This is a genomic window from Burkholderia sp. Bp8984, assembly GCF_003853755.1.
Classification (GTDB): domain Bacteria; phylum Pseudomonadota; class Gammaproteobacteria; order Burkholderiales; family Burkholderiaceae; genus Burkholderia.
Map to the genome: position 1 here is coordinate 172393 of NZ_QTQN01000006.1, position 55206 is coordinate 227598.

Consider the following 55206-nt stretch of genomic DNA (forward strand, 5'->3'; position numbering starts at 1 on the left):
AAGCACTGGTTATTCACAGTTTTTGCAGGCAACGCTGTGAATAACTGCCAGGGCAGGAATGTGAGTGATTGAGAGGTATCGGATTTCGCTTTGGACCTTGCGGTAGACACGAAACGAGTCAGGATTCGGGCATTCGATGGATCTTAGGTAGCTCTCGCTCAGGAACCACAGAGGTGTCAGGAGGAAGCCATTCCGTATACTGTTGGCGACGTAAGGACAAAGGGGCGGGTATGGCGCTTCAGTGGATCGAGTATCTGAAGCAGAGCGGCTGGATGGATCTGCTGAAAGTTGGCGGTGTCGACCGCGCCCACGTACCTGCCTCTAACCGCGCCGGGAAAGATCGACTTGAAAATACCGAGATAGGCGTCGCTGACCGGCCGACCAAGCAACATGGCTCGCACGAGGCTATGGGTGAGAAAGATGTACGCGCCGTCATTTTTCATAAAGGGCGCCCAGATCGATTAATGTGGTGACTCCATCTAAAATCAATTTCTTATCGGTGGTCGTTAGTGCTCGGCTACCTGCAATCTCATTAATAAAATCCTCCGCGCGTAGCCCCGTGTGCAATCTCCGAGAGATCGTCAAAATATCGACTGCTACCCCTGACAGACCGAAATAACTATTCTTTGTCTCGCTATAGAAGATCGTCTCACCATCAAGTAAAACGCATTCGAGCGAATAGTTCGGATAAAGCAATTTCGCGTCTTGTTCTGTCGAGTGCTTGTGTGACATGCATGCCCACTATGAGAGCATTCGCGAGGCACGCGCCCAGCCGATACTTGGGCGCGTGCCTCGTATCATCGTGTGATTCAGCGCGCTACTGTTACATACCTTTCACGCCGCGCCCGTAGAGTCCATCGCCTGGAATAGATTTCTTGGACAGAATGACGGCAAGAAACGAGCCATAGGCGACGACTTTGGTGGGTTGAATCGAGACAGCATTCATTTCACTCTCCTTCAGTAAGGAAGAATTTGCGAAAACAACTGTTCTTGATGTTGCACTTCAGGTGTTGCGGTTGAAATGCAATCGTAAGTATATAGATGGGATAGAGAAAGTAAACAATTTATTTCGGTGTGCTATATTTGAGATAATTCCTCGCGAGATATGTCACTATTTTCTGGGGATGGATGGAGATAATAGGCATGGGGAATGAATCTATTGCCGTTCCAGCGTCAGTCGCCGCGACGCAAGATTAATGATTGCAGGTCGAACGACCAAACCTGGCTTCATTTTTCGATCACCGTGGTGTCGTCAAGTCGATCGATCAAGCGTAGATCGTGCGTCGCGTATCTGTCGTATAGTCGACGCAAATCGGGCGGCAGCGCGTTGGAGAGTTCGCGATTTAGTGCGCATGCCGGGAATGTAGCTCTCGCCGCGTTTGTCGATGCCTTGCCGGCGCGCCGCTCGCCCAACGTGGTTGCGCGATGCGGGCGGGCAGCTATCGCCGGAGGCTGTCGGTGGGTTTGACGTCGCGGATTTCGCGGCGGGTCGACCGGAATGACGACGGACCTCGTCGCGTTGCTTGGGATTGCCTTCGGTTTACGTTTTCGGGCTTGGACGATCATTGGCCATCAGCTGGCCGGACCTGCACAGGTTGGCATCGCGACTGCCTCAGTTCGAGCGCTGCGAACGATGGGTGGATTGATCGGTGTTGCGGTGACCGGCGGGCTAATCTCGTTGACTCATCGGGCGGCCGCGTCAAGCGGTGCGCCGACGCTGGATGGAAGCGGCGGTTTGGCGAATGCGATTCGCTTTGGACACGTCGCGGTGTATATGTCCTCGGCGGCCACATTGCTGATCAGCTCGCGGGTCTCCACGGTATCGTTCAATGTGGCCAATCGTGGATCACGGTAGTCGCGTGCGCGGCATGTCTGCCGCTGAGGGAATGCCCATGACGTTGTCGCATTGGTCAGCCCGCCCGCCACGCATCTGTGCGAAGCGGCAAGCGCTTCTCGGCATGCAGCGAGTGATGCGGGTCGCAGTTGAACTGGCGCGAAGCAAGGGTACGAGGAGACTCGCAACGATGGAAGTCAAACCCTGGCGAGGCTTCTCGCCCGACAGTTGGAGTCGGCTGCCTTCCGCCATTCCGCCGCGATGCCCGTCATGCAGCGACCGACCATGAAAAAGGCCCGCGCTACGCGGGCCTCGTGCAATCAGCAATTGCCTTTCTTCGCCTGTCCGGGCGGGCAGAACCCGTTCCCCGGCCCGCCCTGCGGTGCCACGACGACCGGCGGCCCCGGCACGTATGCGACGCATCCGCTGAGCGCGCCGACCACGCTCGCCGCGGCGAGCAATGCGATAACCCCTTTCTTCACTTCGTTCTCCCGTTTATTGAGGAAAGGGCCGTGAGGCCCTTTCGATGATGCTGCAGATGCGTCAGAAGCTGAAATTGACGTTCGACTGGCTGGTCGTCGCGTTGACGTTCGTCGATTGCGTTGCGCCCGACGCTGCGTCCGCTTCGATCGTGTATTGTGCCGCGGCGGTCGGCGACGCGGCCAGCGCGACCGGCAGCGAGCCCGAGTACGTGCCGACGATCGGCGCGGCCGTGGGCACGTTGAGCGCATACGTACCCGTATCCAGGTTCGCGTTGATCGACGTGATCTCGTACGCATTCGCATCGACGGTCTGCAACGCGCGCACGAACGCATTGGCGCTTGCCGTCACCGTGCCGCTGACCGTGCTCATCGTCGATGCCGGCAGCGTGATCGGGGCAGTCGACGCCGACACGGCCGTGGTCGTGTTCACCACGACCGGGACCGAGCGGACGATGCCGGACGCGAAGTTGTTCTGCACGATCACGACGTCGTAGTTGCCTTGCGTCGAGCTCTGGATCAGCGGCGACAGCACGAATTTCCCGGTGTTGTCGGCAACCGTGCCGCGGACCACCTTGCCGCCTTGTTCCGCATACACGGTCGCGCCGGCTTCGGCCGAGGCGACATAGCCGGAGATCGCGCCGCTCACGACGGTCGGGATCGCGGTGACGACCGGCTTCAGCGCATACGTGCCGTTGCCGCGCTGGACGATCGACTTGCACGCGTTGAAGTCGAGCACGAGGTCGACGAGCGTGTTCGGTTGGACCGTGAAAGGCTGGATGATCTTGTAACCGCTTTGCGTTGCGCTCGGCGTCGCGAGCGCCTGTTCCGTGCCGCCCGTCGGGACGACCGAGTTCGCGAGGGTATTGCCCTGGTTCGGCGCGAGAACGAGGCGGATCTGCTGATACTGGCCGGCCGGCAAGGCGGTCTGGCCGATATCGGCGAGCACGCCGTTGGTCAGCGACAGCAGGTCGATCTTCTGCGGTGTCGCCAGCGTGATGGTCGACCAGCCGGCATCGTTATCGGAAGCATTCCCATTCGCATTGACGCGAACCTGAGAAACGGTCACGAATACGTGATCGAAGCCGCATGACGGTGCATCGGTCATCGCGACGTGCAGCGTGCCGGTTTGCGGGCTGCCGCCATCGTCGCCGCCGCCGCATCCTGCGAGCGCGAACGGCACCGCTGCCACGCATAGTGCGGCCTTCCAGAATGTGTTGTTCATTGTTTTGTCCCCCTTCGAGGTTATTGTGCGTGCAACGAAGCATAGCCGCGGGGAACGCCCACAGTATGAGCAGCTTTGAAACGAACCGTAAATTCTGCGTCGGAGCGTAAGAACCGCTGCCCGTCGATCGATATTCGCGACGCAATGGCAGGCAATAAGGCTCACAGCGAGGGAATCCTGTCCGGATCGATCGAGCAGGGCATGAGTCGCCGGGACACGGCATGTTCGCGATCGGCAAAAACTTGATCGGTGAAAGCACTAAATCCGCCCTGATTATTTCGCCGCTATAGTCGAATCACGAATGGTAGATGCGAGCGCCATGCGCCGCCGCCATTCAGGCAAAGACTGTAGACGGGTGCTGTATGAAAAACACAATCGAAAAGACCACCGGACCGGTGTGGGGTGTGGCGGCAGGCGTGTTTCTGGCTGCCGCAGGGCTGAGTCTCGGCATCTTCCCGAAATCGCTGAATAGCACGGGAACCGCAAACGACTTCCTGGCGTCCGGCGTTGCGATGCTCGGTATCTTCCTCGCCGTCTATTCCACACACGAACTACGACGAAAGCGCCTGCACTGAGCGCCGGCACGCGCGCTCCGCAAAACGCCGCAAAGATGATGCCGGGCCGATCGACGGCTCAGGAATGCGCGCGTCCTTTTGCCTGACCCGTATCGACCAGCAGATCGTCGACGAGGATTTCGCCGGCCGCGCGGCCTGCGCGCAACGCATTGCGGGTGTTGCGGAACAGGTGGCCGCCGTCGTCGGCGAGGCGAATCGGTCCGAGCAGGCGCGGCGCGCTGCCGGCCGAGCGTACCTGCACGACCGCGACGAACCCGAACCGCAGCTGGGCGGGCGGCGCGTCGTCGCGCGATTCGTCGAGCCGGAATTCGCAGCGGATATCGATCGTGTACCCGCGGTAGGTGTACGCACTGTTCATCTGCAGCTCGCTCGGAAGGGAACGCGGTGATGGACCGTGGGCGCATCATATCGGCTCGCGCGAGCCGGCGGGGGTGGGGTGTCTACCTACTCGAGGATTTCGTGCTCGTAGACGAGCTCGACGATGCGTTTCGTCGGGATGCTCGCGCGCAGTTCGTCGACGTTGTCGATGCGAAACCACTTGCACTTCTCGATCTCGTTGCTCGCCTGGGCCGTGTGCTCCGGGCCGACTTGGGCGAAGAACACGTGATGCACCTTCGCGAGCCCCGTGAACTGCATCGAATAGACGAGGTCCTGGCCGGTGATGCCGGTCTCTTCCTGCAGCTCCCGATGCGCGGCTTCGAGCGGCGTTTCGCCGCGCTTGATCGTGCCGCCGGGCAGTGCCCAGCGCGACGATGCGCGCGCGACGAGCAGGACCTGCCGTTCGCGGTAGCAGACGACGGTCGCGCGTTCCTTGACGGGGACCGCACTGGCTTCCGGCGCATTCGTGGAGATGGGGGCTTGAGGCATGAACCGATTCTAGCGAGAGTCGGGCGCCCGGCCAAGCCGGGCTCGTCGAGCGCGACGCGGCCCGTCGGCCGGACCGCGTCGTCATGGAGTCCGTAGCGTTACTTCTGTTCCGGCAAGAACCAGTTCATCACGAGCGCGCAGATGCCGCCCGTCGCGACACCCGACTCCAGTACGTTCTTCAGTGCATGCGGCAGGCTGTTCAGAATGTCCGGCACTTGCGACACGCCGAGGCCGAGTGCGAGCGACACCGCGATGATCAGCAGCGCGCGGCGATCGAGCTGGACGCCGGACAGGATGTTGATGCCCGATGCGGCCACCGCGCCGAACATCACCATTGCCGCACCGCCGAGCACGGGCTCCGGCACGGCCTGCAGCGCGCCCGCGACGACCGGGAACAGGCCGAGCACCACGAGCATGCCCGCGATCCAGATGCCGACGTAGCGGCTCGCGACGCCGGTGATCTGGATCACGCCGTTGTTCTGCGCGAACACGGAGCTCGGGAACGTGTTGAAGACGCCGGCCAGCAGCGAGTTCGCGCCGTTCACGAGCACGCCGCCCTTGATCCGCCGCATCCACACCGGCCCTTCGACCGGCTCCTTCGAGATCTTGCTGGTGGCGGTGACGTCGCCGATCGCTTCGAGCGACGTGACGAGGTAGATGATCAGCATCGGCACGAACAGCGACCATGAGAAGCCGATGCCGAAATGCAGCGGCGTCGGGACCTGGAACAGCGCGGCCTGGTGCACGCCGGTGAAATCGAGGCGGCCGAGCACGGCAGCCGCGGCGTAGCCGATCACGAGCGCGATCACGAGTGCGGTGCTGCGCACCCACACGATCGGCACGCGATTCAGCAGGATGATGGTGCCGAGCACGAGGCACGACAGCGTCAGGTTCTGGGCGCTCGCGAACGTGCCGTTGGCCATCGCGCCGTAGCCGCCGCCCATGCTGATGAGGCCGACCTTGATCAGCGTGAGGCCGATCAGCAGCACGACGATGCCGGTGACGAGCGGCGTGATCAGGCGCTTCACGAACGGCAGGATGCGCGACACGCCCATCTCGACGAACGAACCGGCGATCACGACGCCGAAGATCGCGGCCATCACGGTCTCGACCGGCGTGCCTTGCTTGACCATCACGCTGCCGCCGGCGATCAGCGGGCCGACGAAGTTGAAGCTGGTGCCCTGCACGATCAGGAGGCCGGCGCCGAGCGGGCCGAAGCGCTTGCACTGCACGAAGGTCGCGATGCCGGAAATCACCAGCGACATCGACACGATAAGGGTCGTATCCCGACTCGATACGCCGAGCGCCTGGCAGATCAGCAGGCCGGGCGTGACGATCGGCACGATGATCGCCAGCAGGTGCTGCAGCGCGGCGACGAAGGCGACCATCGGCGCGGGCCGGTCGTCGGGACCGTAGACGAGGTCGTGCGACAGGTCTGCATCGTCGGCGCCGTGGGCGGCGGATCGGGCGGGGGAAGCGGGTTGCATGGCGAGCGGGCCGGACAAGGTGGAAAGTGCGGCATTTTAGCCGAAGGGCCCACCGGCGCCGCCCGGGGGGCGATGCAATAGCCGGAATTCGGAATTCTGCTCGCCGCGCTGCAGGAGCGTATCGCCGGGCCGGTCCATGCGATCCGCGCCGCGTTGCCGCTGATGCCCGCGACCGGCTCGATCGTGCTCACCGGCGGACAGCTGGCGGACGCGTCGGTCGCGCCGACGAAGTCGGCGGAGCGATCGCGTTCCTGCTGGGCAACGGCTTCATGAATGCCGAAATCCTGCATGTCGACGGGGGCGGCCGGCTGGTGTGACGCGCGGGCATTCGACGGCCCTGCCGTGAACCCTTCGCGCGAAGCGTGCCGTCGCATGCATGACGCGTGCGCGGCGCAAGCGGCACCGATTCAATACAATGCGACGACGAGGCGTCGGCACCGTGTCGGGCCGCCGACTGCCGCCCTCGACGAGCGACCGCGCATGGTCGAATGACGGCCCGTCATGACGGGCCGCTGGCGAATACGGAGCGCAGCATGAACGAACCTTACCTGCAGGTCATCGCCCATTTCTTCGCGAAACCCGGCAACGGCGACCGCGTGATCGAATTGCTCGCGGAACTCGCGCCGGCCACGCGGGCCGAGCCGAAGAACCTCGACTATGCGTACTTCCGGTCGCCGGTCGATCCCGACCATATCGTGATCCTCGAGCGTTACCGCGATGCCGACGGCCTCGACGTGCATCGGGAAACGCCGCATTTCCAGCGGCTCGGTGTCGGCGCGATCATTCCGTTGCTCGATCGCCGCGACGTGACGCAGTACATGGTGCAGCCGGACACCGGCACGGCGACGCCACCGGGAGGCACCCGATGAACCCGTTTCAATTCCGTACCGTGCCGACGCAGATCGTCGAATTCGGCGCCGCGCGCCGGCTCGGCGCGCTGTTGCGCGAACGCTTTCCGGCGCTCGCGCGGCTGTGCGTCGTCACCGACGCGTTCCTGCATCGCAGCGGCGTGCTCGCGCCCGCGCTGGAGAGCCTCGCCGCGCACGGCTGGCAGGTGACCGTGATCGACGACGTGATCGCCGATCCGCCCGAGCACGTCGTGCTCGAGGCGACCGCGCGGGCGGTGGCGGCCGATGCCGAGATCGTGCTCGGCCTCGGCGGCGGTTCGTCGATGGACGTCGCGAAGCTGATCGCGGTGCTCGCGCCGGGGCGGCAGGCGCTGGCCGACATGTACGGCGTCGACAAGGTTGCCACGTCCCGGCTGCCGCTCGTGCAGATGCCGACCACGGCCGGCACCGGCTCCGAAGTGACGGCCGTGTCGATCGTCACGGTCGGCGAGGCGCGCAAGATGGGCGTCGTGTCGCCGCAGCTGTTCGCGGACGTCGCGATCCTCGACGCCGAGCTGACGCTCGGGCTGCCGCGCGCGGCAACCGCCGCGACGGGCATCGACGCGATGGTGCACGCGATCGAGGCCTATACGTCGTCGCGGCTGAAGAATCCGGTGTCCGACATGCTGGCCGTGCACGCATTGACGCTGCTGTCGCGCAACCTGCTGAAGGCCTGCGACGACGGCAACGATCGCCGCGCGCGCGAAGCGATGCTGGTCGGCGCGATGTTCGCCGGCCAGGCATTCGCGAACGCGCCGGTCGCGGCCGTGCATGCGTTGGCCTATCCGGTCGGCGGCATGTTCCACGTGCCGCACGGGCTGTCGAACGCGCTCGTGCTGCCGCACGTGCTGCGCTTCAATGCGCAGGCTGCCGCGCCGCTGTATGCGGAACTCGCGGCGATCGTCGCGCCGTCGGCCGCGGGGAGCGACGACGCGAGGACGCAGGCGCTGATCGACGAGATCGATCGCCTGATCGTCGCGACGGGCATTCCGCGCACGCTGCGCGAGGTCGGCATCGGCGAGGGCGACCTGCCGAGGATGGCGTCGGACGCGATGCTGCAGACGCGCCTGCTCGTGAACAATCCGCGCGAGGTGACGGAAGCCGACGCGCTGGCGATCTATCGGCAGGCGTGGTGATGCGGCGCGCGTGACTGCGTGACTGCGTGGCGGCTGCACGGGCAACGACGCGACGGCGCCGGCAAACGCGTGGCCGCATGGAATCGAATCGGATCGAATCGGATCGAATCGACGGACGGTTTCGAGGCGAGGCTTCAGTTGTCCGGAAAGCAGACGGTACCGCTCGGGCGGGTATGCGCGCTCAGGGTTTGCTTCCGTCCAAAAGCGCCGGAATCTCCTTCTTCAGCAGATCGACGACGACCCGCACGCGCGGCGGCAGCGGCCGTTGCGCCTGGACCAGCGCGTTGAGCGCGGATGCGGGGATCGTGTATTGCGGCAGAATCTCGACGAGCCTGCCGTGCGCGAGCGCATGGGCGCAGGCCGGCGCCTGCACGACGCCGATGCCGCCGCCGGCCAGGATCGTGTCGAACATCGGGCGCCAGTGGCTCGTCGTCATCACCGTCTGGATCCGCGCGTATTCGAGCGTCTTGTCTTCACTCCGCAGCGGCAACTGCTCGTTCGCGAAGATGCCCTTGACGCGGATGAACGGGTGGTTCGCCAGATCGGCCTTCGTGTCGATCGGGCCGTGGCGGTCGAGATAGGCGGGCGCGGCCACGAGCACGCGGTCGACCTGGCCGAGCGGATGCGCGACGAATCCGCCGTCGCCGAGCTGGCCGAGGCGGATCGAGATGTCGACGCCTTCCGTGACCGGATCGACGATGTTGTCGTTCAGCACCAGGTCGATGTGCAGTTGCGGATACGCGGTGCGGATATGCATCAGCGCCTGCGGAATCACGACCTCGCCGAAGCATTGCGGCGCGGCGAGCCGGATCGTGCCGCCGAGCGTGTTTTCCGTTTTCGAAACCGCTGCGATCGACGCTTCGGCCGCTTCGAGCAGCGCCTTGCTGCGTTCGTAGAAAATGCGGCCTTCGTCGGTGCATGTGAGCGTACGCGCACTGCGCATCAGCAGACGTGTGCCGAGACGTTTTTCGAGCTTGTCGATGCGCTCGCTGACGGCCGGTTGGCCCATGTCCAGATCCCGTGCCGCGCCCGACATCGTGCCGCGCTCGACGACCCTGACGTAGATGCGCATCGTCGCCAGCAAATCCATGAAATCACGCCCCTTGTCCGGTTCGGGTGATACCGAGCGGTGATGGTACCAAAGCAGGACCGGTACCGAAGGTGCGCGACGAGCCGATACTCGGTATCGGTACGAAGGCACGCGCCAGACAAAGGCCGTGAGATCATCGACGCCGTGAGCGAAAATCCGGCTCATGCGATCGACGGGAGCCGACATGACACAACGGGACGAAGCGGCGCGCACGCGCTGCGTCGCATGGCAGATCGCGCAGACCTGGCAGGCGGCCGAATGGTGCCGGCTCGCCGAGACGCGTGCGGGCATCGACCTGTCGGGAGCAGTGGCGGGCGCGCTCGACGGCACGCCGTTTCGCGTCGACTATGCGATCGTATGCGGCGCCGACTGGCTGACGCGCTCGGTGCGCGTGACATACTGGCTCGGCGCAGCGCCGCCCCGGCAACTCGCGATCGAATGCGACGCGGGGCACTGGACGATCGACGGTGACGCAGCGCCGGCCCTCGCGGGCGCGACCGACATCGATCTCGGCTTCAGTCCGTCGACCAATACGCTGCCGATCCGGCGTCTCGGGCTGGCGGTCGGCGCATCGGCCGTCATTCGTACCGCGTGGCTGCGTTTTCCGTCGTTCGAGATCGTGCGCGGCGAGCAGCGCTATGCGCGCACGGCGGAGCACGTGTACCGCTACGAGAGCGGCGCGTATGCGGCCGATATCGCGGTCGACGACGCGGGTCTCGTCACCGATTACGACGAATGGCGGCGGATCGGCGCGACGCGTTCGCCGTAACGCGTCGCGGCAGCGGTGCGTCAGCGCGCGTTGGCGACGGTCACCTTGCCGGGAATCAGCTTCAGCGTGCTGAACGCGTCGGCGATGCCCTGCTGGTACGCCAGCGTCGCATCGGTGACGGGCTGCACGCCGTAGCCGGCACGCTTGAGCGCGACTTCGAGCGTCGGCGCATCGAGGCCGACGAGCGGCGACAGTTGCGCGGCGACTTCCGGAACATGGTCGCGCCCCCAGCGATCGACCGCGTCGACTTCCTCGAGCAGCGTGCGCAGCACCTGCGGCTGCGCGGCCGCATACTTGCGGGCGGCGAGGTAGTACTGCGTGTTGCGCACGAGCCCGTCGCCGTCCGCGATCACGCGTGCGCCGAGCTGCCGTTCGGCCGCGGCCAGGTACGGATCCCAGATCACCCACGCGTCGACGTTGCGCTGCACGAACGCGGCGCGCGCGTCGGCGGGCGTCAGGTAGATCGGCTGGATGTCGGCATACGTGAGGCCCGCATGCTCCAGCGCCTTCACGAGCAGGTAGTGGACGTTCGAACCCTTGTTGAACGCGACCTTCTTGCCGCGCAGCTGCGCGACGGTGCGGATCGGCGAATCGGGCAGCACGACGATCGCCTCGCCGTGCGGCGCGGGCGGTTCGTTGCCGATATAGACGAAATCGACGCCCGCGGCCTGCGCGAAGATCGGCGGCGTTTCGCCGACCGTGCCGACGTCGATCGCGCCGGCGTTCAGCCCCTCGAGCAATTGCGGACCGGCCGGGAATTCGAGCCACTGGACCGCCACGCCCTGGCTTGCGAGCCGCTTCTCGAGCGTGCCGCGCGCCTTGAGTATGACGAAGTTGCCGTATTTCTGGAAACCGATGCGCAGCCGCTTGTCGCTGCCCTGAGCCAGTGCAGGCATGCCCGCGAGCGGGCCGAGCGCGAGCCCGGCCAGTCCGGCGGCCGCGCCGTGCAGCCACTGGCGGCGGCGCGGGTTTGCCGGGGTCGTTTCAAGATCTGCGTGCGGTAGGTCGTTCATCGAGGCGTCCTGCTGGCGGGTTCACGGGTCGCGCGGGCTGTCGGCGCGACCGGCACGGGACGCAGCCGGATGCGGTCGATGCGCGCGGCCGGCCGCGCCCGCGCCGGATGGACGACGATACGGCCGCGCGGGCTGGCGGCCAACCAACGAATCCGCATATGCAAATCAGCGGGCGGACAATACGTGAACGCCGGCGCGGCGCCGCGCTCAATCGGTGCCGAGCGGGCTTTCCTCGATCGCGTCGACGCGATCCGGATAGAACGCGAGGTGCGCGCGGATCGATTCGACGGCCGGGTTCGGATGCTCGTACGTCCACACCGCGTTGGTCGAGCGTGCGCCGCCGGCGGGAATCGAGTAGTACGCGCAATCGCCCTTGTACGGGCAGTACGTCGCATGGTCGGTGCGTTGCAGCAGCGCCATGTCGGCATCCTCGCGCGGAACGTACAGCACGGCCGGATAGCTGGCTTCGCGCAGCGCGAGCGCACGGCGCGTATCGGCGACGATCTTGCCGGCCACCTTGACCACGACGCGCGACGGGTGCGGTTCGATCGTGATCGGATGATCGGGGCCCGGCGACTTCACGGGACGAGAGGGCGTAGCGGGGTTGAGCGACATCGTGGGTCCTCCAGGAAGGGGCGGCGCGCCGGCAGGCACGCCGCGCCGGAACGCGTGCGCCGGGCGTATCCCCGCGCACCGCTGCCGGCGTTGACCAACCGATACGATGCGCCCATTCCGGAGAACCTGCAGGGGGCCGGAAGGATGGACCGCGAACGGCGTCGATGCGCGACGCGGGGCGGGCCGCTGCAGCGGCATTCGCACGCATGTCCACGGTGCTCGCGCGGACGTTTCCATGCGGTGGCAGCGGGATGCATCCGCGGCGATAAGCAACGCGGAATTAATTGGTAAGCGATCGGCGGGCGGCGCGCGAAGATCGGCGGTCGTCATTCGCATGACAGTCCTTCCCTGACCGCCACCATGAAGATTCCATTCGTTTCATCGGCCGCGCATCGTGCGCGGCACACCTCCGTTGCCGTTGCAGTGCTGCGCGGCGTGGCCGCATCGCTGCTGCTCGCCGGCACGGTCACGCACGCGTTCGCGGCGCCGGCCGGCAAGACGCTCGTGTACTGCACCGAAGGCAGCCCGGCCGGCTTCGATCCGGGCCAGCACACGACCAGCACCGATTTCGACGCGAGCACGTACACGGTCTACAACGGGCTCGTGCAGTTCAAGCGCGGCACGCTCGATCTCGTGCCGTCGCTCGCAACGAGCTGGGACGTGTCGCCCGACCAGCGCGTCTACACGTTCCACCTGCGGCGCGGCGTGAAGTTCCAGACGACCGCGTGGTTCACGCCGACGCGTCCGTTCCAGGCGGACGACGTCGTGTTCACGTTCCGCCGGATGCTCGATCCCGACGATCCGTTCCGCAAGGCCTACCCGGTCAGTTTCCCGTACTTCAGCGATCTCGGGTTCGACCGCAACATCGAGCGCATCGAAAAGCTCGACGACGATACGGTGCGCTTCGTGCTGAAGCAGCCCGACGTCGTGTTCGTGCGCAATCTCGCGATGGCGTTCGCGTCGATCCTGTCGGCCGAATATGCGTCGCAGTTGACGGCGCGCCATCGCGAAGCCGACATCAACCAGCTCCCGGTCGGCACGGGGCCGTTCCAGCTGCGCGCGTACCAGAAGGACGCCGTGATCCGCTACGACGCGAATCCCGACTACTGGAAGCCGGACGACGTGAAGCTCGCGCATCTCGTGTTCGCGATCACGCCCGATCCGGCCGCGCGCCTGCAGAAGCTCACGGCCGGCGAGTGCCAGGTGTCGGTGTTCCCGCGGCCGGCCGATCTCGAAACGGTGCGGCGGGATCCGAAGCTGACGCTGTTTTCGGGGACGGGCTTCAACGTCGGCTTCGTCGCGTACAACACGCAGCATCCGCCGCTCGATCGCGTCGACGTGCGGCGCGCGCTCGACATCGCGATCGACAAGACGGCGATCATCAAGACCGTGTTCAACGGCGATGCGACGATCGCGACGAACCCGATGCCGCCCGCGCAATGGTCGTACAACCCGCGCCTGAAGGATGCGCCGCGCGATCCTGCCGCCGCGAAGGCGCTGCTCGCGCAGGCGGGATTCCCGAACGGCTTCGACCTGACGCTGTGGGCGATGCCGGTGCAGCGCCCGTACAACCCGAACGCGCAGCTGATGGCGCAACTGATCCAGCAGGACTGGGCGAAGATCGGCGTGCGCGCGAAGATCGTCAGCTACGAGTGGGGCGAATACAATCGCCGCGCGAAACGCGACGGGCAGCACGACGCGATCCTGTACGGCTGGTCGGGCGACAACGGCGACCCCGACAACTGGCTCGGCACGCTGCTCGGCTGCGAGGCGGTGCACGGCAGCAATCTCGCGAAGTGGTGCAACGCGGATTTCGAGCGGCTCGTCAGCGCGGCGCGCACGAACTCGGACGTCGCGAAACGCACGTCGCTCTACGAGCAGGCACAGGTCGTCTTCAAGGATCAGGTGCCGTTCACGCCGATCGCGACGTCGATCGTGTCGCTGCCGATCTCGAAGCGCGTGCACGGGCTGACGTTCTCGCCGCTCGGCGGGCACCGGTTCGACGGCGTGTGGCTGGATTGAGGCGGGGAAGCCGGCGCGGATGCGCCGGCTGTCGACACGGCGGTCAGTTCAGCGCGACCGCGGCCGCTGCCTCGACCGGCGAGCCCTCGAGCGCGACGGACGCCCGGCCGTCGGGGCCGACCGGCACGTCGCCGATGAGCGTCGTGCGGTAGAGCTGGCGATCGAAGTCGAGATCGAAGATGTCGACCGGCGCGAGATGCGCGGTCGCGCGGTTGTCCCAGAACGCGATGCTGCGCGGCTCCCACTTGAAGCGGATCGTGAATTCCGGCCGCGTCACGTGTTCCCACAGCAGTTCGAGCAGGGCCTGGCTCTCGCGCGGCGTGAGCCCGACGATCGACTTCAGGAAACTCGGGCTCACGTACAGCGCGCGTTCGCCGGTCTCCGGATGCACGCGCACCAGCGGATGCTCGGTCACGAGCGGGCGGCGCTCGACGGCTTCGTCGAATGCGCCGGTCGCGCGCGCACCGGGCGGCGGCGTGAAGCGATGGATGCCGCGCAAGCCGTCGACGAAGCCGCGCAGCGGTGCGGACAGCGTTTCATAGGCGCGCACGAGGTTGGTCCAGTGCGTGTCACCGCCGTACGGCGGAATCGTCACGCCGCGCAGGATCGACGCCCACGGCGGATTGACGGCGGCCGTCACGTCGGTGTGCCAGCCCGTCCACGGCCGGCGTACCGGCTCGCCTTCGAAGCGCGTCGCCTTGCGATGCTTCGCGATCGAATAGACGGCCGGATGACCGTCGACGTGGCCGAACACCGGATGGCCGACGGTCGGCTCGCCGAACTGCGCGGAGAACGCGACATGCTGCTCGTGCGTGAGGAACTGCTCGCGGAAGAAGATCACGCGCCATTTCAGCAGTGCGGCGCGAATCGCGGCGATCTGCGGCGTGGTCAGCGGCTGGGTGAGGTCGATGCCGCGGATCTCCGCGCCGATGTGGGCGGACAGCGGGATCACGTCGACCGGCTCGGCGGCGGGTACGGGTAGGGCGCTCATGCGACGCTCCTGGCGGAAGTGAACGGGGCGGACGGACGGCGACATCGTTGCGCATGCAAGCGTCGGCCCGGTGGCGGGAAGGTCATGGTCGGATCCTCCGGTCGGGAAGGCGGGAATGCAGGGTGGCGCCGGCACGGTGGCGACCGAAGCCGCCACCGTGCGGGGAACGTCATTGCAGCGTCGCGCCGGGCCCCTTCAGCACGACGCTGCGGCGGCCGTCGATGCCGACCGGCACGTCGCCGTGAACGGTCGCGCGACGCACGACGCGGCGTGCATCGCCGTAGTCGTTGATCGCGTAGTGCTGCGTCGCGCGGTTGTCCCAGATCGCGACGTCGCCTTGCTGCCAGTTCCAGCGCACGGTGTTCTCGAGGCGTGTCACGTGTTCGTGCAGCACCTGCAGCAGATGGGCGGAATCCTGCGACGACAGCCCCTTGATCTTCTGCACGAAGTGTCCGAGCACGAGCGTGCGCTCGCCGGTCTCCGGATGCACGCGCACGACCGGATGTTCGGTTTCGTAGACGGTCGACGTGAATACTTCGCGGTAGCGCTTCAGTTGCGTGTCGTCGGCATGCACGTGCGTCGACGCGTAGTCGTACGCGTTCGTGTGCACTGCCCACAGCGTGTCGGCGAGCGCGCGCAGCGACTCGGGAAGATGCGTGTATGCGGCCGCCGTGTTGGCCCACACGGTGTCGCCGCCGAATGGCGGAATCACGACCGCGCGCAGGATCGACACCTTCGGGTACGCGTCGACGAACGTCACGTCGGTGTGCCACGAATTGGCGCGCGCGCCGTGCGCGGAATCGAGTTCGAGCAGGTGCGCGCTGCCGTCGACGGAGGGCACGGTCGGGTGGGCGACCGTCTCGCCGAAGCGGCGCGCGAAGGCTTCCTGCGCGGTGTCGTCGAGATGGCCCTGGTTGCGGAAGAACAGCACCTTGTGGCGCAGCAGCGCGGCCTGGATCGCGTCGAACGTCGCGTCGTCGAGCGTGCCCGACAGCCGGACACCGGCGATTTCGGCGCCGATCCGGCCGGCGACCTGGCGAAGCTGAAGCGGGACGGCGGCCGTGCGCGGCGCGGCGGCGTGCGAAGCATGCGATGACGGGTGAGCGGCGTGCTGGACTTCGGACATCGGGAGTCTCCTGGGTCGGGTCGATCGAGTCTCCATTCAAGCAGGGACCGCGCGGAACCGGAACCGATGAATCGTCACAACCTTAGTGCGCGCCGTGATGATCGATATGTGTCGGCATGCTGAGCGTTTCGGGCACGGCATCGGGCCCGCCGCGTGAGCGCATCACCACGCGAGCCGCCATGCGCCGATCCGGTGCGCATCGGGCGCCTCGTCACGGTTTGCCCGGCTGACGCTGCCGCCGTTGCCGGGCGGTTCGAGATCGTCGAAATCGGCGAGCACCGCGTCGCGCAGCCGCGCGAATTCCGGCGAGTCGCGCCGGCGCGGCCGCGGCAACGCGACGTCGAGGATGCGCTCGATGCGCCCCGGACGCGGCGCCATCGTGACGACGCGATCGCCGAGATACACGGCTTCGTCGACGTCGTGCGTGACCAGCACCATCGTGATGCGTTCCTGTTCCCAGATGCGCAGCAGTTCGTTCTGCATCCGCGCGCGCGTCTGTGCATCGAGTGCGCCGAACGGTTCGTCGAGCAGCAGCACGCGCGGGCGATTCACGAGGCCGCGCGCGATCGCGACGCGTTGCGCCATGCCGCCCGACAGCTGGTTCGGGTACGCATGCTCGAAGCCGTTCAGCCCGACGAGCGCGATGTGCTCGGCTACCGCGCGCCGTTTGGCCGGTGCGTCGAGCGGCGCATTGCGCAGTGCGGCCTCGATGTTCTGCGCAACCGTCAGCCACGGGAACAGCCGGTGATCCTGGAACACGATCCCGCGCTGCAGCGAAGTGTCGCGCACCGTTTCTTCGCCGGCGCGGATTTCGCCCGCGTAGTCGGTATCGAGCCCGGCGATCAGGCGCAGCAAAGTCGACTTGCCGCAGCCGCTCGCGCCGACGATCGTGACGAACTCGCCGGCACGCACGTGCAGCGACACGTCGTCGAGCACGGCGAGCGATGCGCCGCGTTGCGCATAGCGTTTGCTCACGTGGAGGATATCGAGCGAATCGGAAGCGAGAGTCGTCATGGCGGAAAGGGAAGCAACGGGAAGGAAGAGGGCGATCAGCGGCGCAGCTCGCCGCGCCGTGCCAGCACCTTGCGCTCGATCGCACGCGCAACCGCGTTCAGCGCCCAGCCGGTCACGCCGACGACGATGATCCCGAACAGCACGAGATCCATCCGGAACTGCTCGCTGCCGTCGATCAGCGTGTTGCCGATCCCGGCGCCCGCGACGAGCAGGTACTCGGCGCCGAGCGTCGCGAGCCACGAGTAGATGAGGCCGAGATACAGCCCGGTGAAGATCGACGGCAGCGCGGCGGGCAGGATCACGTGGCGCACGAGCTGAAGCCGCGAATAACGCAGCGCGCGGGCCACGTCGACGTAGGTGCGCGGTACCGCATGAATGCCGTCGCACGTATGCGCGGCGACCGGCAGCAGCGCGGCGAGCGACAGGAACACGACCTTGGCGACGTCGCCGAGGCCGAACCAGACGGAGATCAGCGGAATCCACGCAAACAGCGAGATCTGCTTGAACGTGTCGAAGCTCGGGCCGACCATGCGCGCGGCGACGCGCGACAGTCCGAGCACGGTGCCGAGCAGCAGGCCGCCGGTCGCGCCGATCGCGAAGCCGCACGCTTCGCGCGCGAGCGATGCCGACAATGCACGTGCCAGCGCGCCGCTGGTCGTCTGGGTCCACGCTGTGTGCAGCACGTCGGCCGGGCCGACCAGCAGCCCGCTTTTGACGAGGTGCGCGGACGACACGGCCCACCAGAGCGCGAGCGTGGCGAGCGGCAGGACGAAACCGCGCCAATCGGGCACGGGAAAGCGACGGGCGATCCTGACGGCGGGCGGTGGGGCGTCCGATGCGGACGTGGCGTCAAGCGGCATGGGAGGAGAATCCTTGAATCGGGTTCAACCGCGGAATGCGGACGGCACGCCGCGGCGCAGCCGTGCTTCGAGCGCGTCGAGCAGCCGGTTGATCGCGAGGCCGACCGCGCCGACCACGATCACCGCCGCCATCACGAGATCGAGCTGGAACAGCTGGCGCCCGTACACGATCAGGTAGCCGAGCCCTTCCGACGACGCGACGAGTTCGACGACGACGAGCGCGAGCCACGATTTCGTGAATGCGAGCCGCACGCCGGTCGCGAGCGTCGGAATCGCGGCCGGCAGCACGACGTGGACGATGCGCTGGCGGCGCGTATAGCCGAACACGCGCGCGGCTTCATCGAGCGCGGGCGGCGCCTGGCGGAACCCCTGCAGCGTGCTCATCGTCACGGGGACGAGCGCCGCATGCGCGATCAGCAGGTACTTCAGCGGCTCGCCGACGCCGACGAGCAGCAGCAGGAACGGCAGCCAGCCGAGCACGGGAATCTGCACGAGCGCATTGAAGCCGGGCAGCACGTAGGCTTCGAGCGTGCGCGACAGGCCGAGCGCCGCGCCGGTCGCGAAACCGAGCAGCGTGCCGGCCGCGAAGCCGACCAGCACGCGCTGCAGGCTGATCAGCGTGTGGCGCGCGAGATCGCCGCTGGCCGCGAGCTCGGCGAGCGAGTCGGCGACGTGTGCGGGCGGCGGCAGGATCTGCGGTGCGATCCAGCCGCGCGCGCTGCCGACGGTCCACAACACGAACAGCAGCGCGGGCAGCGCCCACGGCGCGAGCAGCCACGCCACGCGCTTCGCGGTCGCCGCGCGGGACGGCGCGGCGCGCGCGTGCGGGTCGGACGACGGAATCGGGATCGCGGTGTCGCTCATCGGGGCGGGTCCGGGTCAGGAGAGGGGCTTGCCGGCCGCGTCGTAGCGCGGCCAGTAGTGCTCGAGGTGCTGCGCGCGCAACGCGTTGTCGAGGTACTTCGGCTCGAACCAGCCGTCGACGTCGACCGGCTGGCGGATCAGTTTCAGCTTCAGCGCGTCCTGGGCGACGGCCTTGTAGCGCGCGACGAGGAACGGATCGATCAGCGGCGACAGGCGGTCCTTCAGGCGCTGGTTCGCGTAGTCGGCCTGCCACGACGCATACGGCACGCCGCTTTTTTCCCACAGCCTGAACAGCGCATCGCGGTTCGCTTCGTCGGACGACCATTGCGCACCCTTGACCAGCGCGTTGACGACGCGTTGCACGATGTCCGGATGCGCGTGCTCGAAGTCGTCAAGCACGAGCAGGTGGGTCTGCCGCGTGTATTGCGGGCCGTCGTTCTGCGATTCGTAGATGATTTTCGCGAGGCCCGCGTCGCGCAGTTTGTACAACTGATAGTCGCCCACCGACGCGTCGATGCCCTTCGACGCGAGCGCGGCGAGCGAACTCGCGGAGTCGAGGTTGATCACGCGCAGGTCGCGTTCGCCGAGGCCGTTCTTCGCGAGCGCGTTGTCGGCGACGAGCTGCAGGTTCGTGCCGCGGAAGATCGACACGCGGCGGTCCTTCAGGTCGGTGATCGAGCGGATACCGGAGTCGGGCGGCACCGCGATCTTGACGCCCGAGCGCACGCTCGCGGCGAGCAGCAGGCGCGTCCTGATGCCGTTCGAGCGCGCGAGCACGGCCGGCAGGTCGCCCTGGTAGGCGAAGTCGAGCGCCTTGTTGGCGATCGCCTCGTTGACGGCCGGGCCCGCGCCCTTGAAGAACAGCCACTGCACCTTGATGCCGTCGGCCGCGAATTCCTTTTCGACGAGTTGCTGCAACTGCGCGGTGGCCGCGCTCGACCCGCCGAAGGTCGGCGGATCGCCGGTGCCCTGCTGGGCGACGCCGATGCGGATCGTGGCGGGCTTGTCGGCGTGCGCGGCGGCAGCGGGCAACGCAACGAGGGACGCGATCAGCAGCGATCGCAGCAGGCGCAGTGGAGACGGGAATCGGTCGATCATGGTGCGTCGGATGGTGAGGAGTCGAAATCGGGCCGGAGGGTGTCGAACCATTCTGGAGGACGCCTCGGGCGCGGGACAAGCAACGATTTGAACTATGCTTATCGCCGCGTTTCGGGTTGGCAAATCACGCGTGTCGCCGATTGGAAATGGCGAGACGGGCGAGCGCGGCGTGCGGATCGAGCGTCGGTGACAGCGGCGCTAATCCGGATCGGGCGATGCGATCGGGTGCGCAAAATTTTCCGGATCATGTCGGCGCGCACGAAAAAGATGCCGGGAAACGCACGCGCGAGTCCGTTTCAGGTTCGAACAGGAAAATCACGCGGCATATCGGAAAACTGAATAAAAATCATCGAATTACAACGGCGTCGGCAACGATGCATCCCGGTATTAACATTCTTACTGCACGCCGCGCCGGGCTTGTTGCATCATGCCGAAAAGCGGCAAATGGCATGCGCGAATTTCATCGCTGAAGTGCACCGCCCATAAATACACTCTGACGCTAAATAGTTTGAAATCGCCAAAAAAATTGTCTATACCCTAGACGAATCGGTGTGAATTGCATTGTGCCAATGCAGCTATACAACCAGCGCGCATGTCGCGGCGGATTCCATTGCCGACCACCGCGCGTTGCAGCGATCGAATGGATTCCGGGGGATGCGCATGGCCCGACGACAGGGCTGCCGCATGAGTCGTGAATGGGCGAAAATGCCGTGCGTGCCACCGAAGCAGCGCCGCTTCTTTTCACTCAACGGTCGATCACCGACCCCGTCACACGGAGGTTGTCATGCTGCAATACGTCAAGACCTTGCTGCGCGATGAACGCGGCGTCAGCTCGCTCGAGTACGCGGTTCTGGCCGGCATCGTCGTGGTCGCACTGGCGGCGGTCGGGGTGATCCTCAGCAGTACATCCGGCGGCTTGCCGGCCGTGTTCACCGCGCTGATCAACAAGGTCACTGCGCTGATCTGATCTCCTGAACCCGCGCGCCGCCGACGAACACACGGATCCGCAGCGGTACGACGTATCCAGCCGGGGCGCGCCGACGGACGGCTCTCCGATGCTCTTTCTCGTACAGTCGGCGGCGACGCTCGTGCTGGTGTCGCTCGCGACGCAGGATGCGCGCGCGCGGCACCTCTCCAATCGCGCGGTGCTGGCGTTCGCGATGCTGTATTTCGTTGCGGCGGCACTCGCGCGCGAAGGGCTCGCGCACCTCGCCGGTCACGTGGCGACCGCCGTGGCGATGCTGCTGCTGTTCGCCGGCCTGCGTCACGCGGGCTGGATCGCCGGCGGCGACGTGAAGCTCGCGGCGGCGGTATTCCTGTGGGCCGGCCCGGCGCTCGCGTTCCCGGTGTTGACGATCGTCGGTGCGAGCGGCGCCGCGTGCGGCGTCGCCGCGCTCGCGGCCGTCGCATGGCAGCGTCGCGCCGCGCCGGCGCGTACGATCGCGACGCGCGGCGTGCCGTACGGGATCGCGCTCGCGCTCGGCGGGGCGCTGGCCGTCTGGGCGCCGTTCCCTCACGCGGTTTCGCTTGCCTAGACCGGGGACGCACGCCGCCATGCCCAAACCCCTGAGAATGACCGTGCTGATCATCGCTGCCGCGATCGGCGCGTTCATCCTGCGCCAACTGTATGTCGCCGCGTCGACGCCGCCGGTGCCCGGCGAAGCGGCCGAGGTGCGCGTGCGCGTCGCGGCGGCGGACCTGCCCGAAGGGCTGCTGCTGCGCGACAACGATCTCGCGTGGAAGCGCATGCCGCGCACGCAGGTGCCGGCCGGTGCGTTCGTCGAGTCGCAACCGGGCGCGGACCTGAAAGGCGCGCTGCTGCGCAATCGCGTCGACGCCGGCGCGCCGATCCGTGCGGACAACGTGATTCCGGGCGCCGCGCCGGATTTTCTCGCGGCCGCGCTGCAGCCCGGCATGCGCGCGATCTCGGTGCCGGTCGACGACGTGTCGGGCAACGCGGGGCTGATCCAGCCGGGCGACTTCGTCGACGTGGTGCTCACGCAGGAGATCGGCGGTTCCGCGACGTCGCCCGGCACGTTCGAAGCGGAGACGGTCGTGCGGCGCGCGCGCGTGCTCGCGGTCGGCTCGGAATTCCAGCGTGCGAAGACGCCTGCGAGTGCGCCGGACGTGCCGGCCCGCGCGCGCACGGTCACGCTCGAGGTCGCGCCGCGCACCGCGCAGGTCGTGCTGGTCGCGACGCGCCTCGGCTCGCTGTCGCTGTCGCTGCGCAGCTTCGCGACGAGCGATCGCCGGCAGGCGGCGGGCGGCGACGAAGCGGAGCCCGATACGCCGCCGGTGTGGGCCGGCGACGTGTCGCGCGCGGCGCGCCGTGCGCAGCCGGCGCAGCCCGCGAGAACGGACGCCGACACGCGGCCGGCGCCGCAGGGCAATACGGTCGTGATCTATCGCGGCTCGTCGGTCGACGACGGGTCGCGCGGCACCGGCACCGGCACGCCGGGCTTGCCGCCGCTGCCGTCCGGTTGGATGGGCACGCTGGTTGCGCCGGCGGCGCCCGCGGCACCCCCGGGCGGCAATGTCGCCGCGGATGCGACGGCGCAGGTGCCACGGATCGCGGCGCCGCAGTGAGCAGTGACGATTCGGGCCGGCCGCCCGGCGGCCGGCATTTGACGGGAACACGCATGGTGCGCATGGTTCGTTGGATGGCTTTCTGGTGCCTGGCCTGCATCGTCGCGCCGGGCGTCGCACTCGCGCAGCGCGCGAGCGCGACGGACGCCGGCGCGGCGTTGTCGATCGCGACCGGCAAGGGCGAGATGCTGTCGCTGGCCGAACCCGCGACCGCGATGTTCGTCGCGGACCCGAGCATCGCGGACATCCAGGTGCCGTCGCCGCGCACCGTGTTCGTGTTCGGCAAGAAGGCCGGCACCACCACGCTGATCGCGCTCGGCGCGAACCATCGGCCGATCCTGCGCCGCACGGTGATCGTGCAGGTCGACACCGCGTCGCTGCAGGCGGTGCTCGACAGCCGCTTTCCGCAATTGAAGCTGTCGGTGTCCGGCGCGCCGGGCTCGCTGATGGTGTCGGGCAAGGTGCCGAGCGCGGCCGACGCGGACGCCGTGATGCAGTCGCTCGCGCCTTACGTCAACGACAAGGAAAAGATCGTCAACCGGCTCACGCTGTCGCGCCCGATCCAGGTGAACCTGCGCGTGCGCGTGACCGAGGTGAGCCGCAACGTCACGCAGCAGCTCGGCATCAACTGGAGCTCGCTCGGCTCGGCCGGCAACTTCTTCGGCGGATTGCTCAGCGGCCGCACGCTGTTCGATCCGACGACCAAGGTGTTCAACCTGTCGCCGACCGGTGCGTATTCGGTGCTCGGCGGCTTCCGCGCGGGGCGCTGGTCGATCGACGTCGTGCTCGACGCGCTCGATCAGGAAGGCCTGATCACGATGCTCGCGGAGCCGAACCTCACCGCGATGTCCGGGCAGACCGCGAGCTTTCTCGCGGGCGGCGAAATTCCGATTCCGGTCGCGCAGGCCGGCAACACCGGCGCGATCACGGTCGAGTTCAAGCCGTTCGGCGTGTCGCTCGACTTCACGCCGACCGTGCTCGCCGACAACCGGATCAGCCTGAAGGTGCGCCCGGAGGTGAGCGAGGTCGATTCGAACAACAGCGTGACGACCGGCAGCGTCAGGGTGCCGGGACTCTCGGTGCGGCGCGTCGAGACGACGGTCGAGCTGTCGAGCGGGCAGAGCTTCGCGATCGGCGGGTTGCTGCAGAGCCAGACGGCGGATACCGTGGCGCAGGTGCCGGGGCTCGGCCGGCTGCCGATCATCGGCCGGCTGTTTTCGTCGAAGAACTTCCAGGACAACAAGACCGAGGTCGTCGTGATCGTGACGCCGTACATCGTGCAGCCGACCGGCCCCGGCCAGCTCGAGCAGGCGCTCGACACCGTCGCGCGGCCGAGCAGCGATCTCGAGTTCGCGATCCAGCGCAATCTCGGGCTCGACCTGCTGACGGGCGATACGCCGCGCCTCGTCGGCGCCGCGGGCTTCGTGTACTGACCGGAGGAGCGCGCATGCGAGTTCGAACCATCGTCGCCGCCTTGCCGCCACTGGTGCTTGCGGGCTGCTTCTCGGCGCCGCCGCCGCTCAACCTGCCCGATGCACGCGCGATCGGCTTCGACGGCGTGCACGCGGTGCCGCCCGACTGCGCGAAGCTGATGCAGCCGTCGCATCTCGTCGATGCGGGGTTCGGGCGGCCCGGCGTGCCGTTCGGCTGCGCGACCTACACGAATCTCGCGACGATGCTCGCGCGGCCGGAAGACCTGGTCGCGCCCGTGCCGTACGGCGGCGCCGATGCGCAAGTCGCCGCCGACGCGGTGCGCCGCTACGTCGAGGATCGCGTGAAGCAGCCGGCTCCGGACAAGACGCTGACGACGACCGGCTCGCCCGGCCACTGACCCGCTCCCGATGCCCATCGCGATGCCGCCCATGAACGTCCTCGATCGCCAGAATGCCAAGCGCGCCGCCGCAGCCGGTGCGGCGGATCTCATCGCGGTCGTGTCCGATGCCGGCAGCGAAGACGTGATTCGCCGCGTCGCCCAGGACTTGTCGATCACGCGCGCCCACGTGCAGCCGGGCAACTGTGACGACGCGATCCGGCTGCTGCAGCAGCACGAGCGCTCGCCGCGCCAGCTGATCGTCGACGTGTCGGATTCGGTGCTGCCGGTGTCCGACCTGATGCGGCTCGCCGACGTGTGCGATCCGTCCGTGAGGGTGGTCGCGATCGGCACGCAGAACGACGTCGGGCTGTTCCGCAACCTGCTCGGCATCGGTGTGCAGGACTACATCGTGAAGCCGCTGACCGTCGAGTTGATGCGGCGCGCGTTGACCGCGACGGAATCGGTCGTGCAGGTGCGCACCGGCAAGATCGTCAGCTTCGTCGGCGCGCGCGGCGGCGTCGGCACGACGACGGTCGCGGTGAGTCTCGCGCGCTGCCTGGCGGGCGAGAAGCGCCGCCGCGTGGCATACGTCGACCTGAACCTGCACGGCGGCGGCGCGAACTCGATGCTCGGGCTGTCGAGCAACAACGGGCTGATCGAACTGCTGAACATGGAACAGCGTCCCGACGACGCGTTGTTCGACCGCATGTTCGTCACGAAGGGTGACCGCCTGCACGTGCTCTCGGCCGAACTGGCGTATGGCGACGACGCGCCGCTGCGCGACGAGGCGATCGCGTCGCTCGTCGAGATGCTGAAGGACCGCTTCCATTACGTGCTGTTCGACGTGGGCAACCGCGCCGGCAAACTGTTCGAGGATGCGCTGACGGTGTCCGATCTCGTCTATATCGTCGCCGACCGCTCGGTGCATGCCGCGTACGAAGCCGCCCGGCTTGCGCGCTTCGTGCGGGAGCTGCCCGGCGAGCGGCTGCTGTCGATGATGCTGAACAACCCGCTCGAGCCGGTCAAGGGGCGCGTCGCGCAGGCCGACTTCGAGGACGCATTCGGCGGCGTGCGGCTGCGCGAGCTGCCGCACGAGCCGCAGACGCTCGCGGTCGCCGAGAACCTCGGCGAGCCGATCGAAGGCACGAAACGCCGCGGCTTCCTGGACGAGATCCGGCTGCTCGCGAACGGCATCACCGGCGAATCGATGGCCGTCGCGCAGCCGTGGTACGCGCGCTTCGTGAAATGGAGGAAAGGATCGTGACGTTCGGTACCCGCAAACGGCCGACGCCTGCGCCCGGGCCGGCGGCTTCTCCCGCCGCGCCGCCCGAAGGCGCACCGGTGCCGGGCCCGGCAGCGAGCCAGGCGCCCGCATCCGCGCGCGGGCTTGCGGTGGCCGATACCCACGAGGCGCTGATTCGTTCCGGCAAGTTCGACGCGATTCGCACCGCGGTGTTCTCGTCGATGAACATGTCGGCGGCGCTGATGAAGACGCGCGACGAAGTGCGCGCGGGCATCGAGCAGGTGGCCGCGCACACGGTCGAGCGCGAGCGCCTGAAGATCACGGCGGGCGAGCAGGTGCTGATCGTCGACGCGATCCTGAACGACATGTTCGGCGTCGGGCCGATCGAGCCGCTGCTCGCCGACGACACCGTCTCCGACATCCTCGTGAACGGCCCCGACCAGGTGTACGTCGAGCGCGCGGGCCGGCTCGAACTCACGCCGCTGAAGTTTCGCGACAACGCGCACGTGACGAGCGTCGCGCAGCGGATCGCGGCGGCGGTCGGGCGCCGCGTCGACGAGAGCAGCCCGATGGTCGACGCGCGTCTTGCCGACGGCAGCCGCGTGAACGTGGTCCTGCCGCCGATCGCGATGCGCGGCGCGTCGATCTCGATCCGCAAGTTCGCGAAGCGCGACATCACGCTCGCGCGGATGGCGCATCAGGGCAACATCTCGCACGGGATGCTGCAGGTGCTGAAGATCGCGTGCGCGTGCCGGCTGAACATCGTGATCTCCGGCGGCACCGGTTCGGGCAAGACGACGCTGCTCAACGCGCTGTCGCAACACATCGAGGAGCACGAACGGATCGTGACGATCGAGGATGCGGCCGAGCTGCAACTGCTGCAGCCGCACGTCGTCAGTCTCGAGACGCGGCCGGAGAATACGGAAGGGCTCGGCGGGATCTCGCAGCGCGACCTCGTGCGCAACGCGCTGCGGATGCGGCCCGACCGCATCATCCTCGGCGAAATCCGCGGCGCGGAAGCGTTCGACGTGCTGCAGGCGATGAATACCGGGCACGACGGCTCGATGACGACGATCCATGCGAACTCGCCGCGCGACGCGATCAGCCGGCTCGAAAGCATGGTGATGATGGCGAACGCGAACCTGCAGCTGCTGTCGATCCGCCGCCAGATCGCGAGCGCCGTGCACCTGTTCGTGCAGGTCGAGCGGATGCGCGACGGCGTGCGCCGCGTGACCCGGATCACCGAGATCGTCGGAATGGAAGGCGAGGTGGTGATCACGCAGGACCTGTTTGCGTTCCGCCAGGAAGGCGACACGACGCGGGATGTGGTGAAAGGCGTGTTCGAGGCGTCGTCGCTGCGGCCGGCGTTCGCGCCGCGCGCCGCGTACTACGGCGTCGAGGACGCGCTCACCGAGGTCTTCCGGCAATGAGCACCGCGGACCTGCTCGCGCTCGGCGCGTTCGTCGTGATCCTCGCGGCGGGCCTCGCGCTGTCCGCGTGGCTGGACCGTGCGCGCCACACGCCGGAGCAGCGCATTCGCGAGCGGATGCGGCACCTTGCGCCGTCGCTGGCGGGTCGGGAAGCCGGTGCGGCCGCGGCACCCGGCATCGCGCTGTTCAACCTGCCGCGGCGGCAAAGCCGCGCGCGCGCGTGGCTGCAGCGCTACGTGACGCGCGTGCGGGCGGTTGGCGGCGAACGCGGGATGCGGATCGTCGTCGCCGGCACGATCGCCGGCGCGATTGCCGCGATCGTGGTGGTGCAACTCGTCGCGTTGCCGCACGCACTCCATCCGCTGATCTACGTCGGGCTGCCGCTGGTGGCGATGCGCGCCAGCTATCGCGCGCTGGTCGAGCGGTTCCGGCTGAGGTTTCTCGAAGCGTTCCCGGACGCGATCGACCTGATCGTGCGGGCGGTGCGCGCGGGCATTCCGGTCACGCAGGCGATCAGCACGGTGGGCGACAGCGCGGCGGAGCCGGTGCGCTCGACCTTTCGCTCGATGGGCGACAGCCTGCGCGTCGGCGCGGATCTGAAGGACGTGCTGACGCACGCGGCAGACCGGCTGATGATCGCGGATTTCTCGTTCTTCACCGTCTACCTGCTGCTGCAGCGCGAGACCGGCGGCAGCCTCGGCGAGACGCTCGACGAGCTGTCGAGCATCATCCGCACGCGCCGCGACATCCGCCTGAAGACACGCGCGTTGACCGCCGAGGGGCGGATCACGACGAAGATCATTTCGGCGGTGCCGTTCGTGATGATCGGCGCGCTGTTCCTCGTGAACCGCGCGTACGTGATGCTGCTGTTCGACACGCATGCCGGACGCGTGATGCTGACGATCGCCGCGGTGCTGCTGACGATCGGACTGCTGACGATTCACAAGATCTCGAAACTGGATACCGCGCGATGACGATGTCGATGCTGGCCGCCCGCGGCCTCGAATTGTTGCTGCTGCTCGCGTGCGTCGCGGCGGCGCTCGCGACGCCCGGCGGCGGCACGCGCCGGCGGATCGCGGAGCGCGTGCAGCTGGCGGCCGGGCAGCGTCCGCTGTCGCTGGTGGCGGGGCGGCTGCAGCCGGGCGAGGTACGTCAGGACCTGACGCGGCGGCTCGCGCAACTCGGCGAGCGGTTGCCCGTGCTCGACCCGATGCAGCGTGTGAAGCTCGGGCTGCAGCTGACGCGCGCGGGCTTTCGCGAGCGGCGTGCGGTGTCGTCGATGATCGGCATCAAGCTGAGCTGCGGCGTGCTGCTCGCGGGCGTCGCGATCGTGTTCAGCCCGTACATTCCGCGCTTCGGCGAATACGTCGTGATCCGGGCGCTGGCGATGGTCGCCGCGTTCGTGATCGGCGTGATCGTGCCGGAATACGTGCTCGGCGCAATGATCCGGCGGCGCCGGCGGATCATCGCCGCGTGCTTTCCGGACGCCCTCGACCTGCTGGTGATCTGCACGATGGCCGGCAACAGCCTCGTATCGGGCGTGCGGCGCGTCGCGCGCGAACTCGAGCGCATCTGCCCGCCGCTCGCCGACGAGCTGACGGTATGCGCGGACGAGCTGACGCTGAGCGGCAACGTATCCGAAGCGCTCACGCATTTCGCGACGCGCGTCGACTTTGCGTCGGCGCGCTCGCTTGCCACGACGCTTACGCAATCGCAGCGCTTCGGCACGCCGATCACGCAGGCGTTGCGGACGCTGTCGCGCAGCGAGCGCACCGAGCAGATCGTCGCGCTCGAGGAGCAGGCCGCGAAGCTCGCGCCGAAGATCACGCTGCCGATGATGCTGTTCATCCTGCCGACGGTCGGCCTGATCGCGGCGGGCCCAGCGGCGATTCGCCTGCTCGAGGTGTTCAAATGACACGATCCGTGATCCGTGCGTTCGCATTCGCGGCGGTGTTGCCGGTGCTGGCCGGCGGCTGCGCGCCGGGCATCCAGACGAGGTCAGCGCTGTCGCACAAGAGCGACGACCCGCAGGCCGAACTGCGCATTGCCGACAGCGCGCTCGCCGGCGGCAACGTCGATCTCGCGTCGACGCTGTACGAGAAGGTGCTCGCCCGGCATCCCGATTCGCTCCCGGCGCGCCTCGGGTTGGGCGACGTCAGCTACCGCGCGGGCGATCTGGAGCGCGCGCGGATTCTCTACGAGCAGGCACGACAGCAGGCACCCGCGGAACCCGGGCCGCAGGTCGGGCTCGCGCGCGTCGCGTTGCGGCAGCGCCGGCTCGACGAGGCCGCCCAGCGCTACCGCGAGCTGCTGGCCGCGCAGCCGAACCTGCCGCTCGCGGCGGAAGGGCTCGGTACGGTGCTCGACCTGCAGGGCCGCCATGAAGACGCGCAGGCCGTATACCGCGATGCGCTGCGCGTGCATCCGGATGCGCAGGGCTTGCGCGTCGACCTCGGGCTGTCGCTCGTGCTGAGCAACCGGCCGCGCGAAGGCGTGAACGTGCTGCTCGACGTGGCCGGGCTGCCCGATGCGCCGTGGCAGGCGCGCCAGAACCTCGCGTTCGCGTATGGCGTGCTCGGCAACACCGATTCGGCGAAGAAGCTGTTGTCGGCGGATCTGCCCGCATCGGCGGTGGCCGACAATCTGCGCGTCTACGAGGCCGTGCGCGCGCAGCTCGCGGCGCGCCCGGCGCCCGCCGCCGCGCGACCGTCGACGGGGGCCGCGCTCGAGCCGCACGCGCTGCCGTCCGCCGCGGGGGCGGCAAGATGACACGCCAGGCGATGGGTGCCCGCCACGCGCGCGGCGTCGTATCCCTCGAGTTCGTGCTGATGCTGCCGTTCCTGCTGATGGTGCTGATCGGCATCATCGACACGAGCCTGCTGCTGTGCGACAAGGCCGTCATCACGAACGCGAGCCGCGAGGCCGCGCGCGCGGGCGTCGTGCTGCGCGTGCCGATGCTGACCCCGACACAGATCGCCAACGTCGCATCGACCTACACGCAGAACAGCCTCATCACCGGCGGCACCGCGACGACGCCGACCATCACCGTGACGCAGGCGAACGGCACGACGGCCGGCACCGCGCTGACGGTCACGGTGACCTACACGTATTCGGGGCTGGTGCTGGGGTCGGCATTCAGCGCGCTCACCGGCCCGGTGACGATCTCGGCCAGCTCGGTGATGCTCTATGAATGACGCAGCCGGCACGCCATGCATCGGCGCCACGCGCGAGCGCGGCTCCGTCGCGCTGTTCTTCCTGCTGTTCCTGATTCCGCTGCTGTCGTTCGGCGCGCTGGCGATCGACATCGCGTGGGTGGCCACGGTGCGCAACCAGTTGCAGAACGCCGCCGACGCGGCCGCGCTCGCGGCGGCCGACGCGATGATGTCGCCCACGGGCGGCGCGCTGAACTGGTCGCAGGCCGCGCCGGCGGCGAACGGCGTGATCGCGCAGAATGCGGCGGCGGGCGCGCCGCTCGCGACCGGCACGGTGACGACCGGGTACTGGAACGTGACGCGCAACCCCGCATCGATGCAGCCGACGACCATCACGCCCGGCCAATACGACGTGCCGGCGGTTCAGGTGACCGTGTCGCGCGCGCCGGGCGTGAACGGCGGCTCGATTCCGCTGCTGCTCGGCGGGCTGCTCGGCATTCCGGGCGCGTCCGGCAGCGCGACCGCGATCGCGGTGCTCGCCGCGCCGGGCGGGGTGGCGGCGGGCGGGCTCTTTCCGATCGCGATCGACCAGTGCGTGTACAACCAGTACTGGAACACGCTGACCAACCAGCCGCTGATCAATCCGCTGACCAACCAGCCGTACGAATTCTCGATCACGAACGGCCAGACCTACGGCACGCTGTGCATGGGCGGCCAGTGGACGTCGTTCCTGTCGACCGCGACCGACACGACGACGATGGGCGGCCTGATGGTGACCGGCAACCCGACGACGCTCAATATCGGCGACAGCATCTATCTCGCGACCGGCGTGAAGGCGACGCTCTACACGTCGGTGCCGGTCGGCTCGACGGTCGTGCTGCCTGTCGTCACGCAGACGGCGAGCAGCACCTACGTGCCGATCGTCGCGTTCGCGGCGTTCCGTATCGACGTGTCGCTCGGCGGCACGTACAAGTACATCCAGGGGCACTTCGTCGGCGGCGTGAAGCTGACCGGTGTCGCGACGGGCGTCGGGCCGTACTACGGCGTGTACGTGCCGCCGCGGCTCGCGTTGTGAGCATCGTGCCGCGCGCGGCGCAGCAGCACGAGCAGCGCGAACAGCGTCACGGCCGGGCCGATCTGCGGCAGCAGCAGCCACGGGTTCAGGTATTCGGCGACCGGCAGCGCCCACATCAGCGCGATCGCGGCCTGTTCGCCGCGCAGCCAGCCGTCGCGCCAGCCGATCGACAGCATGCAGGCGATCGCGATGGCGAGCCACGCAAGTTCGTAGTGCCACACGTACGGGTTCGCCACGAGCGTCGCGACTGCCAGCACGGCGGCGCGCACGCGGGTATCGCGCGATTGCGTCCATGCGATGCACGCGGCGGCGATCGCGATTGCCGCAATACACGCTTGCGCGGCATAGGCGGCGCCGAGCGGCACGCCCGCAAGCCGGAACGCCGCGAACGGCGTCGGCGACGCGAGCCAGAACACGACACCGTGTTCGAGGACGATCGATCGCGCGAGTCCGGTGCTCGCGACGAACAGGCGCAGCGACTCGATGCCGCAAATCAGGACGCTCAGCGCGACGAACGTGCCGGTGGCGAGCGCGGCCCATGCGATCGTGCGCCATGCGCGCACGGCGACCAGCACGAACGGGAACAGCAGCGCCATCTGCGGCTTGACCGACAGCAGGCCGATGCAGAGGCCCGCCCAGATCGGCCGCCGATCGGCCCAGTGGACGGCCAGCGCCGCGCACGATGCGGTCAGGAACGCGTTTTGTCCGAGCGTCGCTGTGACGAACACGCAAGGCGCGGCGGCCAGCGCGAGCGGGCCGACGCGCGATGCGCCCGGAATCATGCCGAGACGCGAAACGCGCCACGCGACGAGGCCGAGCACGACGACGCCGATCGCGACGAACACCGGGTAACCGAGCGCGAAGGGCAGTAGCGCCAGCGGGGTCACGAGCAGCAGATAGGTGGGCGGGTACAGCCACGGGGCGAAGACGTCGCGGCGAAGATGCGTGAACAGGCCGGTCGTCAGCCGCGAGAAGGCGGAGAAGTCGTACGCCTGCGCCGGCGAGCCGTGCAGCATCACGTACGAGGCCGACCAGAACACCGAGAAGTCGGCACCGGGGCGTGCCCCGATGCTCCCGGCCCCGTGACGAACGACGGTCGTCCAGATCGTGACGAACAGTGCGTCGAGCACGAGCATCAACACGCTGTACACGACGACGCGCCGCAGCGTGAGCCACGCGCGCACGGGCCGCTCCGCCGAGCGCATCGATTCGCGGGGAATGTCCAATTGCGGCGGTCCGGTTCTACTTGAACGACGCCTTGCGGGCGGCGGCGCCGGCGACCGCCGGCATCGCTGCCCTGCGGCGGGCCGCGGGCGCGCGCTTCAGCGGAAACTGCAGCAGCTTCGATGCCGGCTGGGCGGCGGCATCGCGCTCGGCACGGTAGCGCCGCCTCACGAGATAGACGGGGCGCTGCTTGGACTCGTGATAGATCCGCCCGAGGTATTCGCCGATCACGCCGATACCGATCAGCTGGATACCGCCGACGAACAGCACGACGGAAATCAGCGACGGGTAGCCGTGCACCGGATTGCCGTACAGCAGCGTGCGCACCACGATGAAGGCGCCATACGCGAGGGACAGCATCGCGAACGTGAGACCGACGTAGGTCCACACGCGCAGCGGCACGGTGCTGAAGCTCGTGATGCCCTCGAGCGCGAAGTTCCAGCGTCGCCATCCGGAGAACTTCGAGCGGCCGCCGCTGCGCGGCGCACGCGTGTATTCGACGATAGCGGTGCGAAAGCCGACCCACGCGAACAGCCCCTTCATGAACCGCCGCCGCTCCGGCAGCGCGCGCAGCGCTTCGACGACCTCGCGATCCATCAGGCGGAAATCGCCGACGTTTTCCGGCATTTCGACTTCGGACAGCGCGTTGTGCACGCGATAGTAGAGCGCCGCCGCCGCGCGCTGCAGGTATGGGTCGCACATGCGGTCGGTGCGTTTCGCGGCGACGACTTCGGCACCGGCGCGCCAGTGTTCGATCATCGCGGGAATCAGGGCGGGAGGGTCCTGCAGGTCGGCGTCGATCAGGATCACCGCGGCGCCGGCGGCCTCGTCGAGGCCCGCGGTGAGCGCGGCTTCCTTGCCGAAGCGGCGTGTGAGATCCACGACGTGTACGCGCGCGTCGCGGGCGGCGATCGCGAGCAGCCGGTCGAGCGTGCGATCGCGGCTGCCGTCGTTGATGCAGACGATCTCGAAGCGGACCCCGGCGACCGACTCGAGAACGGGCAGCGTTTCGGCAAAGAACGCGTCGATCGTTTCCTCTTCGTCATGAAACGGCACGACGAGCGATATCAGCGGTTTCCTGGCGTGCGTGGACATGCTGCGGTCTCCCGAGAGATCCGGCCTGCGCTGCACCGTATGGTTCCGGTTGTCGTCCGCCGAACAGGCCCGGCCCGGTTCGGCGTGAATGCGGTTCCGGGGTGCGTGTCCACCGCCGCCCGGACGATACGAGTTGCGTTCATTGTACGCAGGAATCGCCGATTCGTAACACGTATCGGCGGTTTCGCACGACGGGCGCGCTTGCCGGGCAACGCACCGGTCGCGGCGTGGCCGGCGCATCGCGCGCGGCAGCGCTAGGATGGCGTTTTCACGGCCGCGGGAGGGCGCGATGCAGGTTCACGATCTGGTCGGTGCGCCGCTCGATTTCTGGGTGGCGATGGCGGAAGCACTCGGCGCGCCGCGCGTCGACGCCGCGGGATGCACGGTCCTGCGCGAACCGGGCGGCACGCCGGTGCCGTACGCGCCGTCGTCGTCGTGGGTAGACGGCGGGCCGCTCGTCGAGCGTTTGCCGTTCGGCGCGTTCGAGCGCGACGGCGGGCACGGTGCGTGGCGCGCGGTGCTGCATCGGGCAGTGCCGGCGGCCGGCGAGCGCTGCACGTTCAACCAGTCGGGCCCGACGCTGCTGGTCGCCGCGATGCGCACGCTGGTTGCGTCGACGTTCGGCGATGACGTGCCGGATCTCGACATGGCGAAGGCGCGTTGAACGCCCGCACAGGCGACGACGTGCAGCCGGTTACGCGGCCGACAGGTTGCGCACCGCGATCGACGCGACGTCGACGCGCTTCGGCAGGATCGCGTCCGCGGCCGCGCGATCGGCGACGCGCTGCAGCACGTCGATGTCCGCGTCGGTGACACCGCGCTGCGCGAGCGCCGCCCGGCGCGCGATGTCGGCGGCCGCCTCGCGCGGCAGGCGCGTGAGCGACGCATAGACGGTCGCGTAATCGGCGGGATGCGCGAGCGCCCACTGGCCGGCTCGGGTGAGCCGCGCGAGCACGTCCGACAGCGCCGCGCGCTTCGCGCGATCGTCGAGCGTGTCGACCGGCGACGTGAGGAACGCGAGCCCGGAATTGATCCCGCTGCCGTCGCGCACGATGCGCGCACCGCGCCGGACCACGTTGCCGTAATACGGATCGAAGGTCGCCCAGATACCGATCTGCCTGGCCTCGAACGCGGCGAACGCGTCGACCGGCAGCACGAAGCGCACGTCGACGTCGCCAGGCGCGAGGCCGTGTTCGCGCAGCGCGCCGTAGAGCTGGTATTGCGAGATGCTGCCGCGCGCCGACGACACGACGACGGTGCGCCCCTTCAGGTCGGCGACGGTGCGCACCGGCGAATCGGGCTGCACGACGATGCCGAGCGATGTCGGCGAGCCGACGCGCGTGGCCACGATCCGCAGCGCCGGATCGCCGAGCGCGGCCGTCAACACCGGCAGGTCGCCGGCCGGCGCGAGGTCGATCGCACCCGCGCGCTGTGCTTCGAACAGCGGCGCGGCGCCCTGGAAATTCGCCCAGCGAAACCGGTACGGCACGCCGTCGAGCACGCGCGCGGCTTCGGCCAGCGCGCGCAGGCCGCCGGCCTGGTCGCCGAGCACCAGCGTCACGTTGGACAGGTCGGGGCCGGCCGCGCGGACGGGCCGTGCGGCGGCGCCGGCAAGCGGTGCGGCGGCCAGGGCGGCCACGCGCAGCAGTGCGCGGCGGCGGGCCGGGGCGGGGGGCGAAGTCATCGGCGGCAGGTCCTCGGTGATCCGCGCGAGAGGCCGCGCGGCTGCCGGGCAGATTACGGAATCGGTTTCGCGCCGGCAAACATCGAATCGCGAAATGCTTATTCGCGCGTCCGTTATCGGCGGGACAGGCGCTAGCCCGCGGCAGGAACGGCGCGCAGGAACGCGCGTACCGCTGGCGCCTTCTCGAAGCGCCGGTGCGCGAGCGCGAGCTCGGACATGATCGGCTTGCCGGCGATCGGCCGGTACACGACGCCCGGCAACGACACGCAGCCGGCGAGCGCGTCCGGGATCACGGCGACCCAGCCGTTTACCGATACGCACGCGAGCACCGCGAGCAAGCCGCCCGGCCGCGCGGCGATCACCGGCGCGAAGCGGCCGCGGCGTGCGACTTCGAGCGTGCCGCGCTCCTGTTCCGGCACGGCGAAGCGCGCGTCGGCGAGATCGGCGGCACGCACGGCGGTCATCGCCGCATAACGCGAATCGGCCGGCACCGCCGCGACGAATACGTCGCGCTGCAGCGTGACGATCCGCAGCCCGCCCGGCAGCGGCAACGGCGGGCGCACGTACGCGAGGTCGAGCCGGCCCGCGTCGAGCTGTTTCGCGACGTCGTCCATCGGTACCTCGCGCAGGTTCAGCTCGATGCGCGGATGCGCGGCGCGGAACGCGCCGACCGTGCGCTGCAGCGTGCCCGAATAGACGGCCGACGACACGTAGCCGATCTCGATCCGGCCGAGTTCGCCGCGCTCGGCGAGCGTCGCGAGTTCGCGGCCGCGCTGCAGATGCTCGACCGCCGCGCGCGCCTCGGCGAGAAACGCAATGCCTGCCGCCGTCAGCGAAACCTCCCGGCGCGAGCGCTGGAACAGCCGCACGCCGAGCAGCCGCTCGGCTTCCTGGATCTGACGCGTGAGCGCGGGCGGCGCCATGTCGAGCGCGTCGGCCGCGCGCGCGAAATGCAGGTGCTGCGCGACGCTCAGGAACGCGCGCACGTGACGGAATTCGAGCGGATTCATGATTGCAATTTTCGTTAATGAAACTGCATCGGTATGTCAATGACGGGTAATACCGAGCAAGCCTAGCATACGGCTCGTTCCTCTTGTTCCGGAGCCGTCGATGTCCCAGTCTTCTCCCGCCCCGCGCGCAGGCGCGCCTGCCGCCGAGCGCACGGGCACCCGCCTGCCGGCCGCCGCGACGCTCGCGGTCGCGTCGGCGACGTGCTCGCTGATCGTGCTCGACACGAACGTCGTCGCCGTGTCGCTGCCGAGCATCGCGCGCGGCTTCCATGCGAGTTTCGCCGACATCGAATGGGTCGTGAGCGCCTACATGACCGCGTTCGCCGCATGCCTGCTGCCGGCCGGCGGGCTGGCCGACCGCTTCGGACGCAAGCGCATGCTCGGCGCGGGGCTCGCGCTCTTTTCGCTCGCGTCGCTCGGGTGCGGGATCGCGCCGTCGGCCGGCTGGCTGATCGCCGCGCGCGCGGCAAAGGGCGGCGGGGCCGCGCTGTTGCTGACGGCCGCGCTCGCGGTGATCGCGAACCGCTTTCCGGACGGACGCGAACGGGCGCGTGCGTGGGCGATCTGGGGGATGTGCATGGGGATCGCGACGGCCGTCGCGCCGCTGGTCGGCGGCGCGATCACGCAGTGGATCGGCTGGCGCTGGGTGTTCCTGCTGAACCTGCCGGTGTGCGCGCTGCTCGCGGCCGGCGCGCGCGTCGCGATCGACGAGTCGCGCGATCCGCACGCGAAACGGGTGGATGCCGCCGGCAGCCTGCTGTTCGGCGCGGCGCTCGCCTGCGCGATCGCGGCGCTGATCGGCGCGCCGTCGCATGGCTGGCTGTCGACCGCGACGCTCGTCCGGTTCGCGCTGGCCGCCGCGCTGCTGGCCGCGTTCATCGGTGCGGAGCGCTGGCAGGCGCGGCCCATGATCGATCTGGCGCTGTTCCGCCAGCCGCGTTTCGTCGGTGCCGTGCTCGCGATGTTCGGCTATGCGGCGTGCGCGCAGGTGATGATGACGTTCCTGCCGCTGTACCTGCAGAACGCGTTCGGGATGTCCGCGATCGATGCGGGGCTCGGGATGCTGCCGTTCGCGTTCGCGATGATCGCAGGGCCGTCGCTCGGCGGCCTGCTCGCCGCGCGCGTATCGTCCGGCGGCGTGCTGGCGGGCGGGCTCGCCCTGATCGGCGCGGGCAATCTCGCGACCGCGGCGCTGACGGCCGGCGGCGACTACCGGCTCGTCGCGCTCGGCATGTTCGTGACCGGCTGCGGCGCGGGCATCATGAACGGCGACACGCAGAAGGCGATCATGGCGTGCGTGCCGCCGGGCCGTACCGGGATGGCGTCGGGCATCAGCACGACCACGCGCTTCTCGGCGATCGTGACGGCCGTCGGCGTGCTCGGCGCGGTGCTGGCCGCCAGCACGCACGCGCACCTCGACCGGCTGCTGTCCGCCGCGCCGGGCATGCGCGCGTTCGTCGACGCGCCGTTCATGTCGAGCCTGCTGGCCGGCGATCTCGCGCAGGCGCTCGCGCACGTGCCGCCGTCGGCCGCGCGCACGCTTGCCGATGCGGCACCCGCGGCCTTCGCGAGCGGATTCGCCGCGGCGCTGACGGTCAGCGGCGTGCTCGCGCTTGCCGTCGCCGTCATCGCATACAAGTTGCTTGCGCAACCGATGCTCGACGCGTGATGCGTGCGGCGGGGGTTCATGCCGGGCTCGTTGCACGAGACGATACGGAGCCGCCGAGCGTGCGCGTTCAGGTTGTCGTCGGCGATCGATTCAGCGCGACTTCGTCGCGACGCGATGAACGCGCGCCGCGCGCGCGACACGCGGCCGTTGCGATGCACCGCAGTGCGTCGCCTGCCGGCGGCGCGTGCGTCGGGTCGGTTCCGGCGGGGCGTCGGCGATCGGCACATTCGCCCGCGCATCCGCATCCGCATTCGCGGCAACCGCCGCGACGGCCGGCTGCGCGGCCTCCGCGTCGAGCCAGCCGCGCGTCGCCTCCGCGATCAGCCCGCGCAGCCAGCGCACGCCGTCGACGCAGGCGCCCGACTCGTTCCACGTCATCCGGTACACGATCTCGGGCGGCTCGGCCGGCAGCGCCACCGCGCCGAGCGGCAGCAGCTTCGCGTAGTGGCGCGCGAGCCGGTACGTGGTGGTGAGGATCAGGTCGGAGCGCACGAGCGCATGCGCGGCGAGTTCGAAGTGCGGCAGCGTGACGACGATCCGCCGCTGCAGGCCGACGCGTTCGAGCTGCCGGTCGATCGCGCCGGACGCTTCGAGCCACGACGGTGTCGGGCACAGTTGCGCGGCGCTCGCGAATTCGGCGGCCGTCATCGCGCCGCGCCGTGCGAGCGGATGCGTGGCGCGCATCAGGCACACGACGCGATCGTCGAACAGGTCGTCCTGCCGGAACCGCGACACGCGGGCAGGGCGATTGTCGATCACGACGTCGAGCTCGCCGTCGGCGAGCGCGCGTTCGTCGTCGTAGCCGTCGCCGAGCGGATGGAACACGAGCTGCGCGTTCGGCGCGCGTTCGCGGAACAACGCGACGAGCTTCGGCACGAACAGCACGTTCAGGTAATCGGGGCAACCGATCCGGTAGGTGCGCACCGACGTGCGCGCGTCGAAGGTCGGCTGCTGGATGCGGATGAAGTCGATCACGCGCAGCGCGTTGCGCAGCGGCTCGATCAGCCGCGCGCCGAACTCGGTCGGCACCATGCCGTAGCGGCTGCGCACCAGCAGCGGATCGCCGAGCAGCGTGCGCAGCCGCTTGAGCGCGGCGCTCGTCGCCGGCTGCGACATGTTCAGCCGCACGGCCGCGCGCGACACGGTGCGCTCGGTGAGCAGCACGAGCAGGATGCGCATCAGGCGCGCGTCCAGGCCGTCGAGCGCACTCCTTGCGTCGGACGCATCGAGGGACAGGCCGTTCGGCGCCGGTGCGTCCCGCATGTCGCTACGCGTTCCCGCGGCCCGTCATTTGACGAAGGTGCCCGGCCAGCCGACGATCCGCTTTGGGCGCGGCGGCGCATAGGTGCGGACCTTCGACGTCTTCAGCTTCAGGCGCACCAGCGATTCCGCGAGCGCGACCGCGGCCGACACGCCGTCGACGACGGGCACGCCCGTGCATTCCTCGATCTGCCGGTCGAGGCCGGCCATCCCGCCGCAGCCGAGGCAGATCACTTCCGCGCGATCGTCCTTCACCGCGCGCGCGGCCTGGTCGACGATCGACTCGATCGCGCGGGCCGGGTTCTCCTCGAGCTCGAGCACCGCGAGACCGCTCGCGCGCACCGACGCGCAGCGCGCGTCGAGCCCGGCGAGCTTCAGGCGATCCTCGATCAGCGGCACCGTGCGGTCGAGCGTCGTGACGACCGAGTAGCGGTGGCCGAGCAGCATCGCGATGCTCGCGGCCGCTTCGGTGATGTCGACGACCGGCACCGTCAGCAGTTCCTGCAGCCCTTCGCGGCCGTGTTCGCCGTAGCCGGCCTGGATCACCGCGTCGTATGGCTCGTCGTAGCTCAACACGCGGTCCATCACGGCGATCGCCGCGAGGTAGCTCTCGAAATTGCCTTCGACCGATTCCGCGCCGAAGCGCGGCGTCAGCCCGACGATCTCCGTGCCCGGCGACGCGGCGGCCCGCGCCTGCGCGGCGATGGCGTCGGTGATCGACGCGGTCGTGTTGACGTTGACTACCAGGATTCTCATCGGTGCACTCCGTATGCTGCGTTCAGTGTCGGGCGCAGGCGACCGCGATGGGTTCGCCCGAGCGCTCGTCGTATTGCCGTTTGCGATCGGCCGTCAGCCAGTACACGCTGCCCGCGATGGCCGCGCCGAGCAGCCAGGAGAACGGCGTCATCGCGCTGAAGGCCGGCACGACGGCGAGCGTGATCGAGATCAGCGCGGACGGCACGAGCGCCGCGAGCGCCTTGCGGTTCACGCCGCGCGTGTAGAAATACGCGCCGCTCGGCGCTTCGGTATAAAGGTCCGGCACGTTCACGCGCTGCTTGCGCACGAGCCAGTAGTCGACCGTGATGATCCCGTACAGCGGGCCGAGCAGCGCGCCGAGGCCGGACAGGAAGTAGACGATCACGATCGGGCTGTTGTACAGGTTCCACGGCAGGATCAGCACCGCGACCGTCGCGCTGATCAGGCCCGCGCGGCGGAACGTCAGGCGGTGCGGCGCGAGGCTCGTCAGTACGAAGGCCGGCGCGACGAAGTTCGCCATGATGTTGACCGCGACCGTCACGATCAGGAATGCGAGGCAACCGAGCACGAGGAACAGCTTGTTCGGCACCGTCGCGATGATTTCCGTCGGGCTGTGGATGATCTGGCCGTTCAGCTTGAACTGCGCGCCCGCGAGAACGAAGCTGATCGTCGCGAACACCAGGATGTTCACCGGCAGGCCCCAGAAGTTGCCGACCCGCACCGTCTTCGCGCTCGGCGACGCGCGCGCGAAATCGCAGAAGTTGAGCACCAGCGTGCCGTAGATTGCAAGCCACAGCGCGCCGCCCGCGAACACTTCGGTCCACATCTTCAGGCCGGTCATCGGCTTGCCGATCGACATCGCGAGATGGCCGCCGGTGCGGCTGAACATCCATGCGGCGAGCGACAGCGTCGTGACGAGGATGATCGGGCCGGCGAGCCCTTCGTACTTGCGGACCATCTCCATCCCGTAGGTGAGGATGCCGATCTGCACCAGCCAGATCGCGACGAACGTCACCCAGCCGAGCGTCGACAGCCCGCAGATCGCGTTCTCGTCGAACGCGGCGAGGCCCGGCCAGATCGCGGTGAGCAGCACGCGCAGCACGACCGACGCGAGGTAGGTCTGGATGCCGAACCATGCGATCGCGATCACCGCGCGGATCATCGCGGGCAACAGCGCGCCGTAGATGCCGAAGCTCATCCGGCTGATCACCGGGAACGGCACGCCGGTCTTCTGGCCCATGTAGCCGGTGAGGTTCATGAAGCCGTACACGAGCACCGCGCCGATCGCGAGCGATGCGAGCATCTGCCAGCCCGACAGGCCGAGCGCGAACAGCCCGATCGCGAACGAGTAGTTCGCGATGTTGTGCACGTCGTTGGTCCACAGCGCGAAGATGCTGTAGCGGCCCCAGGTGCGGCCCTCCGCCTTGGTCGGCGCGAGGTCGGGGTTGTGCAGCCGGGGGCTCAGCGCGGGGTCGCGCGCGGCGGTACCGGTTCGATGCAATGCGTCGTCCGCGCCGAGCACGATGCCCGCGCGGTGGGTGGCTTCCAGTTGCACGCGTTGTCTCCTTCCGTGTGCGGGGCGCGAACCGGCAGCGTGTGCACGCAGCGCAGGCCCGGCCGCCGTGGACGTTATGTCTCGGATTTGTTCGCGAGTATGGGTGGCCGTCGCGGCGATGGGAAATTAAATATTCGGCTGGGGGGCATTTGAAAAATGAATGGGGCCGGGTCGCCGGCGGTGGCAATGGAGGAGATGGACGGCACGCGCATTGCTCGCCACAGGTCTCCATCCAGTCGACATCAGCGGAGGTGTCATGCAGCGATATTCCATTCGTCACGTATCGCGGGTCGTCTTCGCCGGCATCCTGATTGCCGGCCTGGCGGCGGGTGCGGGTTGCCAGAAGAAGAGCGAAAGCGACACCACTACCGGCGGGAGTTCAACCGGCTCCACCAGCAGCATGGCGCCGGCGCCGTCCACCGCGCCGTCGGGCATGCCGGGCAGCGGCACGGCCGGCAGCGGCATGACCGGCGGTCCGGCGAGCATGCCGGGCGCGGCGTCCGCGCCCGCGGGCGCAAGCGGCGGCTGACCGTCGGCGCGGGCGGCATGCGCGGGCCCGTCGCCCGCGTGCCGCCGGGACGGCTGTCGGCGCGGCGCGCGTGTCGCAGGGCACGCGTGGGCGGCGCCGCGCGCGTGAAAGATTTGCAACGACCGTTGTAGCGATTCCCGGACCGGCGCCGGCTGCATCCCGCCGGCGCACGCCGTCCGGAACAGGAGGTGCGATGCACAACGCGGAATCGAACCCAACCCCGAAACAGCAGCGCGAACAGATTGCGAAGAGCCCGGTGAAGACGCCGGCGGCCGGCGACATGCCCGATGCGGCGACCCAGGCCGCCGAGGTCGCCGAAGCCGCCGAGGTCACGAAGCGGGCGCTGACCCCTGAGGCCGTCGCGGCGAAGACGCCGACCGGCCTGCCGCCGATCGACGTCGGCGCGCATGCGGTCGACAGCGGCGATCCGGTGCGTCGCGCCAGCGGCAGGATCGTGACGCTCGACAACGCGAACATGGCGATGACCGACAACACGGTCGACGTCGACGGCAAGGGCATGGAGGCGCGCAGCGGCGCGACCGAGTGGCACGACAACGTGATCTATTCGAATGCGTCGCTCGACGACGCGGTCGAGACGCCGGACGAAGGGCTCGGCGGCATCGACAGCCGGCCGGGCGGCAACGTGCCGCAAATTGGGACGCGGCCGGGCTGGCGCGTCCGGCATGTCGGCGATGTCGATGTCGAGCACGGCGACGGCACGCGGGTCGAGCACGTGATCCGTCTCGAGCGGACCGACTGACGCCGTAGTGAGGGCTGCCGGGCGGACCGCCGGCCAGCGGTTCGCCGAAGCCGCTATCCGTTATTGCGGGCCGAGTTCCTGTGCGGACGTGTCCGCATCGTTGCCCTGCGCGACGAGCACGTGAATGTCGTTCGGCGTCACGTCGCCGATGCCGCCCGCCGGAATCGTCACCAGCAACCAGTCGGCGTTGTTGTTGATCGCGACCGGCGCGGTCTTCAGGATCGGCGCCTTGCTGCCGGCCGTCGTGACGATCACCTGGTAGGTTCCGCCGTTCAGGTAGATGGAATCCTGTGTGGATGCCGGCACGGCGTTCTGATACGCGGCGCCCGCCAGCGTCGGGCTTTGCGTGTTGATGTCGGTGCCCGGCGGCACGACGTACACGTCGACGTTCTGCGTGTTCGGCGACGCGTTGAAGCTGCGCACGCGCGCCTTGTCGGACAGCAGCTTCTTGTCGAACGGATCGTCGATCAGCGAAATCGCCGACGAGGTGCTCGGCAATGCGATGGTCGTGTAGTGGTGACCGTTCGCCGCGCCGAACGACTGCGACGCGACGGTCGTGGTCGTTCCCGATACGTCGTAACTGGCGGTCTGCGTGCCCGTATCGATGTCGTGATAACGGGTCACGCCCTTGTACGCGACACCCGACGCATCGAGCTTCGCGTTCAGGTAGTAGTCGAGATTCGGGCCGGCCGGCACCGCGTTGATGAAGCGCGCCTGCGGCTTCGAGATGCCGAGCACGGTACCGACGTCGTTGCTGTCTCCGCCGCACGCCGTGAGTACGGAAATGACCGAGCACAGGGCCACTATCGTTCGTATGGATTTCATGTCGTCCTCTCGTTCAGGGGGAATCCTGCTTGCGATGCGGGATCGCCGCGCGAGGACTCGCGCGGTGCGCAGCGCCGGGTTGAAGGAAGGATTGCCGTCCGCCCGAGGGGCGGGCGCGTTGATCTCGCAAACGACGTGCCTGCACGGCGGGACACGCGTACGCGCCGGTGTGGCGCGAAGTTGCGCGGGGAGGCAGTGGCATGCCCGTGCGCGAACGCGCGCGCGAGGCGACGTGTTTGTAAAAAGGCAGTGCGGCACGTCGGGAGGCGACCTGTGCGCGGGTGCGGCGCCCAGGAAAGCTGTTCAAGCCGTCAGCCGGGGGCGCTGCGACGAATGCGGAAGGGCGAGAGGGGGGCAGCGCGCGTATCGTTGGGCACGCATCGATACGTGGAGAGTCGTGCGAATTGTGCGAATCGCGCGCGACGACCTCGGGTCGCCGCGCGCATGGAGCGCATCAGCGGTTCACGAGCTTTGCAGGATACGCGAGCGCGAGCGCGCATCCGACCAGCATGCATGCGGCGAAGCCGTACAGCCCCGCGCTTTGCGAATGGAACGTATCGCGCAGCCAGCCGATGAAGTAGGTGCTGCCGAAGCCGCCGAGGTTCGCGATCGAGCACGCGAACGCGATCCCGCCGGCGGCGGCCGAGCCCTTCAGGAACGTGGACGGCAGCGCCCAGACGACCGGCATCGCGGCGGCCGCGCCCGCGTTGATCAGCGAGAACAGCAGCACGGTCGCGAGCGTGCCGTGCGACGACGCGGCGGCGAATGCGAGCGCGACGGCCGACACCAGGAACGGCACGACGATATGCCAGCGGCGCTCGCGCGCACGGTCGGAGCTCGCGCCGCAATACAGCGTCGCGAGCACGGCCGCGGCATTCGGGATCACCATCAGCCAGCCGATGTGATACGCGTCCTTCACGCCGGTGTCGCGCAGGATCGTCGGCAGCCAGAAGCTCACCGCATACAGCCCGAGCAGCACGCACAGGTCGATGAGGCCGAGTGCCCACACCTTCGGATCGGAGAACGCGCGGCCGAGCGCGTGGCTCTTGTTGCCGGACGGATCGGCGTCGAGGTTCGCGCGCAGCATGCGCTGCTCGTCCGCGTTCAGCCAGCGCGCGCTCTCGATGCTGTTGGGCAGCCAGCGCAGCACCGCGAAGCCGAGCAGCACCGACGGCAATGCTTCGAGCAGGAACAGCCACTGCCAGCCGCCGAGCGCGTGCACGCCGTCGAACGCACGCATGATCCAGCCGGAAATCGGGCTGCCGATCATGCTCGACAGCGGCAGCCCGACCATGAACAGCGCGACGATGCGTGCGCGGCGCGCATCGGGATACCACTGGGTCAGGTACAGCAGCACGCCGGGCAGGAAGCCGGCTTCGGCGGCGCCGAGCAGGAAGCGCACGACGTAGAACTGCATCGGCGTATGCACGAACATCGTCGCGCCCGACAGCAGGCCCCACGTGATCATGATCCGTGCGATCCACAGCTTCGCGCCGACGCGCTGCAGCACCAGATTGCTCGGGACTTCGAACAGGATGTAGCCGCCGAAGAACAGGCCGGCGCCAAGCCCGTACACGGTGTCGCTGAACTTCAGCGCGTCGAGCATCTGCAGCTTCGCGAGCCCGATGTTGATGCGGTCGAGATAGGCCGCGAAATAGCACAGGCAGAACAGCGTGATCAGGCGCAGCGTGACCTTGCGGTAGAGCGCGCCGTGCAGCGTGTCGTCGGCGGAGACGGCGGCGCTCGGGTGTGCGGTAGACATGGGATTGCCCCTGTTCGAATGTGACGGATGAAGTGGGTGGCCGTTCGACGCGAGCGAAGGTTCGCCGCGCGCTGGAGTCTGTATAGCACGCCAATTACATAGCGTACACACTAGAAAATACGGAATCGCGTAGGCATGAAAGTGAACGCGCCGGGATCGATCGTTAAACCAGATAAACCCGGAATTTTTCGGGGATTAATCTGGAAATGTGCACATATCAACATGGTTTTTTTCATCCTGAGGCATGCACGAAATTCGTGCGTATACGCTCAAAAGTGGAGTGTGTGCACGCCAGTGCTTCGGCGTTCGGAGCGCGCGCGTCCGGCAGCCCGCCGGATCGCGCGAGCCGCGGGCGTTGCAGCGTCGATGTCCGCGAGCAGGCCGACATGGTCGGGCGCTTGTCGGGCGCGACGCGGGTCGGGCGCCACGAACCCTGACGCACCGCAACGAAGCAGCGGCCGCGTGACCGGATGCACCGATTTGAGGGTGTACACTGCTTGCCTTTCCCATTCATGCCGCGCGAGCCTTCATCTTCATGGCGTCTTCCAAGGATTCCTACGACTTTCACGACCAGGTCGGGCACCTGCTGCGCCGTGCCTATCAGCGGCACGTCGCGATCTTCCAGGAAGCGATCCCCGATTCGGACCTGACCGCCGCGCAGTTCGTCGCGCTGTGCGCGGTCAAGGAAAAGCAGGCGTGTTCGCTGAACGACATCGTGAAGGCGACGGCGATCGACCAGGCGACCATTCGCGGCGTCGTCGAGCGGTTGAAGACGCGCGCGCTGATCGAGGTGCTGCCCGACCCGAACGACGGCCGCAAGCTGATCGTGCGCGCGACCGCGGCGGGCCTCGCGCTGATCGACCGCACGGTGCCGTTCGCGCGGCAGGTGACCGAGCGCACGTACGGGCCGCTCAATCCGGGCGAACGCGTCGCATTGCAGTACCTGCTGCGCAAGATGATGGAGGCCGACGGCGACGCGTGACGCGCGGCGCCGTCCGGCCCTCGACGCAAACCGGCCTCATGCGGCGCTTGCTGCGACACTCGCTTCGGTAGCCGGAAGCCGGCCGGCCTCGCGCAGCGCGGCGCGCACCGTCTCGGGCGTGAACGGCGGCGCGTAGAAGCGCACGCCGGTCGCATCGAACAGCGCATTCGCGACGGCGGCGGGCCCCGGCACCGACGCCGATTCGCCCGCGCCGAGCGGCGGCTCGCCTTGCCGCGGCATCAGCACCACGTCGACGTCCGGCACTTCGTCGAACGTCAGGATCGGATAGCTCGCCCATTCGCGCGACGCGACCTTGCCGTCGGCAAACCGCACGCGTTCCTTCAGCGTGCGGCTCAATACCTGGATCACGTTGCCGTGGATCTGGTGGCGCACGCCGTCGGGGTTGATCATCGTGCCGGTGTCCTGGCCGACCGTCACGCGTTCGATGCGGATCTCGCCCGACACGCGATCGACGCTCAGGTCGACGATCCATGCGGACCAGGCCGCGCCGAAACCGGGGAAGCGGCTGTGGACGTAGCGTGCGTAGGCGACGCCGCGTCCGCGGACGACGCGCGCTGCTGCCGCTTCATTTCCGCGATCCACGCGCCGCGGCGTCCAGCCCGCGCGATCGGCGACGGCCTGCAGCAGTTCGGTCGCGCGCGTGTCCTTGAGATGGCGCAGCCGGAACGCGAGCGGATCGATGCCGGCCAGCGTCGCGCATTCGTCGACGAACGCGTCGTGCGCGAACGAGTTCGGCAATGCCGACACGCCGCGCAGCCACGAGGCGCGCACGAGCGGCGCGAGATCCTCGCAGACGAAGCGGCGGTCCGGGCTTTCATACGGCGACACGGCGGTGCGGTCGCCCATTTCGAACACGCGCGGTTCGGGCGCGATCGCGCCGGTCAGGAGCGTCGCGAGCAGCGGCGCGTCGTTCGACGGATAGCGCGTCGTGAAGTCGTAGCCGAGCAGGCGGCCGTCGCGCGTCACGGTGCCCGTCACCTGCATCAGCTGCCCGGCGCCCTTCGGTTCCCACAGATGCTCGTCCGCGCGCGACAGCTGCACGCGCACCGGGCGGGCGACCGCGCGCGACAGCAGCAGCGCGTCGCCGCAGACGTCGTCCGCGCCGTTGCGGCCGTAGCAGCCGGCCGCTTCCATCCGCACGATGTCGATATCGGCTTCGTCGCGCGCCACGAGCGTCGCGAGGTCGTAGCGCAGCGATACGGGGTTCTGGGTGCCGGACCATACGGTGATCCGGCCGTCGCCGGGTGCGCGATAGTCGGCGAGCGCGCACGACGGGCCGATCGAGCCGTGCATCTGGAACGGCCACGCATAGGTGCGCGACAGCGTGATCGTGCCGGGTTGCGCGCGTGCCGCGTCGACGTCGCCTTCGTCAAGCAGCAACCGGCGTTGCGCGGGCGCGGCGGCGATCGCGGCCGCGGGCGTGTCGAGCGGCGGCAGCGCAGGGTGCGGGCGCCACGCGACGCGCAGCTGGCGTGCCGCGCGGATCGCGTGTTCCTCGCGCTCGGCGACGACGCCGACGAAGTCGCCGAGCGCGACGACCGCCACGAGCCCGGGCACGTCGGCGACCGACGCGCGATCGACGTCCACCAGCGACGTGCCGACGAACGCGCCGCTGTCGTGGCCCGCATACGGCGGCCGCACGACGCGGCCGTGCAGCATGCCCGGCACGCGCATGTCATGCACGAACGTGAGCTGGCCGGTGGCCTTCGCAGGCAGGTCGACGCGCGGCGACGACCGGCCGACGATCCGGTAGCGGGCGGGATCCTTCGTGCGGGCGTTCAGGTCGAGCGTGAGCGCGATGCGGCGCGCCGCGACGAGCGCGGCGAACGTTGCTGTGTGCCCGCCGGCCGGTGCGGCGATCGTGTCGTCGTCGATGCTCAGTTGCGCGGGGTCGACACCGAAGCGCTCGGCGGCCAGCGCCAGCAGCGCGTGGCGTGCCTGCGCGGCCGCGCAGCGCAGCGGCGTCGCGGAAATCTGGATCGTCGCGCTCGCGATGGTCGGACCCTGGTTCGGCGTCGCGGCCGTGTCGCCGAGCACCATCGTCACGCGCGCGGCCGGCACGTCGAGCTCCTCCGCCACGATCTGCGCGAGCGACGTGCGGATGCCGGTGCCGAGGTCGACGTGGCCGTTGAACGCGAGGATGCGTCCATCGTCGAGGATCGCGACGAACACCTCGGGCTGCGCCGGCACGTACGACGACAGGCTGCCCGGCTGGCCGGGCGCCGGCTTGGGCGGCGGCGCGGGCGGCCGGATCACGGTCAGGCAGCCGTCGCGCGCAAGCAGTTCGGAGCGGTTCACGGTTCAGGTGTCCTGTCGGGGAGGGCGCGACCGGCGGCCGGTCGCAGCGCCTGCGGCGGCGGCGCTGCTGCCGCGTGCCGCGCACGGGGCGACGGCCCGGGCGTGCGCGATGGCGCACGCGGTCAATCTAGGCCGACAAAAGCGCAGCGTCAATCGCGCGCCGGCGCGGGCACGGCTGCCGTTCGTACCACCCGTGCCGCACCGCCCGCGATCGGCGCGGCGGCTCAGCGCGCGTGCACGGCATCGATCGCCGCGATCGCATCGTCGAGCGGCATCACGGCCGCGTATTTCTGCTGCATGTCGAACAGGTTCGCGTCGTGCGGCGCGATCGCGCGATCGCCGACGCAATCGGCGAGCACGAGCGGGCGGAACCCGTGCGACATCGCGTCGACCACGCTCGCGCGCACGCAGCCGCTCGTCACCGCGCCCGCGACGAGCAGCGTCTGCACCGCGCGCTGCGCGAGCCACGGCGCGAGCTGCGTGCCGAAGAACGCCGACGGCACGGTCTTGCGCACGACGAGTTCGCCGGCGGCAGGCGTGAGTTCGGGCACGATCGCGCTGTTCGGATGGTGCTCGGTCAGCGTCGCCATCCCGGGCACCTTCAGCGAGAACACGTTGTCGTCGCTGCCGTCGTCCGCGTACACGATGCGGCTGTGCGCGACCGGCCAGCCGCGTGCGCGCGCGAGCGCGAGCGCCCGCGTCGTGCGCGCGATCGCCGGCGCGATGTTGCCGCCGCCGAACGTCGCGGGATCGGCGAAGCCGACCACGAAGTCGACGATCAGCAGTCCGATGTTGCCGTGCGGCGGCAGCGGCGTGCCGAAACCCTGCTGGCGGTAGACGTTTGCTTCGGCGTGGCGGGAAAGATCGGTCATGGTGTCGGGCACTCGTCGGTCAGGCGGGTTGATCGGCCACGCGGCCTTCGCGCACGACGGTTTCGCCGTCGAGCTCGACCGTGCAGCGGCGCAGCGGGATGTCGATGTGGCAGGTGGTCGTGCGGGTGCCGCCGCCTTCGTTGTTCGGGCCGAGCGAGAACAGGAAGTTGCCTTCGAACGCACGCGCATCCATCCCGATCGTCGCCTCGCGGTCGTACAGGCCGAGCGTCGACCAGCGCGCGCGCGGCTGCAGCCCCCAGCCGATGTGCGAGATCGCATAGCCTTCCGGGTCCGCGAAGGTTTCCATGTAGTCGCGCAGCAGGTCGGCATCGACGCCGCCTTCGATGCGCGTCGCATAGCCGCCTTCGACGGTCAGCGCGATCGGCTCGCTCACGTAATGTTTCTGCGGCAGCAGGATGTCGCCGCGATCGATCACGATCGTGCCGCGCGCGGTGCGGTCGTTCGGGAAGGTCAGCGCGAAGCCGCTCGGCCAGTGGTCCCAGCGGCCCGGCGCGTCGACGAAGCCGTATTCGGCGGTCGGCGGGAAATCGCCGAGCGGGCACACGAGCGCCGTGCCGGCTGCGGAGGTCACGCGCATCTCGCGCGCGGCGGCGATTTTCTTCGCGGCGCCGAGCACGCGCGTGCGGTCGGCCAGTGTCGGCACCATCCGCACCAGCACTTCGGGCGGCTCGACCGCGAGCAGGATCTTCGTGCCGGATTTCAGGATGTCGTGCTGCTCGGGCGAGAACAGCAGCGTCATCAGGTCGAGCACGAGGTCGCTCTCGCGCAATGCGGCGATCGCGGCGCGGTTGCCGGTCAGCGGCGTCGTGCCGAGATACGCGAGCGGGTCGCGGCTGAACGCCTTCTCGCCGTTCACCGGCGGCAGGTCGAGCCGGTTGACGATCGCGCCCATCGATTGCGTCGCGATCAGCGCGCACGACAGCGTCTGCGGATGAGTGGCCGCGCTCGTCAGGATCGTGACGGTCTGGCCCGGTTCGAGGCGCGACAGCGTGAGCACCTGCTTCCACGCGTCGATCAGTTGATAGTCGCTGACTGGCATCGTCGGCTCCGGTAATGGCGTGAAGGGAAGGGGGAGGCGAAATCAGGCCGCGAGCGGCGCGCCGAGGAAGCTGCCGAACGCCGCGTAGAAGCCCGCCGCGTTGTCCCACGGGATCATGTGGCCGGCATCGGGCACGCGCACGTGCCGCATCGACGGCGTCGCACGCTGCAGTTCGGCGACGTCGTCGTCGCGCACCACGTCGCCGCGCTCGGCCGTGATCAGCAGCGACGGCACGGCCAGTTGCGCGGCATCCGCGTGGAAGTCGTCGGTGTGGAAGCCTTCGTACGACGTGCGCACCGCGCGCTCGTCGCAGGTATGCAGCCACTCGGCGCGCAGTTGCAGCTCGGCATCGGTCCAGGTCGGGCAGAACGCGCGCATCCCTTCGGCATCGGTGCCGGCGCGCGCGAGCGCCATCGAGTCGATGTACCACGGCAGCTTGCCCGGATAGTCGCGCCGGTTCGGGCCCGACACCGGCGGATCGACGAGCACGACCGATTCGAGCCCACGGACGCCGCGCCGCGCCGCGCGCGCGGCGATCCGCGCGCCCATCGAATGGCCGACCAGGCTCGTGCGCGGCAGGCCGAGCGCGGCGACGAACGCCGCGATGTCATCGGCTTGCGCATCGAGGCCGTAGTCGAGCGACGGCGACGCGTCGGACAGCCCGCGGCCGCGCACGTCGAGCACATAGGTGTCGAATGCCGCGCCGAACACCTCGCCGACGAAGCCCCAGGTGATCGCGGGGCTCGTGATGCCGGGAATCAGCACGATCGCGGGGCGCGACGCGCGCGCGCCCGTGGCGCCGCCGTAGCGCAGGTAGTGCTGGCGGATGCCGTTGGCGCGGACGTTCGCGCCGTACAGGAAAGTCGAGGACATGGCGATGCTCCGAAGTAGCGGGGCGCTCAATACGCGCCGGACAGCAGCGCGCCGGCGCCGGGCACGATCGGTTCGAGATCGAGTTCGCGCAGCATCGCGTAGGTCGTCGCGATCGCGGCCGTGATCACGGGCTTGCCCGTCATCGCCTCGACCTTCGCGACGGCCGGCAGCGACGGCATCTGCACGCACGCGGACAGCACGATCGCATCGGCGTCCTGGTACGGCAGCGTCTTCACGATGTCGGGCAGGCGCGCCGGGTCGTGGCGGCCGACGTCGAGGTTGTCGGGGATCTCGAGCGCGCGATACGCGATCACGTCGTAGCCTTCGTTGCGGATGTAGTCGACCACGAGCTCGGTCAGCGGCAGCATGTACGGCGCGACCACCACGATGCGCTTCGCGCCGATCACCTTCAGCGCATCGACGAGCGCGCCCGCGCTCGTCAGCACCGGCGCCTGCGCGCCGTTGTCGGCCGTGTGCTTCGTGAGGCGGGCCTGCGACACGCGGTGATAGCCGTGGCCCATCGCCATGATCGCGACGAGGCACGCGTAGCCGAGCACGTCGACGCGCGCATCGCTCAGTTCCACCGCGCAGCGGTCGGACTCGGCGTCCATCGCCGCGAGTTCTTCCTTGACGACCTTCTTCATCCGCATCCGGCTCGAGTGATACGTGAAGCGCTCGGGCCGGATCGCCTCGCGCAACCGCAGCATCGCGGGAATCTCGGTTTCCATCGTCGTGTTGGAACTCGGCACGATCTGGCCGATGCGGTAGGTCTTGCTCATGACGGGAGGCTCCGTGTCGGTAAGGGTGGGGCGGCACGCTGGCGCGGGATCGCCTGGTTTCGGGGAAAGTCTAGTGTGTACATTTGAAAATGACAATGGGTCAAAATGATTCCTTTCAGGCGTGGATCGTTTATTTTCGGATGTATATGAGGTTTTATTGGTGTTTTCCCGGATGGGGTGGCCACCGGAAATAATCCCCTTGTCTTGAATAAATTGAGTGTGTACGCTATATAAACGTCATTCAATCCGCCCGTTCTCGTGCCGCGTCCGGCGCCGGGCTCACGATCAGGAGATCCGCATGAGCAAACCCCGTATCGCAATCATCGGCGCCGGTCTCGGCGGCACGGCCGCCGCGGCGCTGCTGCAGCGCGGCGGCTACGACGTCGCGCTGTACGAGCAGGCGCCGGCGTTCTCGCGCCTCGGCGCGGGCATCCATCTCGGCCCGAACGTGATGAAGATCATGCGGCGCATCGGCTGCGAGGACGCGCTGGAGACGATGGGTTCGCATCCGGATTGCTGGTACAGCCGCGACTGGCAGACGGCCGACGTGCTGTCGCGGATTCCGCTCGGCGACTACGCGCGCAGGACCTACGGCGCGAGCTACCTGACCGTGCATCGCGGCGATTTCCACGCGCTGATGACGCAGGCGGTGACGCCCGGCACGATCCGCTTCGGCAAGCGGCTCGCGTCGGTGGAGGACACGGGTGACGCGGTGCGGCTGACGTTTGCCGACGGCAGCGCCGAGACGGCCGACATCGTGATCGGCGCGGACGGCGTGAACTCGCGGATCCGCGAGCACCTGCTCGGCGCGGAGCCGCCGCGCTATACGGGCTACGTCGCGCATCGCGCGGTGTTCCCGGCCTCGCTGCTCGGCAACAAGCCGTACGACATGTGCGTGAAATGGTGGTCGGAGGATCGCCACATGATGGTCTACTACGTGACCGAGAAGCGCGACGAGTACTACTACGTGACCGGCGTGCCGCAGGCCGAGTGGCCGGAAGGCGTGTCGATGGTCGACAGCAGCCGCGATGAAATGCGCGAGGCGTTCGCCGGCTTCCACGCCGACATCCAGCATCTGATCGACGTGTCGCCGTCGATCACGAAGTGGCCGCTGCTCGAGCGCGACCCGCTGCCGTTGTGGAGCCGCGGCCGTCTCGTGCTGCTCGGCGACGCATGCCATCCGATGAAGCCGCACATGGCGCAGGGCGCGGCGATGGCGATCGAGGATGCGGCGATGCTCGCGCGCTGCCTCGACGAAGTCGGCATCGGCGATTACGCGGGTGCGTTCGCGCTGTACGAGGCGAACCGCGCGGCACGCGCGTCGAAGGTGCAGCTCGTGTCGCACAACAACACGTGGCTGCGCACCAACGAGGATCCGTCGTGGGTGTTCGGCTACGACGTGTTCGACGTGCCGCTGGTGTCGCCGTCGCCGTCGCGCGGCAACGTGGCGGCCGTCGCCTGACGCGCATGCGGTGTCCGCGCCGGATGCCGCGCCGCCGTATCGGTGATCGATGCGGCGGTACGCATTTCGGCGTGTTATACGTGAGCGCTGCGCGCGACGCCGGCCCGTCGCGAGCCGGCGGCCGTGCCCGCTGCCGGCCCCAACACGGCCTGCCGGCCCGCGCCCCGCATTCCGGATCCCTTCATGTCCCATCCCGCTTCCCCGTCGCGGCCGCTCGCGTTTCGCGTGAACGGCACGCCGCACACGTTCGACGCTGCCGCGCCCGACGCGCCGCTGCTGCTGGTCCTGCGCAACGACTGCGCGCTCAACGGCCCGAAGTACGGCTGCGGATTCGGACAGTGCGGCGCGTGTACGGTGCTGGTCGACGCTCAGGCGACGCGCGCGTGCGTCGTGCCGGCCGCCGCCGCGCACGGGCGCGACGTGACGACGCTCGAAGGGCTCGGCTCGCGCGACGCGCCGCATCCGATCCAGCGCGCGTTCATCGACGAGCAGGCCGCGCAGTGCGGCTATTGCCTGAACGGAATGATCATGAGCACGAAGGCGCTGCTCGACCGTAATCCGTCACCGGACGATGCGGCGATCCGCGACGCGCTGCGCTTCAATCTTTGTCGCTGCGGCACGCATCTGGAGATCATCCGCGCGGTGCATCGGGCCGCGCGCTATCTGCGGGACGACGGCGATGAAGCATGACCTGAGCGTGCCCGCGCAGCCCGAAGCCGATGCGAGCGATGTGCGGCGCGATGAAGCGGCGGTCGGTTCGGCGCGGCGTGCGGACGACGCGGCGCGCATGCACCGCGCACACTACGAATGGCCGATCGGCGATGCGCGTGCGCACGCGTCGTTCGAGCTCGAAACGCGGACCGCCGCCGATGGGCGGATGACGACGTGGCGCTATCGCGCGAAGGCCGGCACGACACCGGATGCGCGGCGCGCGGCGGCGCGGGGCGGGGCATCGGCTCGGTCGTCGCCGTTCGTCTATCGACATGCGCAGACGTCGATCGAGATGGCCGACGTCCACCACGCGATTCCCGGCCACGCGCACGCATTCGCGCGCGAGTCGTTCGTCGACGAACTGGCCGGTGCGCTGCGGCGCGATCCGGTCGCATTGCGCCTGCAGCATCTCGATGCGTCGCGCGATGCCGGGCCGCGCGAGATCATCCGGATGGTCAGCGAACGCGCGGCGTGGGGCGAACCGGCCACGGGCCGTGCCCATACAGCGGCGCAGGACCGCCTCAGTGGGCGCGGCTTTGCATTCGATGGTGCGGGCGCGCTCGAGGCGCCGTCCGCAGGCGAAAACCCGCACGCGGACGCGGGCCGCGACGACGATCCGCACTGGTCCGCCTGGGTGGTCGATCTCGACGTCGATCGCGCGACGGGCGACGTCGCGGTGCGCCGCGTCGTCGCCGGGCAGGGCGCGGGCGAGCCCGGTCAGGCGTCGATGGCGGGCTTGCCCGCGTGGCAGATCGAGGCGGCGATTTC

General features: G+C 68.6%; 57 protein-coding genes (1 of these 57 only partly in view). 28 read left to right on the plus strand and 29 right to left on the minus strand.

The genetic code is table 11. From position 1 onward, the window contains the following. The first annotated feature begins 230 nt into the window (after window positions 1-230). Window positions 231-473 (plus strand): hypothetical protein, encoded by a 243-nt coding sequence (locus tag DID98_RS09065; protein ID WP_124570612.1) that lies wholly within the window; start codon window positions 231-233, stop codon window positions 471-473. 350 nt (window positions 474-823) lie between these two features. Here the strand turns inward: DID98_RS09065 and DID98_RS36190 are convergent, their stop codons facing one another. Continuing rightward, window positions 824-946 carry a hypothetical protein gene (locus DID98_RS36190; RefSeq protein ID WP_260426306.1) on the minus strand — a complete coding sequence of 41 codons (123 nt, stop codon included), beginning with the start codon at window positions 944-946 and terminating at the stop codon, window positions 824-826. A 552-nt stretch (window positions 947-1498) separates the two neighbouring features. Between DID98_RS36190 and DID98_RS09070 the strand changes: the two genes are divergently transcribed. Further along, entirely contained in the window at window positions 1499-1855 is a 357-nt protein-coding gene (locus tag DID98_RS09070) for a hypothetical protein (RefSeq protein ID WP_124524151.1), read from the plus strand. A 264-nt stretch (window positions 1856-2119) separates the two neighbouring features. Next, complete coding sequence (locus tag DID98_RS35770) at window positions 2120-2350, plus strand: hypothetical protein (protein ID WP_185500376.1); 231 nt, start codon at window positions 2120-2122, stop codon at window positions 2348-2350. Window positions 2351-2377: 27 nt separating this feature from the next. Here DID98_RS35770 and DID98_RS09080 read toward each other — a convergent pair whose 3' ends face one another. Further along, a complete protein-coding gene (locus DID98_RS09080) occupies window positions 2378-3538 on the minus strand; it encodes a DUF4382 domain-containing protein (protein ID WP_124524152.1) in 1161 nt (386 codons plus the stop codon). Window positions 3539-3900: 362 nt separating this feature from the next. On the opposite strand from DID98_RS09080, the gene DID98_RS09085 reads away from it, so the two are divergent. Further along, a complete protein-coding gene (locus DID98_RS09085) occupies window positions 3901-4113 on the plus strand; it encodes a hypothetical protein (RefSeq protein WP_044843850.1) in 213 nt (70 codons plus the stop codon). A gap of 58 nt (window positions 4114-4171) precedes the next feature. Here the strand turns inward: DID98_RS09085 and DID98_RS09090 are convergent, their stop codons facing one another. The 3 genes from DID98_RS09090 to DID98_RS09100 all read right to left on the minus strand — a co-directional run bounded on the left by DID98_RS09090 (window position 4172) and on the right by DID98_RS09100 (window position 6467). Continuing rightward, window positions 4172-4471 carry a hydrogenase maturation factor gene (locus tag DID98_RS09090; protein ID WP_124488380.1) on the minus strand — a complete coding sequence of 100 codons (300 nt, stop codon included), beginning with the start codon at window positions 4469-4471 and terminating at the stop codon, window positions 4172-4174. A gap of 86 nt (window positions 4472-4557) precedes the next feature. Next, window positions 4558-4980 (minus strand): NUDIX hydrolase, encoded by a 423-nt coding sequence (locus DID98_RS09095; RefSeq protein WP_124524153.1) that lies wholly within the window; start codon window positions 4978-4980, stop codon window positions 4558-4560. 98 nt (window positions 4981-5078) lie between these two features. After that, entirely contained in the window at window positions 5079-6467 is a 1389-nt protein-coding gene (locus DID98_RS09100) for a nucleobase:cation symporter-2 family protein (RefSeq protein WP_124521178.1), read from the minus strand. A 533-nt stretch (window positions 6468-7000) separates the two neighbouring features. Between DID98_RS09100 and DID98_RS09115 the strand changes: the two genes are divergently transcribed. Together DID98_RS09115 and DID98_RS09120 are read left to right on the plus strand one after the other, a co-directional pair. Next, complete coding sequence (locus tag DID98_RS09115) at window positions 7001-7336, plus strand: putative quinol monooxygenase (protein WP_124488383.1); 336 nt, start codon at window positions 7001-7003, stop codon at window positions 7334-7336. Further along, window positions 7333-8490: an iron-containing alcohol dehydrogenase gene (locus tag DID98_RS09120; RefSeq protein WP_124521176.1), complete on the plus strand. Its 1158-nt coding sequence runs from the start codon at window positions 7333-7335 to the stop codon at window positions 8488-8490. Before DID98_RS09115 ends, DID98_RS09120 begins: the two co-directional genes overlap by 4 nt. 181 nt (window positions 8491-8671) lie before the next feature. Here DID98_RS09120 and DID98_RS09125 read toward each other — a convergent pair whose 3' ends face one another. Then, window positions 8672-9580 carry a LysR family transcriptional regulator gene (locus DID98_RS09125; protein ID WP_124524154.1) on the minus strand — a complete coding sequence of 303 codons (909 nt, stop codon included), beginning with the start codon at window positions 9578-9580 and terminating at the stop codon, window positions 8672-8674. A gap of 184 nt (window positions 9581-9764) precedes the next feature. On the opposite strand from DID98_RS09125, the gene DID98_RS09130 reads away from it, so the two are divergent. Then, complete coding sequence (locus DID98_RS09130) at window positions 9765-10349, plus strand: putative glycolipid-binding domain-containing protein (protein ID WP_124521172.1); 585 nt, start codon at window positions 9765-9767, stop codon at window positions 10347-10349. 20 nt (window positions 10350-10369) lie between these two features. Here DID98_RS09130 and DID98_RS09135 read toward each other — a convergent pair whose 3' ends face one another. Both DID98_RS09135 and DID98_RS09140 read right to left on the minus strand, forming a co-directional pair. Continuing rightward, a complete protein-coding gene (locus DID98_RS09135; protein ID WP_124488387.1) occupies window positions 10370-11362 on the minus strand; it encodes a sulfonate ABC transporter substrate-binding protein in 993 nt (330 codons plus the stop codon). A 207-nt stretch (window positions 11363-11569) separates the two neighbouring features. Next, window positions 11570-11977, minus strand: a complete 408-nt coding sequence (locus DID98_RS09140; RefSeq protein ID WP_124488388.1) for a DUF427 domain-containing protein — start codon at window positions 11975-11977, stop codon at window positions 11570-11572. A 360-nt stretch (window positions 11978-12337) separates the two neighbouring features. Between DID98_RS09140 and DID98_RS09145 the strand changes: the two genes are divergently transcribed. Further along, a complete protein-coding gene (locus DID98_RS09145; RefSeq protein ID WP_124521170.1) occupies window positions 12338-13999 on the plus strand; it encodes an ABC transporter substrate-binding protein in 1662 nt (553 codons plus the stop codon). A 43-nt stretch (window positions 14000-14042) separates the two neighbouring features. Here DID98_RS09145 and DID98_RS09150 read toward each other — a convergent pair whose 3' ends face one another. From DID98_RS09150 to DID98_RS09175, 6 genes are all read right to left on the minus strand, one after another. Beyond that, window positions 14043-14990, minus strand: a complete 948-nt coding sequence (locus DID98_RS09150; protein ID WP_124521168.1) for a TauD/TfdA family dioxygenase — start codon at window positions 14988-14990, stop codon at window positions 14043-14045. 169 nt (window positions 14991-15159) lie between these two features. After that, window positions 15160-16116 (minus strand): TauD/TfdA family dioxygenase, encoded by a 957-nt coding sequence (locus DID98_RS09155; protein WP_044843861.1) that lies wholly within the window; start codon window positions 16114-16116, stop codon window positions 15160-15162. 162 nt (window positions 16117-16278) lie between these two features. Next, the gene (locus tag DID98_RS09160) at window positions 16279-17130 is read right to left on the minus strand and encodes an ABC transporter ATP-binding protein (protein WP_124524155.1); all 852 of its coding nucleotides are present in this window, start codon (window positions 17128-17130) and stop codon (window positions 16279-16281) included. Between the two features lie 35 nt (window positions 17131-17165). Continuing rightward, the gene (locus DID98_RS09165) at window positions 17166-17990 is read right to left on the minus strand and encodes an ABC transporter permease (RefSeq protein ID WP_124524156.1); all 825 of its coding nucleotides are present in this window, start codon (window positions 17988-17990) and stop codon (window positions 17166-17168) included. Between the two features lie 24 nt (window positions 17991-18014). Continuing rightward, entirely contained in the window at window positions 18015-18854 is an 840-nt protein-coding gene (locus DID98_RS09170) for an ABC transporter permease (protein ID WP_124524157.1), read from the minus strand. A gap of 15 nt (window positions 18855-18869) precedes the next feature. Next, a complete protein-coding gene (locus DID98_RS09175; protein ID WP_124488394.1) occupies window positions 18870-19952 on the minus strand; it encodes an ABC transporter substrate-binding protein in 1083 nt (360 codons plus the stop codon). Window positions 19953-20167: 215 nt separating this feature from the next. Between DID98_RS09175 and DID98_RS09180 the strand changes: the two genes are divergently transcribed. The 13 genes from DID98_RS09180 to DID98_RS09240 all read left to right on the plus strand — a co-directional run bounded on the left by DID98_RS09180 (window position 20168) and on the right by DID98_RS09240 (window position 31251). Further along, entirely contained in the window at window positions 20168-20422 is a 255-nt protein-coding gene (locus tag DID98_RS09180; RefSeq protein ID WP_124524158.1) for a hypothetical protein, read from the plus strand. A gap of 314 nt (window positions 20423-20736) precedes the next feature. After that, entirely contained in the window at window positions 20737-20919 is a 183-nt protein-coding gene (locus tag DID98_RS09185; RefSeq protein WP_044843866.1) for a Flp family type IVb pilin, read from the plus strand. A gap of 88 nt (window positions 20920-21007) precedes the next feature. After that, complete coding sequence (locus tag DID98_RS09190) at window positions 21008-21487, plus strand: prepilin peptidase (protein WP_124524159.1); 480 nt, start codon at window positions 21008-21010, stop codon at window positions 21485-21487. Window positions 21488-21506: 19 nt separating this feature from the next. Beyond that, window positions 21507-22538 carry a Flp pilus assembly protein CpaB gene (cpaB, locus tag DID98_RS09195; RefSeq protein ID WP_124524160.1) on the plus strand — a complete coding sequence of 344 codons (1032 nt, stop codon included), beginning with the start codon at window positions 21507-21509 and terminating at the stop codon, window positions 22536-22538. 53 nt (window positions 22539-22591) lie between these two features. Then, window positions 22592-23971 (plus strand): type II and III secretion system protein family protein, encoded by a 1380-nt coding sequence (locus tag DID98_RS09200; protein WP_124524161.1) that lies wholly within the window; start codon window positions 22592-22594, stop codon window positions 23969-23971. A 14-nt stretch (window positions 23972-23985) separates the two neighbouring features. Further along, window positions 23986-24369 carry a CpaD family pilus assembly lipoprotein gene (locus DID98_RS09205; RefSeq protein ID WP_044843870.1) on the plus strand — a complete coding sequence of 128 codons (384 nt, stop codon included), beginning with the start codon at window positions 23986-23988 and terminating at the stop codon, window positions 24367-24369. Between the two features lie 22 nt (window positions 24370-24391). Further along, window positions 24392-25615 (plus strand): AAA family ATPase, encoded by a 1224-nt coding sequence (locus DID98_RS09210; RefSeq protein ID WP_124524162.1) that lies wholly within the window; start codon window positions 24392-24394, stop codon window positions 25613-25615. After that, complete coding sequence (locus tag DID98_RS09215) at window positions 25612-27024, plus strand: CpaF family protein (RefSeq protein WP_124524163.1); 1413 nt, start codon at window positions 25612-25614, stop codon at window positions 27022-27024. The genes DID98_RS09210 and DID98_RS09215 overlap by 4 nt, the downstream gene beginning before the upstream one ends. Further along, on the plus strand, window positions 27021-27998 hold the full coding sequence (locus tag DID98_RS09220) for a type II secretion system F family protein (protein ID WP_124488401.1): 978 nt from the start codon (window positions 27021-27023) through the stop codon (window positions 27996-27998). Before DID98_RS09215 ends, DID98_RS09220 begins: the two co-directional genes overlap by 4 nt. Next, window positions 27995-28939 (plus strand): type II secretion system F family protein, encoded by a 945-nt coding sequence (locus tag DID98_RS09225; RefSeq protein ID WP_044843873.1) that lies wholly within the window; start codon window positions 27995-27997, stop codon window positions 28937-28939. Before DID98_RS09220 ends, DID98_RS09225 begins: the two co-directional genes overlap by 4 nt. After that, window positions 28936-29793 (plus strand): lipopolysaccharide assembly protein LapB, encoded by an 858-nt coding sequence (locus DID98_RS09230; protein WP_124524164.1) that lies wholly within the window; start codon window positions 28936-28938, stop codon window positions 29791-29793. Before DID98_RS09225 ends, DID98_RS09230 begins: the two co-directional genes overlap by 4 nt. Further along, window positions 29790-30218: a TadE/TadG family type IV pilus assembly protein gene (locus DID98_RS09235; protein WP_124524165.1), complete on the plus strand. Its 429-nt coding sequence runs from the start codon at window positions 29790-29792 to the stop codon at window positions 30216-30218. Before DID98_RS09230 ends, DID98_RS09235 begins: the two co-directional genes overlap by 4 nt. Further along, complete coding sequence (locus DID98_RS09240) at window positions 30211-31251, plus strand: TadG family pilus assembly protein (protein ID WP_124524166.1); 1041 nt, start codon at window positions 30211-30213, stop codon at window positions 31249-31251. Before DID98_RS09235 ends, DID98_RS09240 begins: the two co-directional genes overlap by 8 nt. Here the strand turns inward: DID98_RS09240 and DID98_RS09245 are convergent. Beyond that, entirely contained in the window at window positions 31215-32477 is a 1263-nt protein-coding gene (locus DID98_RS09245) for a glycosyltransferase family 87 protein (RefSeq protein WP_260426307.1), read from the minus strand. The two genes, DID98_RS09240 and DID98_RS09245, sit on opposite strands and share 37 nt — an antisense overlap. Before the next feature lie 16 nt (window positions 32478-32493). Beyond that, window positions 32494-33570 carry a glycosyltransferase family 2 protein gene (locus DID98_RS09250; protein ID WP_124521144.1) on the minus strand — a complete coding sequence of 359 codons (1077 nt, stop codon included), beginning with the start codon at window positions 33568-33570 and terminating at the stop codon, window positions 32494-32496. Between the two features lie 289 nt (window positions 33571-33859). Between DID98_RS09250 and DID98_RS09255 the strand changes: the two genes are divergently transcribed. Then, complete coding sequence (locus DID98_RS09255; protein ID WP_044843879.1) at window positions 33860-34234, plus strand: phage protein NinX family protein; 375 nt, start codon at window positions 33860-33862, stop codon at window positions 34232-34234. 30 nt (window positions 34235-34264) lie between these two features. Here the strand turns inward: DID98_RS09255 and DID98_RS09260 are convergent, their stop codons facing one another. Then, a complete protein-coding gene (locus DID98_RS09260) occupies window positions 34265-35254 on the minus strand; it encodes an ABC transporter substrate-binding protein (RefSeq protein WP_124488406.1) in 990 nt (329 codons plus the stop codon). Between the two features lie 131 nt (window positions 35255-35385). Then, entirely contained in the window at window positions 35386-36264 is an 879-nt protein-coding gene (locus tag DID98_RS09265; protein ID WP_124524167.1) for a LysR family transcriptional regulator, read from the minus strand. Window positions 36265-36364: 100 nt separating this feature from the next. On the opposite strand from DID98_RS09265, the gene DID98_RS09270 reads away from it, so the two are divergent. Next, complete coding sequence (locus DID98_RS09270; RefSeq protein ID WP_124524168.1) at window positions 36365-37933, plus strand: MFS transporter; 1569 nt, start codon at window positions 36365-36367, stop codon at window positions 37931-37933. A 90-nt stretch (window positions 37934-38023) separates the two neighbouring features. Here the strand turns inward: DID98_RS09270 and DID98_RS09275 are convergent, their stop codons facing one another. The 4 genes from DID98_RS09275 to DID98_RS36200 form a co-directional block, all read right to left on the minus strand. Next, window positions 38024-39196 (minus strand): LysR family transcriptional regulator, encoded by a 1173-nt coding sequence (locus DID98_RS09275; RefSeq protein ID WP_124524169.1) that lies wholly within the window; start codon window positions 39194-39196, stop codon window positions 38024-38026. Between the two features lie 24 nt (window positions 39197-39220). Then, the gene (locus DID98_RS09280) at window positions 39221-39949 is read right to left on the minus strand and encodes an aspartate/glutamate racemase family protein (RefSeq protein ID WP_124521136.1); all 729 of its coding nucleotides are present in this window, start codon (window positions 39947-39949) and stop codon (window positions 39221-39223) included. A gap of 22 nt (window positions 39950-39971) precedes the next feature. Further along, window positions 39972-41504, minus strand: a complete 1533-nt coding sequence (locus DID98_RS09285; protein WP_124524170.1) for an NCS1 family nucleobase:cation symporter-1 — start codon at window positions 41502-41504, stop codon at window positions 39972-39974. 276 nt (window positions 41505-41780) lie between these two features. Further along, window positions 41781-41990, minus strand: a complete 210-nt coding sequence (locus tag DID98_RS36200) for a hypothetical protein (protein ID WP_221623413.1) — start codon at window positions 41988-41990, stop codon at window positions 41781-41783. Window positions 41991-42226: 236 nt separating this feature from the next. On the opposite strand from DID98_RS36200, the gene DID98_RS09300 reads away from it, so the two are divergent. Then, a complete protein-coding gene (locus DID98_RS09300) occupies window positions 42227-42793 on the plus strand; it encodes a DUF3005 domain-containing protein (RefSeq protein ID WP_124524171.1) in 567 nt (188 codons plus the stop codon). Between the two features lie 60 nt (window positions 42794-42853). On the opposite strand, the gene DID98_RS09305 is transcribed toward DID98_RS09300, so the two are convergent. Then, window positions 42854-43618: a DUF4397 domain-containing protein gene (locus DID98_RS09305; protein WP_124521128.1), complete on the minus strand. Its 765-nt coding sequence runs from the start codon at window positions 43616-43618 to the stop codon at window positions 42854-42856. 454 nt (window positions 43619-44072) lie between these two features. Continuing rightward, window positions 44073-45380 (minus strand): MFS transporter, encoded by a 1308-nt coding sequence (locus DID98_RS09310; RefSeq protein ID WP_124521126.1) that lies wholly within the window; start codon window positions 45378-45380, stop codon window positions 44073-44075. A 535-nt stretch (window positions 45381-45915) separates the two neighbouring features. Here DID98_RS09310 and DID98_RS09315 point away from each other — a divergent pair. After that, a complete protein-coding gene (locus tag DID98_RS09315; RefSeq protein ID WP_124488416.1) occupies window positions 45916-46362 on the plus strand; it encodes a MarR family winged helix-turn-helix transcriptional regulator in 447 nt (148 codons plus the stop codon). A gap of 36 nt (window positions 46363-46398) precedes the next feature. Here DID98_RS09315 and DID98_RS09320 read toward each other — a convergent pair whose 3' ends face one another. The 5 genes from DID98_RS09320 to DID98_RS09340 all read right to left on the minus strand — a co-directional run bounded on the left by DID98_RS09320 (window position 46399) and on the right by DID98_RS09340 (window position 52265). Continuing rightward, a complete protein-coding gene (locus DID98_RS09320) occupies window positions 46399-48681 on the minus strand; it encodes a molybdopterin cofactor-binding domain-containing protein (RefSeq protein WP_124570613.1) in 2283 nt (760 codons plus the stop codon). Window positions 48682-48905: 224 nt separating this feature from the next. Next, window positions 48906-49553, minus strand: coding sequence for an isochorismatase family protein (locus DID98_RS09325; RefSeq protein ID WP_044843890.1), 648 nt, complete (start codon window positions 49551-49553; stop codon window positions 48906-48908). Window positions 49554-49572: 19 nt separating this feature from the next. Then, the gene (locus DID98_RS09330; RefSeq protein ID WP_124524173.1) at window positions 49573-50613 is read right to left on the minus strand and encodes a 2,5-dihydroxypyridine 5,6-dioxygenase; all 1041 of its coding nucleotides are present in this window, start codon (window positions 50611-50613) and stop codon (window positions 49573-49575) included. 42 nt (window positions 50614-50655) lie between these two features. Next, window positions 50656-51486 carry an alpha/beta fold hydrolase gene (locus DID98_RS09335; RefSeq protein ID WP_124524174.1) on the minus strand — a complete coding sequence of 277 codons (831 nt, stop codon included), beginning with the start codon at window positions 51484-51486 and terminating at the stop codon, window positions 50656-50658. Window positions 51487-51512: 26 nt separating this feature from the next. Beyond that, complete coding sequence (locus tag DID98_RS09340) at window positions 51513-52265, minus strand: Asp/Glu racemase (RefSeq protein ID WP_044843893.1); 753 nt, start codon at window positions 52263-52265, stop codon at window positions 51513-51515. A gap of 298 nt (window positions 52266-52563) precedes the next feature. Here DID98_RS09340 and DID98_RS09345 point away from each other — a divergent pair, with 298 nt between their 5' ends. The 3 genes from DID98_RS09345 to DID98_RS09355 form a co-directional block, all read left to right on the plus strand. Then, window positions 52564-53727, plus strand: coding sequence for an FAD-dependent monooxygenase (locus DID98_RS09345; RefSeq protein ID WP_124524175.1), 1164 nt, complete (start codon window positions 52564-52566; stop codon window positions 53725-53727). Between the two features lie 183 nt (window positions 53728-53910). After that, window positions 53911-54417, plus strand: a complete 507-nt coding sequence (locus DID98_RS09350) for a (2Fe-2S)-binding protein (RefSeq protein ID WP_044843895.1) — start codon at window positions 53911-53913, stop codon at window positions 54415-54417. Next, window positions 54407-55206 carry the beginning of a cytochrome c gene (locus tag DID98_RS09355; protein ID WP_124524176.1) on the plus strand. The gene runs 1669 nt beyond the window's last position, so the window shows 800 of its 2469 coding nt (coding positions 1-800); its start codon is at window positions 54407-54409; the stop codon falls past the right edge of the window. The genes DID98_RS09350 and DID98_RS09355 overlap by 11 nt, the downstream gene beginning before the upstream one ends.

Coding starts and splice junctions, on each gene's coding strand:
- DID98_RS09065 (WP_124570612.1), top strand. CDS start 231: ATGGCGCTTCAGTGGATCGAGTATCTGAAGCAGAGCGGCTGGATGGAT.
- DID98_RS36190 (WP_260426306.1), bottom strand. CDS start 946: ATGAATGCTGTCTCGATTCAACCCACCAAAGTCGTCGCCTATGGCTCG.
- DID98_RS09070 (WP_124524151.1), top strand. CDS start 1,499: ATGACGACGGACCTCGTCGCGTTGCTTGGGATTGCCTTCGGTTTACGT.
- DID98_RS35770 (WP_185500376.1), top strand. CDS start 2,120: ATGAAAAAGGCCCGCGCTACGCGGGCCTCGTGCAATCAGCAATTGCCT.
- DID98_RS09080 (WP_124524152.1), bottom strand. CDS start 3,538: ATGAACAACACATTCTGGAAGGCCGCACTATGCGTGGCAGCGGTGCCG.
- DID98_RS09085 (WP_044843850.1), top strand. CDS start 3,901: ATGAAAAACACAATCGAAAAGACCACCGGACCGGTGTGGGGTGTGGCG.
- DID98_RS09090 (WP_124488380.1), bottom strand. CDS start 4,471: ATGAACAGTGCGTACACCTACCGCGGGTACACGATCGATATCCGCTGC.
- DID98_RS09095 (WP_124524153.1), bottom strand. CDS start 4,980: ATGCCTCAAGCCCCCATCTCCACGAATGCGCCGGAAGCCAGTGCGGTC.
- DID98_RS09100 (WP_124521178.1), bottom strand. CDS start 6,467: ATGCAACCCGCTTCCCCCGCCCGATCCGCCGCCCACGGCGCCGACGAT.
- DID98_RS09115 (WP_124488383.1), top strand. CDS start 7,001: ATGAACGAACCTTACCTGCAGGTCATCGCCCATTTCTTCGCGAAACCC.
- DID98_RS09120 (WP_124521176.1), top strand. CDS start 7,333: ATGAACCCGTTTCAATTCCGTACCGTGCCGACGCAGATCGTCGAATTC.
- DID98_RS09125 (WP_124524154.1), bottom strand. CDS start 9,580: ATGGATTTGCTGGCGACGATGCGCATCTACGTCAGGGTCGTCGAGCGC.
- DID98_RS09130 (WP_124521172.1), top strand. CDS start 9,765: ATGACACAACGGGACGAAGCGGCGCGCACGCGCTGCGTCGCATGGCAG.
- DID98_RS09135 (WP_124488387.1), bottom strand. CDS start 11,362: ATGAACGACCTACCGCACGCAGATCTTGAAACGACCCCGGCAAACCCG.
- DID98_RS09140 (WP_124488388.1), bottom strand. CDS start 11,977: ATGTCGCTCAACCCCGCTACGCCCTCTCGTCCCGTGAAGTCGCCGGGC.
- DID98_RS09145 (WP_124521170.1), top strand. CDS start 12,338: ATGAAGATTCCATTCGTTTCATCGGCCGCGCATCGTGCGCGGCACACC.
- DID98_RS09150 (WP_124521168.1), bottom strand. CDS start 14,990: ATGAGCGCCCTACCCGTACCCGCCGCCGAGCCGGTCGACGTGATCCCG.
- DID98_RS09155 (WP_044843861.1), bottom strand. CDS start 16,116: ATGTCCGAAGTCCAGCACGCCGCTCACCCGTCATCGCATGCTTCGCAC.
- DID98_RS09160 (WP_124524155.1), bottom strand. CDS start 17,130: ATGACGACTCTCGCTTCCGATTCGCTCGATATCCTCCACGTGAGCAAA.
- DID98_RS09165 (WP_124524156.1), bottom strand. CDS start 17,990: ATGCCGCTTGACGCCACGTCCGCATCGGACGCCCCACCGCCCGCCGTC.
- DID98_RS09170 (WP_124524157.1), bottom strand. CDS start 18,854: ATGAGCGACACCGCGATCCCGATTCCGTCGTCCGACCCGCACGCGCGC.
- DID98_RS09175 (WP_124488394.1), bottom strand. CDS start 19,952: ATGATCGACCGATTCCCGTCTCCACTGCGCCTGCTGCGATCGCTGCTG.
- DID98_RS09180 (WP_124524158.1), top strand. CDS start 20,168: ATGCGATCGGGTGCGCAAAATTTTCCGGATCATGTCGGCGCGCACGAA.
- DID98_RS09185 (WP_044843866.1), top strand. CDS start 20,737: ATGCTGCAATACGTCAAGACCTTGCTGCGCGATGAACGCGGCGTCAGC.
- DID98_RS09190 (WP_124524159.1), top strand. CDS start 21,008: ATGCTCTTTCTCGTACAGTCGGCGGCGACGCTCGTGCTGGTGTCGCTC.
- cpaB (WP_124524160.1), top strand. CDS start 21,507: ATGCCCAAACCCCTGAGAATGACCGTGCTGATCATCGCTGCCGCGATC.
- DID98_RS09200 (WP_124524161.1), top strand. CDS start 22,592: ATGGTGCGCATGGTTCGTTGGATGGCTTTCTGGTGCCTGGCCTGCATC.
- DID98_RS09205 (WP_044843870.1), top strand. CDS start 23,986: ATGCGAGTTCGAACCATCGTCGCCGCCTTGCCGCCACTGGTGCTTGCG.
- DID98_RS09210 (WP_124524162.1), top strand. CDS start 24,392: ATGCCGCCCATGAACGTCCTCGATCGCCAGAATGCCAAGCGCGCCGCC.
- DID98_RS09220 (WP_124488401.1), top strand. CDS start 27,021: ATGAGCACCGCGGACCTGCTCGCGCTCGGCGCGTTCGTCGTGATCCTC.
- DID98_RS09225 (WP_044843873.1), top strand. CDS start 27,995: ATGACGATGTCGATGCTGGCCGCCCGCGGCCTCGAATTGTTGCTGCTG.
- DID98_RS09230 (WP_124524164.1), top strand. CDS start 28,936: ATGACACGATCCGTGATCCGTGCGTTCGCATTCGCGGCGGTGTTGCCG.
- DID98_RS09235 (WP_124524165.1), top strand. CDS start 29,790: ATGACACGCCAGGCGATGGGTGCCCGCCACGCGCGCGGCGTCGTATCC.
- DID98_RS09240 (WP_124524166.1), top strand. CDS start 30,211: ATGAATGACGCAGCCGGCACGCCATGCATCGGCGCCACGCGCGAGCGC.
- DID98_RS09250 (WP_124521144.1), bottom strand. CDS start 33,570: ATGTCCACGCACGCCAGGAAACCGCTGATATCGCTCGTCGTGCCGTTT.
- DID98_RS09255 (WP_044843879.1), top strand. CDS start 33,860: ATGCAGGTTCACGATCTGGTCGGTGCGCCGCTCGATTTCTGGGTGGCG.
- DID98_RS09260 (WP_124488406.1), bottom strand. CDS start 35,254: ATGACTTCGCCCCCCGCCCCGGCCCGCCGCCGCGCACTGCTGCGCGTG.
- DID98_RS09265 (WP_124524167.1), bottom strand. CDS start 36,264: ATGAATCCGCTCGAATTCCGTCACGTGCGCGCGTTCCTGAGCGTCGCG.
- DID98_RS09270 (WP_124524168.1), top strand. CDS start 36,365: ATGTCCCAGTCTTCTCCCGCCCCGCGCGCAGGCGCGCCTGCCGCCGAG.
- DID98_RS09275 (WP_124524169.1), bottom strand. CDS start 39,196: ATGCGGGACGCACCGGCGCCGAACGGCCTGTCCCTCGATGCGTCCGAC.
- DID98_RS09280 (WP_124521136.1), bottom strand. CDS start 39,949: ATGAGAATCCTGGTAGTCAACGTCAACACGACCGCGTCGATCACCGAC.
- DID98_RS36200 (WP_221623413.1), bottom strand. CDS start 41,990: ATGCTCGCCGGACCGCCGGTCATGCCGCTGCCGGCCGTGCCGCTGCCC.
- DID98_RS09300 (WP_124524171.1), top strand. CDS start 42,227: ATGCACAACGCGGAATCGAACCCAACCCCGAAACAGCAGCGCGAACAG.
- DID98_RS09305 (WP_124521128.1), bottom strand. CDS start 43,618: ATGAAATCCATACGAACGATAGTGGCCCTGTGCTCGGTCATTTCCGTA.
- DID98_RS09310 (WP_124521126.1), bottom strand. CDS start 45,380: ATGTCTACCGCACACCCGAGCGCCGCCGTCTCCGCCGACGACACGCTG.
- DID98_RS09315 (WP_124488416.1), top strand. CDS start 45,916: ATGGCGTCTTCCAAGGATTCCTACGACTTTCACGACCAGGTCGGGCAC.
- DID98_RS09325 (WP_044843890.1), bottom strand. CDS start 49,553: ATGACCGATCTTTCCCGCCACGCCGAAGCAAACGTCTACCGCCAGCAG.
- DID98_RS09330 (WP_124524173.1), bottom strand. CDS start 50,613: ATGCCAGTCAGCGACTATCAACTGATCGACGCGTGGAAGCAGGTGCTC.
- DID98_RS09335 (WP_124524174.1), bottom strand. CDS start 51,486: ATGTCCTCGACTTTCCTGTACGGCGCGAACGTCCGCGCCAACGGCATC.
- DID98_RS09340 (WP_044843893.1), bottom strand. CDS start 52,265: ATGAGCAAGACCTACCGCATCGGCCAGATCGTGCCGAGTTCCAACACG.
- DID98_RS09345 (WP_124524175.1), top strand. CDS start 52,564: ATGAGCAAACCCCGTATCGCAATCATCGGCGCCGGTCTCGGCGGCACG.
- DID98_RS09350 (WP_044843895.1), top strand. CDS start 53,911: ATGTCCCATCCCGCTTCCCCGTCGCGGCCGCTCGCGTTTCGCGTGAAC.